This is a genomic window from Virgibacillus sp. FSP13 (assembly GCF_054048505.1).
In genome coordinates this window covers 1-41,570 of the sequence record NZ_JBSVKG010000029.1, presented here as the reverse complement: position 1 = coordinate 41,570, position 41,570 = coordinate 1, and the positions used below count along the sequence as shown (strand labels likewise).

At 38.1% G+C, this 41,570-nt stretch carries 37 protein-coding genes, 2 pseudogenes and 3 riboswitches; of the genes and pseudogenes, 19 read left to right on the top strand and 20 right to left on the bottom strand.

Features of this window, described 5'->3' with window-relative positions; all coding sequences use genetic code 11:
* Nucleotides 1-155: 155 nt before the first annotated feature.
* Nucleotides 156-866, bottom strand: a complete 711-nt coding sequence (locus ACW2QC_RS17915) for an MOSC domain-containing protein (RefSeq protein ID WP_457545304.1) — start codon at nt 864-866, stop codon at nt 156-158.
* 108 nt (nt 867-974) lie between these two features.
* Here ACW2QC_RS17915 and msrA point away from each other — a divergent pair, with 108 nt between their 5' ends.
* A complete protein-coding gene (gene msrA / locus ACW2QC_RS17910) occupies nt 975-1,505 on the top strand; it encodes a peptide-methionine (S)-S-oxide reductase MsrA (protein ID WP_457545303.1) in 531 nt (176 codons plus the stop codon).
* Between the two features lie 41 nt (nt 1,506-1,546).
* On the opposite strand, the gene ACW2QC_RS17905 is transcribed toward msrA, so the two are convergent.
* Nucleotides 1,547-2,056, bottom strand: coding sequence for an NTF2-like N-terminal transpeptidase domain-containing protein (locus ACW2QC_RS17905; RefSeq protein ID WP_457545302.1), 510 nt, complete (start codon nt 2,054-2,056; stop codon nt 1,547-1,549).
* 161 nt (nt 2,057-2,217) lie between these two features.
* On the opposite strand from ACW2QC_RS17905, the gene ACW2QC_RS17900 reads away from it, so the two are divergent.
* Entirely contained in the window at nt 2,218-3,390 is a 1,173-nt protein-coding gene (locus ACW2QC_RS17900; RefSeq protein ID WP_457545301.1) for an MFS transporter, read from the top strand.
* Nucleotides 3,391-3,469: 79 nt separating this feature from the next.
* Here the strand turns inward: ACW2QC_RS17900 and ACW2QC_RS17895 are convergent, their stop codons facing one another.
* From ACW2QC_RS17895 to ACW2QC_RS17880, 4 genes are all read right to left on the bottom strand, one after another.
* Entirely contained in the window at nt 3,470-3,940 is a 471-nt protein-coding gene (locus ACW2QC_RS17895) for a nucleotidyltransferase substrate binding protein (RefSeq protein WP_457545300.1), read from the bottom strand.
* A gap of 151 nt (nt 3,941-4,091) precedes the next feature.
* The gene (gene tnpB, locus ACW2QC_RS17890) at nt 4,092-5,264 is read right to left on the bottom strand and encodes an IS200/IS605 family element RNA-guided endonuclease TnpB (RefSeq protein WP_457545299.1); all 1,173 of its coding nucleotides are present in this window, start codon (nt 5,262-5,264) and stop codon (nt 4,092-4,094) included.
* An 8-nt stretch (nt 5,265-5,272) separates the two neighbouring features.
* Entirely contained in the window at nt 5,273-5,674 is a 402-nt protein-coding gene (gene tnpA, locus ACW2QC_RS17885) for an IS200/IS605 family transposase (RefSeq protein WP_457545298.1), read from the bottom strand.
* A 63-nt stretch (nt 5,675-5,737) separates the two neighbouring features.
* On the bottom strand, nt 5,738-6,040 hold the full coding sequence (locus tag ACW2QC_RS17880) for a nucleotidyltransferase domain-containing protein (RefSeq protein ID WP_457545297.1): 303 nt from the start codon (nt 6,038-6,040) through the stop codon (nt 5,738-5,740).
* A gap of 954 nt (nt 6,041-6,994) precedes the next feature.
* Between ACW2QC_RS17880 and ACW2QC_RS17875 the strand changes: the two genes are divergently transcribed.
* Together ACW2QC_RS17875 and ACW2QC_RS17870 are read left to right on the top strand one after the other, a co-directional pair.
* Nucleotides 6,995-7,210 (top strand): hypothetical protein, encoded by a 216-nt coding sequence (locus tag ACW2QC_RS17875; RefSeq protein WP_457545296.1) that lies wholly within the window; start codon nt 6,995-6,997, stop codon nt 7,208-7,210.
* A 187-nt stretch (nt 7,211-7,397) separates the two neighbouring features.
* Nucleotides 7,398-7,820 carry a hypothetical protein gene (locus ACW2QC_RS17870; RefSeq protein WP_457545295.1) on the top strand — a complete coding sequence of 141 codons (423 nt, stop codon included), beginning with the start codon at nt 7,398-7,400 and terminating at the stop codon, nt 7,818-7,820.
* A gap of 60 nt (nt 7,821-7,880) precedes the next feature.
* On the opposite strand, the gene ACW2QC_RS17865 is transcribed toward ACW2QC_RS17870, so the two are convergent.
* From ACW2QC_RS17865 to ACW2QC_RS17825, 9 genes are all read right to left on the bottom strand, one after another.
* Nucleotides 7,881-9,215, bottom strand: coding sequence for an NCS2 family permease (locus ACW2QC_RS17865; protein WP_457545294.1), 1,335 nt, complete (start codon nt 9,213-9,215; stop codon nt 7,881-7,883).
* Nucleotides 9,216-9,353: 138 nt separating this feature from the next.
* Nucleotides 9,354-9,454, bottom strand: a riboswitch (purine riboswitch).
* Between the two features lie 113 nt (nt 9,455-9,567).
* Entirely contained in the window at nt 9,568-11,103 is a 1,536-nt protein-coding gene (gene guaA, locus ACW2QC_RS17860) for a glutamine-hydrolyzing GMP synthase (RefSeq protein ID WP_457545293.1), read from the bottom strand.
* Between the two features lie 687 nt (nt 11,104-11,790).
* A riboswitch (purine riboswitch) is annotated at nt 11,791-11,892 on the bottom strand.
* Between the two features lie 208 nt (nt 11,893-12,100).
* Entirely contained in the window at nt 12,101-14,317 is a 2,217-nt protein-coding gene (locus ACW2QC_RS17855) for a DUF4129 domain-containing transglutaminase family protein (protein WP_457545292.1), read from the bottom strand.
* Entirely contained in the window at nt 14,314-15,579 is a 1,266-nt protein-coding gene (locus tag ACW2QC_RS17850; RefSeq protein WP_457545291.1) for a DUF58 domain-containing protein, read from the bottom strand. Before ACW2QC_RS17850 ends, ACW2QC_RS17855 begins: the two co-directional genes overlap by 4 nt.
* Nucleotides 15,579-16,538, bottom strand: coding sequence for an AAA family ATPase (locus ACW2QC_RS17845; RefSeq protein ID WP_457545290.1), 960 nt, complete (start codon nt 16,536-16,538; stop codon nt 15,579-15,581). The genes ACW2QC_RS17850 and ACW2QC_RS17845 overlap by 1 nt, the downstream gene beginning before the upstream one ends.
* Nucleotides 16,539-16,706: 168 nt before the next feature.
* Complete coding sequence (locus tag ACW2QC_RS17840) at nt 16,707-16,871, bottom strand: hypothetical protein (protein WP_457545289.1); 165 nt, start codon at nt 16,869-16,871, stop codon at nt 16,707-16,709.
* Between the two features lie 20 nt (nt 16,872-16,891).
* Nucleotides 16,892-18,061: a Ger(x)C family spore germination protein gene (locus ACW2QC_RS17835; RefSeq protein ID WP_457545288.1), complete on the bottom strand. Its 1,170-nt coding sequence runs from the start codon at nt 18,059-18,061 to the stop codon at nt 16,892-16,894.
* On the bottom strand, nt 18,054-19,160 hold the full coding sequence (locus ACW2QC_RS17830) for a GerAB/ArcD/ProY family transporter (protein WP_457545287.1): 1,107 nt from the start codon (nt 19,158-19,160) through the stop codon (nt 18,054-18,056). The genes ACW2QC_RS17835 and ACW2QC_RS17830 overlap by 8 nt, the downstream gene beginning before the upstream one ends.
* A complete protein-coding gene (locus tag ACW2QC_RS17825; RefSeq protein ID WP_457545286.1) occupies nt 19,157-20,722 on the bottom strand; it encodes a spore germination protein in 1,566 nt (521 codons plus the stop codon). Before ACW2QC_RS17825 ends, ACW2QC_RS17830 begins: the two co-directional genes overlap by 4 nt.
* Before the next feature lie 315 nt (nt 20,723-21,037).
* Here ACW2QC_RS17825 and ACW2QC_RS17820 point away from each other — a divergent pair, with 315 nt between their 5' ends.
* The 6 genes from ACW2QC_RS17820 (at nt 21,038) to ACW2QC_RS17795 (ending at nt 26,203) form a co-directional block, all read left to right on the top strand.
* Complete coding sequence (locus ACW2QC_RS17820) at nt 21,038-22,039, top strand: DUF3231 family protein (protein ID WP_457545285.1); 1,002 nt, start codon at nt 21,038-21,040, stop codon at nt 22,037-22,039.
* Nucleotides 22,040-22,052: 13 nt separating this feature from the next.
* The gene (locus ACW2QC_RS17815; protein WP_457545284.1) at nt 22,053-23,060 is read left to right on the top strand and encodes a DUF3231 family protein; all 1,008 of its coding nucleotides are present in this window, start codon (nt 22,053-22,055) and stop codon (nt 23,058-23,060) included.
* A 48-nt stretch (nt 23,061-23,108) separates the two neighbouring features.
* Complete coding sequence (locus tag ACW2QC_RS17810; RefSeq protein WP_457545308.1) at nt 23,109-23,567, top strand: hypothetical protein; 459 nt, start codon at nt 23,109-23,111, stop codon at nt 23,565-23,567.
* Between the two features lie 149 nt (nt 23,568-23,716).
* Entirely contained in the window at nt 23,717-24,013 is a 297-nt protein-coding gene (locus ACW2QC_RS17805; RefSeq protein WP_457545283.1) for a GRAM domain-containing protein, read from the top strand.
* Between the two features lie 46 nt (nt 24,014-24,059).
* A riboswitch (purine riboswitch) is annotated at nt 24,060-24,161 on the top strand.
* Between the two features lie 153 nt (nt 24,162-24,314).
* A complete protein-coding gene (locus tag ACW2QC_RS17800; protein ID WP_457545282.1) occupies nt 24,315-24,899 on the top strand; it encodes a xanthine phosphoribosyltransferase in 585 nt (194 codons plus the stop codon).
* The gene (locus ACW2QC_RS17795) at nt 24,899-26,203 is read left to right on the top strand and encodes a nucleobase:cation symporter-2 family protein (RefSeq protein WP_457545281.1); all 1,305 of its coding nucleotides are present in this window, start codon (nt 24,899-24,901) and stop codon (nt 26,201-26,203) included. The genes ACW2QC_RS17800 and ACW2QC_RS17795 overlap by 1 nt, the downstream gene beginning before the upstream one ends.
* A gap of 162 nt (nt 26,204-26,365) precedes the next feature.
* Here the strand turns inward: ACW2QC_RS17795 and ACW2QC_RS17790 are convergent, their stop codons facing one another.
* Entirely contained in the window at nt 26,366-26,782 is a 417-nt protein-coding gene (locus tag ACW2QC_RS17790; protein WP_457545280.1) for a PepSY domain-containing protein, read from the bottom strand.
* Between the two features lie 244 nt (nt 26,783-27,026).
* Here ACW2QC_RS17790 and ACW2QC_RS17785 point away from each other — a divergent pair, with 244 nt between their 5' ends.
* Complete coding sequence (locus ACW2QC_RS17785; protein WP_457545279.1) at nt 27,027-28,043, top strand: NADP-dependent oxidoreductase; 1,017 nt, start codon at nt 27,027-27,029, stop codon at nt 28,041-28,043.
* 563 nt (nt 28,044-28,606) lie between these two features.
* On the opposite strand, the pseudogene ACW2QC_RS17780 reads toward ACW2QC_RS17785, so the two are convergent.
* Nucleotides 28,607-28,852: pseudogene (locus ACW2QC_RS17780) on the bottom strand (zinc ribbon domain-containing protein).
* 491 nt (nt 28,853-29,343) lie between these two features.
* On the opposite strand from ACW2QC_RS17780, the pseudogene bla reads away from it, so the two are divergent.
* Nucleotides 29,344-30,196: pseudogene (bla, locus tag ACW2QC_RS17775) on the top strand (class A beta-lactamase).
* Nucleotides 30,197-30,331: 135 nt separating this feature from the next.
* Here bla and ACW2QC_RS17770 read toward each other — a convergent pair.
* Entirely contained in the window at nt 30,332-31,339 is a 1,008-nt protein-coding gene (locus ACW2QC_RS17770; RefSeq protein WP_457545307.1) for an alpha/beta fold hydrolase, read from the bottom strand.
* A gap of 145 nt (nt 31,340-31,484) precedes the next feature.
* Between ACW2QC_RS17770 and ACW2QC_RS17765 the strand changes: the two genes are divergently transcribed.
* The 7 genes from ACW2QC_RS17765 to ACW2QC_RS17735 all read left to right on the top strand — a co-directional run bounded on the left by ACW2QC_RS17765 (nt 31,485) and on the right by ACW2QC_RS17735 (nt 38,842).
* On the top strand, nt 31,485-32,393 hold the full coding sequence (locus ACW2QC_RS17765; RefSeq protein ID WP_457545306.1) for a LysR family transcriptional regulator: 909 nt from the start codon (nt 31,485-31,487) through the stop codon (nt 32,391-32,393).
* Nucleotides 32,394-32,847: 454 nt separating this feature from the next.
* The gene (locus tag ACW2QC_RS17760; protein ID WP_457545278.1) at nt 32,848-33,441 is read left to right on the top strand and encodes an NTF2-like N-terminal transpeptidase domain-containing protein; all 594 of its coding nucleotides are present in this window, start codon (nt 32,848-32,850) and stop codon (nt 33,439-33,441) included.
* A 52-nt stretch (nt 33,442-33,493) separates the two neighbouring features.
* On the top strand, nt 33,494-33,682 hold the full coding sequence (locus ACW2QC_RS17755) for a hypothetical protein (protein WP_457545277.1): 189 nt from the start codon (nt 33,494-33,496) through the stop codon (nt 33,680-33,682).
* Nucleotides 33,669-34,385 carry a penicillin-binding transpeptidase domain-containing protein gene (locus ACW2QC_RS17750; RefSeq protein ID WP_457545276.1) on the top strand — a complete coding sequence of 239 codons (717 nt, stop codon included), beginning with the start codon at nt 33,669-33,671 and terminating at the stop codon, nt 34,383-34,385. The genes ACW2QC_RS17755 and ACW2QC_RS17750 overlap by 14 nt, the downstream gene beginning before the upstream one ends.
* A gap of 67 nt (nt 34,386-34,452) precedes the next feature.
* Complete coding sequence (locus ACW2QC_RS17745; RefSeq protein WP_457545275.1) at nt 34,453-36,540, top strand: peptidoglycan D,D-transpeptidase FtsI family protein; 2,088 nt, start codon at nt 34,453-34,455, stop codon at nt 36,538-36,540.
* A 113-nt stretch (nt 36,541-36,653) separates the two neighbouring features.
* Nucleotides 36,654-37,043: a BlaI/MecI/CopY family transcriptional regulator gene (locus tag ACW2QC_RS17740; protein ID WP_457545305.1), complete on the top strand. Its 390-nt coding sequence runs from the start codon at nt 36,654-36,656 to the stop codon at nt 37,041-37,043.
* Nucleotides 37,043-38,842: a BlaR1 family beta-lactam sensor/signal transducer gene (locus ACW2QC_RS17735; RefSeq protein ID WP_457545274.1), complete on the top strand. Its 1,800-nt coding sequence runs from the start codon at nt 37,043-37,045 to the stop codon at nt 38,840-38,842. Before ACW2QC_RS17740 ends, ACW2QC_RS17735 begins: the two co-directional genes overlap by 1 nt.
* Nucleotides 38,843-39,014: 172 nt before the next feature.
* Here ACW2QC_RS17735 and ACW2QC_RS17730 read toward each other — a convergent pair whose 3' ends face one another.
* Nucleotides 39,015-40,412: a right-handed parallel beta-helix repeat-containing protein gene (locus ACW2QC_RS17730; protein ID WP_457545273.1), complete on the bottom strand. Its 1,398-nt coding sequence runs from the start codon at nt 40,410-40,412 to the stop codon at nt 39,015-39,017.
* A 375-nt stretch (nt 40,413-40,787) separates the two neighbouring features.
* The coding region (locus ACW2QC_RS17725) for a DUF418 domain-containing protein (protein ID WP_457545272.1) at nt 40,788-41,570 on the bottom strand (783 nt) is incomplete at its 5' end.

Sequence of the window (41,570 nt, the reverse complement as noted above, 5' to 3'; positions counted from 1 at the left end):
TCGCGCCGATGTTTCTGCTCTCGGGACGATGTTTCCGCTCTTGGGACGATGTTTCTGCTCTCGAGTTGATACCCCGAGTTCTCCGGCCGATCCTCGCACGCCCAATGAACACAATTAAAAAAAGAGTCTTCCGCAATCGCAGAAAACTCTTTTTTTCATTCTTTATTAGGACCATACACTCGTTTTTCAACCGAGGAAACGTGCCCTGACAGTCGTTTATGTAATGTCCGCTTCCAGTTTTCGCCTAAAAATGGACAGGCTGCTAGTTCCCCAGCAAGTTTAAGATCCTTTTTGTGCACATGCATGACCTCATTACACTTCGTAATCGTCCACTGTGGATAAGGCCGTTCTACCAAATGAAGCTCCGACTTTTCTTGAATATAACCTTCCTTTAAAACACGAAAATACCAGCCTGTTCGTCCGCTTTTTTGGATACGCAAAGCAAAGTCCATTATTCGAAAACGGCGTGCGGGTTTCCAGCAAGGCTGACGGGGCTGCGAAACTTGAATAACAGCATCCCCAAGCTCATACGTATCCCCAATACAAACAGAATTCTCTTCCGCATAATCAACCGCAAGATTCTCTCCCATCGCACCAATGCCTATGGTTTCCAAATCAAGTTCCTGCCTCCAATAATCATAATGCACCGTTGGATAAGCGAATAGTGCCTTTTCCGGTCCACCATGATTCTTTGTATCTCCCACTTGATCCCCCATTAATCCAGCTTTTCCTAACCATACGTTAGATGTGACACTATTTTTGAAAATGCCACTTTCCCACGGCCTCTCCATCCGGTCCGTTGCATCACTGCGACCCATTTGCTTTACTTTCCCGATTAGTAATTTATGTACATATGGTGCATTCATCGTGCTTCACCCTCACTTCATATGGTATAGTTAATGAAAATTATATCACCATCTTACTCGAAAAACAGTTTGATTGTAAGAAAAATTAACCATCACGGGGGAATCAACATGGACAACACATTAAAAAAAGCGACATTTGCTGGAGGATGTTTTTGGTGCATGGTAAAACCATTTGATCAGTGGGATGGGATTGACAGCATTGTCTCTGGCTACACTGGCGGGCACACGGAAAATCCGACATATGAGGATGTAAAAACTGGCACAACCGGACACTATGAATCCGTTGAAATAACCTATGACCCTGACATTTTCTCCTATCGCGACATTCTCAACATCTATTGGCAGCAAATCGACCCAACCGATGATGGTGGCCAATTTCAAGATCGCGGTGATTCTTATCGAACGGCAATTTTTTATCATGACACAGAACAAAAAAACATTGCTGAAGCATCAAAGGCAGCGCTTGAAGATAGTGGCAAGTTTACCAAACCTATTGTAACAAAAATACTGCCAGCAACGACATTCTATCCTGCTGAGGATTATCATCAAGATTTCTATAAACGAAATGAACAAGAATACAAAGAGGACCGCGCCAAATCAGGTAGAGATGAATTCATTGCCAAAACATGGGGGGAATAAGGAACAGTAAGAACTTCCATTTATCTGGAGGTTCTTTCCATTTAATCACCAGTCATCTCTAGAAATTGTTTGGCTGCCTGATCTCGATCCCAATCGATTTTCCATCCCGCTTCACGTTTTTCCACACGCATTCGTCCATCAAACGAAAATTCATCAATGGTCTCTTTCTCTTTCGTCAATTCAATCGTTAGGCTATAACTCAAGTTGATCTTCTCTTCGGTATTGTCTGGTACATCTTTATATGCAAATTCCATATTTTTTACAGCAACATCCGCTTCACGATTTACCGCTATCTGAGTTGGAAAAGATAAACTTCCATTTTTGACCTGTCGTTCCAGTTCATCTTTTGTTAGAAAAGGTCCAGCTTGTTCCTTCAAAGAATCAATTTGATCTGGAAGCTTAGCTGAGATATCTTGATACGCTACCGTGTAGACTGTCTCTTTGAAATCTTTGCCGAGCTGAATGGCTTTCTCAATATCTTTATCCTTTTGGTTACTGCAAGCTGCTAACAATCCAAAACATAAAAGAACGATTAAAGGTACCTTTTTCATTGTTATACCCAATCCTTTCATCGGAAAGTGCAATTCCTTGGTACTTCTTCTATATAATACGAACCAATCTGTACGAAAGGTTCATTAATTTGTTTAGTTTTACATCATATAATAGTATAATGGTTTCTTACATAGCTTGTCATAGATTAGGAGAGTGCGTTTTGCCAAAAGAAGAATCATTGACACCACTTAAAATGTTATTATTCTGTTTTCATGCGACAAATACAATTATCTTAAGTTATTTACCTTTATATTTAAAATATAAGGGATTAGATGGTACCGAAATTGGCTGGGTCCTGGCCGTCGGTCCTTTTGCGGCTATTTTTTCGCAACCATTCTGGGGGTACTTGAGTGATAAATATAAAACAGTGAAATGGATGCTAGTAATCTGTATTATTGGTCTCTTAATAAGCAGTGTCCTATTCTTTCAAATGAATGGGTTACTTACGATTATCGCAATGGGTGCGGTCTTCTATTTTTTCACCTCGCCAATAGGAGCGTTAGGTGACAGCCTTGCACAACGACGGGCAGACGACCTGAATGTAAACTTCGGGGGTATTCGTATGTGGGGATCCATCGGTTTTGCGATCTCTTCGCTTATTGTTGGTAAAGTTCTCTCTTCCATTGGGGTTCAATACATGATCTGGCCATACCTATTTTTCGGAACCTGTGCACTAATTGTGGCATTACGCTTAACTGATGTAAAAGTGGAGTCTGATCCTATTCGGTTAAAAGATATTTCGCAAATCATGCGGAATAAACCGTTCTTTCTCTTTTTGTTTATGATCATGTTTCTATCGATTTCCCACCGGGCTAATGATAGTTATATCGGCCTTTATATCGCCCAACTTGGCGGTAGTGAGGGGATGGTTGGGTTAGCATGGTTTGTCGGCGTAGCGAGTGAAGCTGCTGTATTTGCATTGGCCTTCTTCTGGTTTCGGAAGTTTCATACGTTGATATTCATTATCATAGCTGGAGTTTTGTATAGTATTCGCTGGTTTCTTTACGCCGTAATTGATGACCCTATTTACATTATTCCATTACAGGTTCTGCACGGTTTAACATTTGGCATATTTTATTTGTCAGCCTTCCAATTTATTTCAAGGTTAATTCCTAAATTACTTCAATCAACTGGCCACTTGGTATTTTATGCAGTTTTCTTTGGAGTCTCAGGAATAGTTGGATCGTTAACCGGCGGAGCGCTGATCGACTCCTATGGTGGAGAAACACTCTATTTTGTAATGGGCTGCTGTGCATTATTTGGAACTATATTACTCGTAGTCTATCATGTTTTGCCGTATGGGAAAGAAACTACTGTACGAAATGTAGAGTAATCATACAAGGTCAGTTCATCAAGTGTAATGGACTGACCTCTTTTGTCGGATACTTTAACCTAGCTGGAGCATAGCGAAGTTAGCGAATCTGCTTAATCTTCTTCTCCATTCTATCTCTCAATTTTAGTAAAAGTATATTATAGCAATTTTTGATTTTTTCATAAACAAGGCTTGCTTCATCTTCATCATACAGATAGGAAGTTCTGTTTCGATCAACCATCATATCGATCCATTTTTCTCCGTCATCAATCAAACCATTTGCGAATGCTTCACGTATCGTCGTTCTCGGATTTCTAATCTCCGTTGTACCAGTATATTCTAAAAACATTTCCATTAATTTCCAGTTTAGTTCAAATGTGAATTCAAAGCGCTGAATCACTCCATCATAGATGATATCACTTTCAATCTCTAACATTGTTGCCTCATTCAGTCTGGAGATAGCACGTTTGAAATCGTCAAGCTTCTCGTATAGCCTTTCCTTGTTCTCATATATAATTACCCCATCTCGTTTAATATTGTTTATCAATGCACTTTTCGTTAAACAGTTCATGAATACAATATCTATTTTCAAATGTGTCAGCATTTCTTGGATGGCAAAATCAATTAAGTTTTGCTGTGTATGAGTAGTATTACTTGTTTGAACCTCTCATGACTAAAGTCACGAGATTCCTAAGTACGGAAACCTATCGATTTCTAATTGATTAGGCTATCCCCACAGTTCCTGCGGTTAATCGCAACGCTTCATTGCGAAGATTGATACTTGCGTTAAAGTCACGTTGGTGATGGCATTTGCACACTGGGCAAGTCCATTCACGTAGCGCAAGATTTTTAACGTCTTTATGCTTATGTCCACAATTTGAACATAGTTGACTGGAGGCAAAGTTTCTCGCTACAACGATCACCTGTTTTTCATACCACTTTGCTTTATATTCCAACATGGTTCCAAATGCCGACCATGATACTTCAGTAATCGCTTTTGCAAGGTTTTTATTTTTGAGCATATTGCTTACAGACAAATCTTCAATCCCAATGATGTCGTGGTTTTTGACAATATTGGTTGAGATTTTATGTAGCATATCCTTTCTTATGTTCATGATTTTCTCATGTATTCTTGCGACTTTCATCCGTTGTTTATTCCAATTGGAGGAGCCTATTTGTCGCCTTGACAGAATACGTTGTGCTTGGGCCAATTTTTCCTCTAATGCACGGAAAAACGTTGGATTTTCATATACGATACCATCTGAAAGCGTAGCAAAATCTTTAAGGCCAACATCAATTCCCACTGCTGACTCCGTTTTGTCTAATGGTTGCACTTCACTCTCCGTAAGCATAGAAACAAAATATTTACCACTCGGATTACGTCTAATCGTTGCATTTATGATACGTCCACAAACTTCCCGGCTTTTTGCAAAGCGTACAAGTCCAAGTTTGGGAAGTTTGATATGTTTGTCCAGCACATCAATATTTCCATTCACATATTTCGTTGTGTAGGATTGAACAGGATTCTTTTTTGATTTGAAACGTGGTGCGTTATTTTGCTTTTTGTAATATCGTGTGTAGGCATCATTCACAATTTCAACAGATTTTTGAAGGGCTATACTGTCTACTTCTTTCAAGAAGGGATAGTGTTTTTTTAACTCCCGGACTTCTTTGATCGACTTATTTTTACTAAAAAATCCATCTTTCCAATTATTTTGAGGAAGTTGACCGTTCTGGACCATTTCAAGAACGATATACCAATACATATCTTTCTCTTTTTGTTTACCTACGAAATAATTGTAGACAAAACGACTACAGCCAATGGTTTTATTAATTAGTGTTTCTTGGCGTTTATTTGGATAAATACGGAATTTGAAGGCCTTCTTTACCATCATTCTACTAATCACCTCCTTTTCTGATTTTGAATGTATTGTCGGATCTGTGCTTCCGTATGCTCGCTAACAGTTGCGACAAAGTAGGATGGATTCCAAAGATGACCATCCCATAATTTCTTTTTTAAATCCGGGAATTCTTTAAATAATAATCTTGCAGATACACCTTTTAAGGCTTTAATTATCGTCGGGATTGAATGTTGTGGCGTGCAATCAATTAATAGATGAATATGGTCGCCATCCGTTTCGATTTCCAAAATGGTGAAACCGTTATCTGTTGCAATTTGACTTAACATTTCTTTTAATCTTGCATCTATATCACCTATTAATACTTTATGACGATATTTTACGCACCACACCACATGGTATTGAATGGAGTACACATACCCTCTACCATGCTTAACTTCTGCCATATGCTCCACCTCAACTATATGATAACATATGTCATTGAAATTAGAGTTGATAATACTATCATATTAGTATTTATTCGTAATTGTAGATCGAGCATATGTCGGATAGTTAACGTGGCATAAGCCAAGCCCTATCCGAAGCCAATTCATCTCATGATTTAAATCAGAAGCGTTCTTGGCTAATTTATAAATTGCTAAATCAATGTCCGAACGCAAATGAAAATCCCCTCTTGCTCTTGAACCAAATAGAACTACTTTTTTGATTAAAGAATTAGATGAACAATACGCCAGCAATTCATCGATAAAACGCTGAGAAATCCCAGTTAAATCTGCAAAATTTCCGGATATGATAACGACATCGCCTCCCAATCAATCTTTTGTAATTAAGTATACCAAAAATGATTAGGGAAAACGTAACTACAACGAAATAAGGCTGACGCAAAAATATGCATCAGCCCTGTATGTTCTAACTTGAAATACAATTTCGGAAGTTTCATATGCTGGTATTCATTATCACAGCTGGAGTTTTGTATTGTATTCACTGGTTTCTTTACGCGGTAATTAATTTTGCATTATTCCATTACAGTTTCTACACGGTTTAACATTTGACATATGTTATTTGTCAGCTTTTCAATTTTATTTCGAGGTTAATTCCTAATCAAGCAACAGGCCACTTGTTTTTTGCAGTTTTCTTTGGAATCTCAGGAATAGTTGATCGTTAACCGGAGAGGCGCTAATAGTTCAAATGTGAATAAAAAAGGCTGTTTTCTAAAAGATTGTTGTTTGTTATACATTAGATATAAAATGCGACACAACTAAGAAATTGTTCCCTCGCCGTTCCGGAAATACACTACGCTTTCCGCGGGCGGCTGTTGAGCCTCCTCGAGCTGTCGCTCTGCGGGGTCTCACCTAGGCCTTTCCTCCCGCTGGAGTCTCCATGTATTTCCTCCACTGGTGTTGCGTTTTCTAACCATTAACTGTAGTAGTACGTATTCTATAAAGTCGCTGGAGGCTGAGGCCGTGCCCGCGGAAAGCATCCACCCGGAGCGATCCCGGACGGCGGGAAATGCACGTACTTATAGAAAAAAGCCTAGTAGTTACGTCGCATTTTATATCTACTACGAAATTAAAAAACAACAAACATTACGAAAAGAGCCTAAAAAAATGAAACAACATAAACAAGATTTATAAATTCACATTTCCCCGACTCATACTACCATTAGAAAATTATTAATCTATTGAATTTCGTAAGCTATTCACTATTGTATAGATCTCCATTTCACGTTAAAATTAAATAAAAATCTAAACGTAGGGGGTGATTTTATGAAAAAAATATTTACTGTTGGATTAACATGTTTTGCATTACTGTTTTTGTTTATAGTGGGATATGTATATACTGGAACAGAACCCACCTCTACAACTATTCAACAAAAGCAGGATAAAGTTTCTTTTGAGAATGCGAAATTAATTGATAGTAAAATCGATGGCAAAACCGGAGTAAAAGTTGATGTATATACTCTGGAAGGTTGGGAGAAGTGATTATATGAAAAATATAGTAGGAATATTGTTAACAGTATTTATAGCTTTATCTTTTTTTGGAACAACAACATATGCTGAAACTAAACCTCTTTCTATAACTAATTAAAAAGAACAGCATGAGATTTCCTTTGAAAATGCAGAATTATTAGAAACGATAACAGATGAAAAAACTGGAGTAACAATTGACGTGTATAGCGCAAAGGAACCTATATCAGATTTTGTCCCATTTGCGGGTAATGGCAATTGGGATGTATTAGATGGAGAAATATGGGTGATGAATGGAGATATTAACGATGTGCAAAAAGATGGAGTCTATTACTCTACGGGCGGAGATTATGCTTTAGTGATTCCACCGCATGAGATGGATGAGCTTAAAATGGGTTCTCGACCAGGGATAGACATAGAATTATGGGAAGATGATCCTGTACATGACGATTATGTCGCCTCTTATTTTGTTAACGGTGTAATGAATCATCCTAATTATTATATTGCATTTCGTAATATTGGTAGTTATGTTGATGGTGCGAATAAAAGAGCAGAATTTTACACCACTCACACATCTAACTACACAGTTTTAGATCAAGCATTGTATGTTCAATATTTTGATTAAATAATAAAATAAGTGAAACTAGTTCATGGCTGGCGCAAAATATGCACCAGCCTTGTTTATCTAACTCAAAAATATAAAATACAGTACAAATATCACAAACAGCACATACATAATCGGATTAATTTCCTTGATGCGCCCTTTCATGATCATTGTAATCGGATAGAAAATAAACCCGATCGCAATCCCAGTTGCAATGCTATACGTTAACGGCATAGCTGCAATGGTCAAAAACGCTGGTACAGCAATTTCAAATTTATCCCATTCGATATCTTTCAATGCTGATGACATCAAAACCCCAACGATAATTAAAGCAGGTGCAGTCACTTCAGAAGTAATAACACTTAATAATGGCGAGAAAAACAATGATAAAACGAACAGTCCAGCTACAACCACCGCAGTAAAACCTGATCGCCCCCCTGCACCAACACCTGCTGAAGATTCAATATACGATGTTGTTGTCGATGTTCCGACAACAGCACCAACTACTGTTGCAGTTGAATCCGCGAACAATGCTTTGCCGGCACGTGGGAGTTTATTATCTTTCATCAAACCAGCTTGTGTCGCAACTGCTACAAGTGTTCCGGCAGTATCAAAGAAATCAACAAAGAGAAATGTCAAAATAACAACGAGCATATCTGTGGAAAAGATATCACCAAAATGGGCAAATGCCTCACCAAAAGTAGGCGCTACACTTGGTACTTCTCCCACAATACCACCAAGGCCTGATGGTGGATCAATCAATCCAGTTATAATACCTACGATAGCTGTCAGGATCATCCCATAAAAGATACCGCCCTTGATATCTAAGCTAAGTAAAATGACTGAAATAATAATACCGAATATCGCAAGCAATACGGTTGGCGATGTCAAATCACCGATCGCAACTAACGTTGAATCACTGCCAACAATAATGCCTGCATTCTGAAATCCGATAAAAGCAATAAAAAAGCCGATCCCAACACCAACTGCTAACTTCAAATTAGCTGGTATCGCATTAATAATTTTTTCCCGTAAACCAGTTAATGTTAATACAATAAAAATAAGTCCTGAAACCAATACACCAGATAATGCTGTTTGCCATGGAATACCATAGCCAAGTACTACTGTGTAAGCGAAAAATGCGCTTAATCCTATCCCAGGCGCTAAAGCAATCGGATACTTCGCAATAATCCCCATAAATAATGAACCAATAGCACCAGAAACGGCTGTAGCGGTAAAAACAGCACCTTGATCGATACGGGTTACACCTTCTGGAAGTTCCTCAATACCCACTAACGCAAGTGTCGCCGGGTTTACGAATAAAATATAGGCCATTGCCAAAAACGTCGTTAGCCCCGCCATAAATTCGGTTTTATAATTTGTGCCTAATTCCTCAAATCGGAAATACTTTTTCATGACTGTTCCTCCTCAAAATCAAAAAAATAAGGCACTTTTGATCATTGACCAAAAGTGCCACACTTAGACTAGCAAGCAAGAGTAAGGGGAAAGAGAACGTGAACACAATCAATTTCACCTGTGTGTTCAACATCCTGCTAACATTACTGGAACCTGCGTAGTCAGACCATTTACGGTGGTCTGGTAGAAACTTTGGGCCTTATCCTCCAAATTATACGCATTGCTTTATTTAATTTTTTTGTCTCGCTTTGAAGGGTAATAACACCCCTACTGAATGCTATTTTACTATTTCAGTTAACTGCAGTCAATAAAAACCGAATATTAATTAGAACTATATTAAAATTGTTCGTATTTATTCCCACTCAATTGTAGCTGGCGGCTTACTTGTTACATCATACACAACTCGATTAATGTGCTCTACTTCATTAACCATTCGTGTCGAAATTTTTTCCAAAACATCCCACGGAATTCGCGCCCAATCAGACGTCATGCCGTCAATCGATGTAACGGCTCGAATCCCGATTGTGTAATCATATGTCCGCGCATCGCCCATCACACCAACACTTCTTATGTTCGGAAGTACGGTGAAATATTGCCAGATATCACGGTCTAAACCTGCTTCTGCTATTTCTTCGCGTAAAATGGCATCAGACTCACGGACGATTTCAAGTTTTTCCTCGTCCACTCCCCCAAGAACACGGATAGCTAAACCAGGGCCTGGGAACGGTTGGCGCCAGACAATATGCTCCGGAATGCCAAGCTGAATTCCAAGCTCACGTACCTCATCCTTGAACAATGTATTTAACGGTTCGATTAATTCAAACTGCATGTCTTCCGGAAGGCCGCCAACATTATGGTGGGATTTAATCGTTTGTGCTGTCTCTGTCCCACTTTCGATTACATCCGTATACAATGTTCCTTGGGCAAGGAAGTCGATGTCGTTTAATTTTGCAGCTTCATCATCGAAGACATAAATAAATTCATTTCCGATAATTTTGCGCTTTTTCTCAGGATCATCTACATTTGCAAGCTTCGATAAAAAGCGATCTTTGGCATCAATTTTAATAATATTCATGTGAAAGCCATCCGCAAATGTTTCCATCACTTCATCGCCCTCATTTTTCCGAAGTAGCCCATGATCAACAAAAATACATGTTAGCTGGTCACCGATTGCTTTATGAATAAGTGCAGCAACAACCGACGAATCAACTCCTCCGCTCATGGCACACAATACGTTACGATCGCCAACCTTTTCTTGAATCTTTGCAACTTCCATGTCGATAAAATTTTCAATTGTCCAATCACCTGCACATCCACATGCATCAAAGACAAATTGCTTTAGTAAATGGTTGCCATATTCCGAATGCCGAACTTCTGGATGAAATTGCACGCCGTATAATTTATGTTCAGCATTACTCATTGCTGCGATCGGCGTTGAAGGACTTGTGGCATCAATTTGAAATGATGCTGGAGCTTCCATAACTTTATCGCCATGGCTCATCCACACCGTTTGTTCCTTTGGTGTACCGTTGAAAAGTAGTGCATCATGGCTAAGTTCGATAAGTGCTTTGCCATATTCACGGTTTTTAGCTTTCTCAACACGCCCGCCATAATGCAATGTCATTAATTGCATACCATAGCATATACCCAAAACCGGAATATCTAAATCAAAAATCTTCTCATCACAGCGGAAGCTATTTTCATCATATACACTATGTGGACCGCCGGATAGGATAATACCTTTAGGATTCATTTGTTTAATTTCATCAGCAGTTAATTTATGTGAATGAAGCTCACTATACACACCAAATTCCCGAATGCGTCTGGTGATCAGCTGATTATATTGACTACCAAAGTCTAATACCAATATCATTTCGTTGTTATCCATGTCTTCACTCCTACTGTTACTGTCTACTTCGTGCTACTTGTTGCGCGTCTTTTGGCCCGAGGTGCGCTGCTTTCGGCCCGTGTTGTACTACTTTCGGCCCCTGTTGCGCTGCTTTTGGCCCGTGTTGCGCTGCTTTTGGTCCGAGTTGTACTGCTTACGGCCCGTGTTGCGACGCTTTCGGCCCGTGTTGCGCTGCTTTCGGCCCGAGTTGCGCTGCTTTCGGCCCGAGTTGCGCCGCTTTTGGCCCGTGTTGCACTGCTTTCGGCCCGAGTTCACTGCTTTTAGCCCGAGTCGCGCTGCTTTCGGCCCGTGTTGTACTGCTTTTGGTCCCTGTTGCGCTGCTTTTGGCCCGTGTTGCGCCGCTTTCGGCCCGAGTTGCGCGACTTTTGTGCACAAGTTGCACTGCTTTCGGCCCGAGTTCACTGCTTTTAGCCCGAGTCGCGCCGCTTTCGGCCCGAGTTGCGCTGCTTTTGGCCCGAGTTTACTGCTTTCGGCCCGTGTTGCGCCGCTTTTGGCCCGAGTTGCGCCGCTTTCGGCCCGAGTTTCGCGACTTTTGTGCACAAGTTGCGCGTCTTCTCCAAATTATCGCCCGCCTAATAAAAAAACCTGAATTTCTACCCAAATTGTATCTCAGAGTATCCCCCAAAGCTACAAAAAGGCAGAAATCCAGGTTGCATAAACCGAACCATATAGATATTCCGCCTTCATAGTCAGGACATTTACGGTGCCCCGGTAGAAACTTTCGAACCTTATTATCGAGGATATACGAACGGCGTAAAAATATTCAATTTTTCCAACAAGCAAACAATCGGCCAGTTCCGGCGCCCAACGACTAGTGGACTTCCTTCACCTCCGTCCGATAAGTCAACATCTGCTCGCTTCTGCTCACAGTGTTTCCTTTATCTCCTGCGGTTCAGTCCAGTCCATACGTCGTTAAACTGGCGCCTCCACTTTTGCACTTAATATTCTCTTATTCTACTAACATCGGACAGCATGGTCAAGCCATTATCCGTTTAATTAAATCTTTCCATAATTCGTTCAGTTGCTTCATTTCTACTTGATTCATTTCATTATTATATAACATCCGCTCATAGTACGCTGTAAGTTGCCCCATCTCGTTTGTGCCATAACGCTCATCAATTCGAGCAGCATATTCACGAAGCGTTTGTCCTGGTTCCATTTCTAATCCATTGTGTTTTAAAACCTTCAAAATATGATGATAGGCATCTTGATACGTTTTTGCTCCACTATGTTGCTGGTTGATTTTCCTTGATAAAAAGAACGTTTTGATCCGTAATCGCAACAAATAGATAATAGCTGCAATAATCAATAGAACAATAACAGCCGCCGCAACATACCAGCCGTTTATTTTCACATCCTCTTTTTCGGATGCCGCACTGGCTGTGGTATCTTCTTCCTTCTCTTTTTCCTGTTTCATTTCTTCTTCTGGTTTTTCTTTCTCCTGTTGTTCTGGCGGTGTATCAACCGCCTCTTCTTGCTCTTCCATATTGTCTACATCCACATAGAAGTCGGTTAGATTAGAAAAGCCTTGAGTCGGTTCGAATGGTACCCAGCCTGTTCCAGGAAAATATACTTCTACCCATGAATGGGCATTCGCGTTTGTCACTTCATACACATCATAAGAATCATCTGTTTCTCCAACATCTTCCGCCACTTTTTCACCACTTGCAAAACCTTTTGCCCAACGTGCTGGGATGTCAAGCGTACGTAATAGAACAACCATTGATGTTGAGTAATTATCACAATAACCTACTTGTGAATCGAATAAAAATTGATCCACATAGTCTTGATTACCCTTAGGAACCGGTACATCTTTCGTTTGATACGTAAAACCATTTCGGCCAAAGTATTCCTCAACAGCGCGAGCTTTATCATACCGGTTATTCTGCGAGGTCGTAATTTCCCTGGCAAGTTCACCAATTCGTGCAGGTAATCCTTCAGGCAATTGGGTATATTGTTCATTAATACTATTCGGGTCCTTCATTCCTGTCTGCCGCAATTTATCGATAGCAAATGATGGATAGTCGTACGTAATAGTGTAATTTTTCAGGCTTACATCATTTCCTGCCACTTGTGTGCGAATTTCACCAGAGTTTGCATCTAGTAAGAAGTCGGCATTCGTATTCGCATCGACCTGACGTACGCCATATGGATAAACCAACTTATCGATATCCGTGTTGCCCTGAAATTCTACAATGGTTTTTTGTTTTTTTGTTTCAACACTTTTATCAAATGTTTCCAATGATATGGAGCCATTTTGTTGCATTTGATAGTCTGATTCTGAAGACCTTTCCCATCCTTTTCCGGTATAAACGTCTTTTGTTTCAATTCGCCAATAATGTTTTTCTTTTGCCGCTGCTTGAAAAACGGGAGTGTAATCCTGAATAAACGAACCACCTAGGCGCGAATCATCCTCCCCATAGCCAACTTTATGAATACCGGATTCTCCATCGGAATCGCCTGCTCCCTCTGCGGCACTTTTTAGAAATGGAACTGGATCCGGCCATTGTGGATCGAACTTCGGTGCAGCATATCCAATCAATGTTGAAAACAAAACAACTGCAACGATTGGTAGGACCCATACCGATGTTTTTTTAATCCAGGCAAAGCGAATTGATTCATGGTCCATTACTTTAAAAAGGTTAGCCAACCCAAGCGCAATGAAAGAAATAATAAATGTTCGTATAATAGATTCGTCTGCCTCATACGCCGTAAACGTATCTAACAAGCTTATATAAATAATCGTCAACAGCACAAACAAGAAAATCCGCTTCATATAAACAAACCAATAGTATAACAAGTAACTCATTAGCCAAATCAACAGTAAAAATAACAAACTACGAAACAGTGGAGTTAGATTATACCAACTCTGGTTGACTAGTGATTGAAAGTTAAAAGCAAGTTCCATATAAAGACTTTCAAACCATTGTCCACTCAGAAATGTGTACGTCATAAATAAGTGATTCAAAATGAGTACCATAGCAGCACCTTTCATAAAAAAAGAAAGCCACCATTTCATCTGAAACATTGAAATGACAAAGCAAAAAGCCGCATACACAATAAAAATAGACAAATTACGCGTATCGGTAATTTGTTCAACTGGATATAACCATTCTAGAAACATGAAAAATCCGCAGCAATATAGAATGGAGGTGTAAATAAATGGTATTTTCCTAGTTGTGCGCAAACTCATAACACACTCACCTCCACCGTATGTTGCACCAGTTGCTCTTCACTCACCACATTTACAACAATACCTTTAAATTGAAGCTGCTGGATCAGGCGATGTTCATGCTTGGTTATATGTGCCGCTGTCTGCACATAAATAACGATGACATGTTTAGAACGTTGCCTAATTTGTTGCAGCGTCTCCTTCAACGCATCATCTAAATGTGTTGTGATTACCATCATGACAACACCATTTGCCATTTTCATTGATGCTTCTTTTAGTTTTACTGCGAATGGATGAATCCCATCAGGTTGAACCTTTGTTAAATGTCGCATCAGCAACTCTTTTTGGGTTGGATCCTGATGAAATGGAAAATGTTTGGCTTCCCTACCAATTGTCACAAACTCTGCTTGCGATTGCTGCTTGATTGCTCCCATCAGTGACAAACCTATTTCAATTGCCGCTTCATATGCCAAAATATTGATTCCGTCGTAAGAGCAACTATCCAAAACCAACAGTGTATCCGTACTTTTTTCCTGTTCAAATTCCTTTGTCATCATCGTATTTTTCTTTGCCGTTTGCTTCCAATCAATCCAGGAAAATTTATCACCAGGAAGGTACTCGCGAATTCCTGTTGCAACGTTCGTATTTTTTAAATTCAAGGTATTCGCAGCAATTGCTCCCTGTTCAAAGCTGCTAATCTGTTCCGCCATCCTGACCGGGCGTTCATTCGGATATGCGATGAATTGATTTGCTGCTTTAAATACGTGTTCCTTTTTAATAAAACCGAATAAATCGCCTGTTTTAATCCGTATTGCCTGAAATTGATGTTCACCCCGTGGTACTTGTTCAATCCGATAATTCCATTCGATGACACGACGGAATCCCGGAAATAAAACCTTTTTAATAATCCGATTATAATTTAATTTTTCCGGTTGTTCCAAATGACGGTATTTCTCCATGCGATTATCAACTTTTTTTAATGATTCAGGGAAAATTTCTTCACAGACACAATAATACAACGGATAAGGAATGGATCGCTCCATCCTAACGTTTACTGTAACCGTGTCACCGGACCGGACAATATGATGGGATACTGTTCGCGTAACCTGCCATTTCTGGATTGGATAAAGGAGCAACCCAATGTGATAAAGGTAGATTGGTAGATAACCAAAAAATAAAAACCAACTGACAAACCCACCTTGAAACATCGCAAAAGCATATAGCAACAGTAGCAAGAAGACGTTAAAAAGGAGCTTTCCAATAAAACGTATCATGCTGTTCATTAACGAAATTCCTTTCGAATCGGGATATGCGCATTTCTTATGATGGATTGAATGACTTGTTCACTGGAAAGTCCATCGTATTTTGCCTCTGATGTTAAGATAATCCGATGTGCTAAAACATAGGGAGCTAAATATTTCACATCATCAGGTACAACATAGTCCCGTGCGTAAATGTATGCATATGCCTTCGCTGCCTTCATTAATGCGATAGACGCTCTCGGGCTTGCGCCAAGATAAATTGCGGGATGATTCCTTGTTGCCGTTGCTAGATTGACAATGTAACGCTGAACATTATGGTCGATATAAACCTGTTGGACTTCTGTTTGCGCTTCAATCAATTGCTCTCTTGTCATAACAGCATTAATCGCTTCAATCGGATGATGCGTTGCTGTTCGTTCTAAAATTTCCATTTCTTCTTCCAATGTCGGATATCCCATATTCAGCTTTAATAAAAAACGATCAAGCTGTGCTTCAGGCAGTGGGTATGTTCCTTCATATTCGATCGGGTTTTGAGTTGCCATCACAAAGAAGGGTTGCTTAAGTGGGATCGTGTTGCCATCAACTGTCACGTTCTTTTCCTCCATCCCTTCTAGCAAAGAGGATTGCGTCTTTGGCGATGTCCGGTTTATTTCATCAGCCAGTACAATATTCCCTAAAATCGGCCCGGCCCGAAACTCGAATTCTAGTTCCTTCGGGTTATAGATTGATATTCCGGTAACATCTGACGGTAATAAATCAGGGGTGAATTGAATCCTACTAAACTCACAATCCAATGATTTTGCCAATGTGCGAACAAGCATCGTTTTACCTACACCCGGGACATCTTCAAGTAGCACATGACCCTGAGCAAGGAGCGCTACCAAGCTTAGTGTTACTACCTCATCCTTACCAATCATCACTCTATTAATATTCGATAATACGTTTTCTATTTTTTCATTATACATAATCGTCTCTTGCATCTCGTTATGAACCCCTTCCTAAACAGCAAATTCTGTTCACTTTGCCTATCTTAACTATACTAAAAATACACGATGAAGTAAAAGCACAATTATAGGTAGTTTTTGATTATTAAAATAATTGCTACATCCATTGTTTGCTGTTTGGAAAGGTTTTATACGTTGTCCCAACTAGGATTTCTCATCTTTTCCCTTTTCTTCTTTTTTCCATGGAGGATCACCAAAATTGTGAAGCTTGCGATTAATTTTATACGTTATAAATGGAACGAGAAATGCTAATACTGCACAAACAATTAACGTCGTTTCATTTAAAAGCCCTAGAATATCCTTCCACATCCCTTTTTCACCCATTTCATCTAATCTTTTGTTTCATTGACGGATCCCATTGTTCTAGCTTTAGCTGTTGCAGACACATGAAACGTACAATTGGAAAAATAATTTTCTCCACGGTCCCAATCTTCTTTAATCTTTAGCCATTGGTCATAATGTCTTTGTTTCAACATGTCATCGATTCTAAAAACATCTGTCTTTAAATCCTTCTGTGTCTTCTTGATCGTACGATTGGCTTTCTTTTCAATCTCTTTGGCAACCTGTTTTTCGATTTCAGCTAAGGTTTTTCTTTGCAAAAGATTTTCCGACCCAAAAGTCTCGGAAATAGCGCCTTCTACATTTATGGAAACAGAAACATTCACATTATTGATATCTTTCGCATCCAGCTCCATCTTACTTTTCAGGTCCTCTATCTCATATGTAATCGTTTCTTCATCTAATTGAATTTTTATTGCTCCTTCCTGTACTTCTCCATTTATAAGATTTAGTCCCTTCGTTTCTTCCCCACTAAGTATGCCAACCATCCGATTACCATAACCTTGAAAAACCGCAACTCCATCGTACTTTATACTCTTCTCAACTGAAGTTACCCTAGGGATGACGTAACTTGTTTCATCTAATAAATATTCATGCACTCGGCCAATCCTTACCGGTTCAACCTCAGCTGCTGTTTTAAAGCTGTTCTCCATTACTAAATCAAGATACATAGCAGGCAGCTTTTCATTTTCCGGTTTCGTGTCCAGTATTTTTTTAGCATTTCCATCTGAAATCATGATTTTGATACTCCGGCGCATCTCTGGGTTACGAAGAAAAAAGTCCATAATGCTGCCGAACAAGTCTGGTGTACGGGCAACCTTATTGGAAATAACAATAATTTTTTCATGTTCATAAAATGGCGCTCGACTTGTTAATTCAGCCATTGCTCGTGAAATCTCAAACATGCTTTCACCAGATGCTGATATGTTGTTAAATGCCTTCTGTCCACCACCACCTTGCATTGGTGCTCCCAAACCCGCAGGCACAACAAATTGATTGGTTAACGATAAAACGTATCCGCCACTCTCTTTCTCTTCAGTCATATCGATAGCTGACCCAACAACAAACCCGCGCTCCTCAATATCTACCTGATCCCAGCAGCCAGTTAACAACAAAATCAATGAGCTCGATAGGAGAAACATTATTTTTCGTTTAATCAACTTGTTTTAACCCCCTTAGTTTGGCGATCAAGCTCAATAAAATAGTAACTACAACCGTAAAAGCGACTGCAAAATAACTTAATACCGTTCCAGATGTGGAAACGGCCACTAAATCTTTCGGCAACATCGCCATGATATATACAATAGGTGACAAAATAAAAATTAACTTCAGTTTTGGTGTATGTTTAAAAATAGAACCTAATGCAAATACAGCAATATCAAAGGACATTACCGTTGTATTAAAAATAGCCATGATCCAAATAACAAAAAATACGGATTCAAATCGTTCAAAGAATCCACCAGGTATGTCGACCTCTTTTGCCAATTCAATTGTTGGAAAAAGGAGATTTGATGTAACCGAATTACCAAACACACCGATACACGTAATAAAAAGCAAGATATAAAGTACGATTGGAATACACGTCCCAATTACTGCCATTTTCGGTGTTCGCTCTGGTTTTCTTACTAACGATATATAAAACAAAATAATACCAAACCCCATGTAAGAGGTTAGGCCAGTTGTGATACCAGTTTTATAACCACCCATCGTTGTTTGAAAAAAAGGTAGCAGATTATCAAATGAAAACCACCCCAAATTAAACATCGGTACGGCAATCCCGATCAATATGATAATTGGTAAAAACATCATGTTTAAGCGGAATATACCTGCCCTTGAACCCGATACTGCATAGACCACGACGAGCAAAAAGGTAAGAGCAACGACTTCAACTGGTGTTCGATCAAATAAATATTGTTTAGCAATATCCGATATTTCCCTAACTTCATAAGCTGCCAACATAAGACCAATCATTGCAAAAATAAATGTGAATACGATTGCTATCGGTTTTGTGACAATTTTCGATGCATAAGAAAGAAATGATTGGTTAGGGAACCCTGCTGCCAATTTAGCCATCATCCAGGTGATAAAGGTAATAAAGATCCCACCTGCTACTAGTGGAATCCAACCATCCACCCCCATTGTTACAGCAGCAATCTCCTTCGGCAGCGAAAGAATTCCAACCCCAATTACCATGGAAGGAATTGCGATTAAAATTTCCCGATGACTAATTTTTTCGTCGCCATATTCGAACCATTTCATGATCCTTCTCCCCCTTTATTTGCAGATTCAGGATCCACTGTATTGAGGTATTGTGGGCGTTTCGTTAACACTTGAATTGGCGCACGTAAGACAAGGTCCTTCCAATCTTTAAAAAAGCTTGGTGCAAAGGGAGCAGAGAAGGGCACACCAACACTTTTTAAATTGACGATATGGATATTGATCATAATGTACGCAAGAATAATCCCGTAAAGTCCAAACACTGCAGCAGCTATCATAAAACCGAAGCGAATGATCCGAAATGAAATAGCTACACTATACGCTGGCAAAGAAAAAGAAGAGATAGCTGTTAGAGCAACAACAATAACCATGATCGGGCTAACAACACCTGCCTGTACTGCCGCATCACCAATAACTAGCCCACCGACAATTCCGATTGTTTGGCCGATCGTTTTTGGTAATCTAGCTCCAGCTTCACGTAACAACTCCATTGTCACTCCCATAAGAATCGCCTCTACAAACGCTGGGAATGGGACCCCCTCTCTTGTGGCAGCTATCGAGAAAGCTAATTTAGATGGAATCATTCCTTGATGAAAGGAAGTGAGCGCAATATATAAGGCCGGAACAAACATTGCGATAAATGCTGCTAGATATCGTAATGACCTTAGTAGTGTTCCAACTGTCCAGCGTTCATAATAATCTTCAGGTGTTTGCAATGCATCACCAATATTAAAGGGTACGATCAAAACAATTGGTGTTCCATCTAGTAAAATTGCTACTTTTCCTTCGAGTAATGCGAGTGATACTTTATCCGGTCTTTCTGTGTTCATCATTTGCGGAAAAGGTGATAAAAAACTATCTTCCATCCATTGCTCAATAAAACCTGATTCTGGTGCATCATCCATATCAATTGTCTTTAGCCTTCGTTCAACTTCCTTCAATATATCTGGATGTGTAATTCCATCCATATACGTAACAACCAAATTTTTCTTAGAGCGACGTCCGATTTTATGTGTTTTAAATCGTAAATTAGGATCACGAATATAACGCCTAATGAGCACCATATTTGTTCTTATGTTTTCCACAAATCCTTCTCTTGGCCCACGAATAACTGGTTCTGTCACCGGCTCTTCTATCGAGCGACTTTCCCAACCCTTTGTATCCATAATGAGCACTTCATCAATACCATCCAAATAAAAAACTGTGCTTCCATAAAGGATTGCATTCGTTACATCATCAAGGGTGTTCCCCTTTTTAATATCGCTTACCGAAATCATTTCCTGAAAAATGATCTCTAGTAGTTGCTTAGCGTTATCAGGTAATTCCTTTCGTTCCGTCACACCTTGAATCCGAAGCAGAATATCATTATGTACTTCATTAGAATCTACTAGTCCATCGATACAAACAATTGCACCCTTATGATTGGAGTTTCGTATCGTAAATTTCCGGATTATCAGATCATTTGGCTTCTCTAACATTTTCTCAATGTTATCCATATTGGTGTCTAACTGGTTTACGATTTCAGAAAAGAAATTCTCTTGGTTATTCTGCTGCTCTTTCTTTTGATTCTTCTTATTTCGTTTAAAAAATGAACCGAATGACATATAATCCCCCACGATCACAATAAGAAGTTGTTCAAAAAGTCACCAAATGATAAGCGGCAAATCTCTTCGTTGGCTTGTCTTTGCGGTCCTCATGTAGATTTTGCCTACACTCCGGTCCTCAAGACTACGCCGCCTCGATCTTCTTGCTTCTAATTTGGCAACTTTTTGAACACGCACTATAAGCTGTTTCCCTTTTGTTTTCCCTCTTTACGTTTCTTTATACAAAGGCAACATTTCAGGATTTATCGTGTATAAGTAACCCAATAATCGAGAAACTAACAATACTTAAGGTAATTTAAGGAGGATAACAAATCAATGGATCAGAAAATAAACCTAACGTCTGCAGAACATGCCCAAATTTGGGGTGCCTATCAGAATGCTAGTTTAACGACTTGTGTGATGAAGTATTTCAATGAAAAAGTGGAAGACGAAGAAATCAAACCTATTGTTCAGGATGCCCTTACAATGGTGGAGTCCCATTTGGGAAAACTGAAACAACTATTTGAAAAGGAAAATTATCCGCTACCAGTTGGCTTTACTGACGAAGATGTCAATGTGGATGCACCAAGACTATACTCGGACAATTTCTTTTTACAATATATTTTTCAAATGGGAATGCTTGGTATGGGGGCATTTACGCAAGCAATAAGCATGTCAACACGGGAAGATATTTATCTGTTTTTCTCGGAAGGTTTTCGAGAATACAATGCGCTGCATCAAAAAGCTTCATTAGTTTCATTAACGAAGGGACTATACAATCGACCTCCTACCATTCCGACACCAAAAGAAGTTGATTTTGTTAAAAAACAAAGCTTTCTGACAGGTTGGTTTGGTGAACGGAGACCATTAACTGCATTGGAAATCGCCAACTTATTTTCCAATATCCAACGCAACAGCTTAGGAGTCGCAACATTAACAGGCTTCCGACAAGTTGCCAAGTCGAAGGAAGTAACAAAATATATAACTCAGGGAATTGAAATTGCTAAGAAGCATATCAATGTATTTAGTTCCGTTTTAAATGAAGGTAATGTACCTGTACCAGGGGGATCTGATGCAATGGTAACAGAGTCATCTACTGTTTCACCATTCTCCGACAAACTAATAATGACTCATGTCACTGCCATGATTACACTCGGGATTAGTTTTTACGGAATGAGTATCTCAACAAACATTAGACGGGACTTAATTTCACATTATACACGTCTTAGCGGTGAAATTGCCTTATACTCTGAGGATGGTGCCAACATTATGATCGACAATGGTTGGTTGGAGGAACCGCCACGTATGGTTGATCGCAATGAATTAGCAAACAAATGAAAGGAGAAATAAAATGGAAAGCAACGAAAAACATGTAGAGCTAACAGCAGCAGAGATTTCCAGTCTTTGGACATCGTACCAAAATGATACGATGGCAATATGCGGCCTGCGTCATTTTTTATCAAATGTAGAAGATGAGCAAATTCGTACCATCCTTGAACATGTTCTACGTATATCCCAAGAGCACAAGGAGAAATTAACAGCTATATTTACACAAGAAAACTATCCAGTTCCACAAGGTCTTACAGAAAAGGACATTAATTTGGATGCTCCACGACTTTTCTCTGACCGAATTTACCTTGAAATGATGGTAAATATGGTCAATTTTCATTTAGCAATTTATGGATTGGCCCTGTCACAGGTTGAACGGGATGATTTAATTAGCTATTTCACAGAGGCCGTAACGGAATCACAGGAAATGAATAAAAAGGTAAAAGAGGTTGCCAAGGAAAAGGGACTTTTAATTAGTTATCCGGAAATTCCTAAGGCACAACAAATCGACTTTGTCACGAAAAACAGCTTTTTAACTGGATGGTTTGGTGACCGCAGACCACTGCTTGGGGTTGAAATCACTGCACTCGTTTTAAATGCAAAGCGCAATGCATTGGGACAGGCAATCGTTACCGGTTTTGCCCAAGTTGCCAAATCAAAGGAAGTAAGAAAGTTTTTTAAAAAAGGACAAGAGATCTCTGGAAAACAACTTGAAGTTTTTACATCTATATTACGCGAGGATTTACTTGCTGACGGATCCCGTCTCATGACCTCCGAAGTAACAAAATCAACCGTTGCTCCATTCTCTGATAAGCTGATGATGGTTATGATCACAACACTTATTGCTTCCGGTATGGGGCAATATGGTTCATCTATGTCCGTAAGTCCCAGACATGATTTAGGCGTCCAATATACTCGGTTAATGGCAGAAATAGCCAAGTATTCCAACGAAGGGGCTAAACTTATGATCGATAATGGCTGGATGGAACAACCTCCGATAGCAGCGGATCGAAAAGATTTGGCGAAATAGGTCTGCCGAGTGCAAAAAAGAAAAAGCAGTAAAAGTTACCGTACAGAAATGTTGCTATGGAGTATTGCCTTTCCGGGGTTTGGACAATTGTTAAATTCGAAATATGTAAAAGGTCTCGTATTAATTGGATTAGAATTTTTAGTTAACGTTATGGGCAATTTTAATACCATAATTGTATTAAGCTTCCATGGAAGAATTCAGGAAGCGATCGATCAAACGAATTACCAATGGCTTATGTTTTATCCTTGTCTGTATTTTTTTGCAATATGGGACGCATATAAAGATGTAGGAGGCGGAAAAAAGCCTTACTCTTTTATGCCGTTTGTGTTTTCTGCTTATTTTGTTACAGTCGGCTTAATTCTCTCTCCAACTGTAACATTATTTGGTGTACTTATCGGTCCAATGTGGTTACCGATATTATTTTTACCGATTGGAATCATCATTGGTTTCATCATTCGTTGGATATTACTAAAGGTCAATGCTGGTGAGTCTGGTGAGGGTATGTGAAATAAAGGAATTGAAGTGAAAATGCCCTCTCCCTCTTGTTGGAATAATTGACTAGGTTCGATACAATGTATACATAATGCAAAATAGCACACCGCAATTTAGGGGTGTGTTTTCGTTTGTTATATAAACTTTTATGGGGGGACTTTATTTTGATAGAAGGGGAAATCTTGTTTAAAAGTGGGGCAAATGCTATGAAAAAATTAGAAGGTGTTGGCGGCGTGCTTTACTTAACCAACAAAGCTTTACACCACATGCCACATAAGCTAAACATCCAATCGGGTGAAACGTACATCCCACTTGAAACGATAAAACGCTTTGAGACGAAAAATGATTTTTTAATTTTACGAAATAAGCTTATCATTATTACTAAAAATGATGAACGAATTAAATTCAGGGTAAACAAAAGACAGGAATGGATTAACAAATTAAGTGAAGTGCTAGAATGATAATAATTGTCCATTGAAATTAATGCATTTCGTGTTATAATTAGACCATTCTACAATCGCATTCACTCATATAATCGCAGGGATATGGCCTGCAAGTTTCTACCGGTTTGCCGTAAACAAACTGACTATGGGTGGCAATGAACGGGAAAAATCATGCTTCACAACTTGAACATGGTTGCTTTTCTATTTCTTTCGATGTTACAGCTCGAAGGACGTTGCTCCACTCATAACATGAATGGATGCACGGTCTTCGGGCTTTTTATTTATTCCCAAGGCCGAATTAACGAAAGGGGAATAGATTGTGCAAACATTAAAGAACAAAATTCACCAAGAGGGTAACGTACTTTCAGACAACGTTCTAAAGGTAGATTCATTCCTAAATCACCAGATTGACCCGCAATTAATGAAAGAAATTGGAGAGGAATTTGCTGAACGTTTTCAGGATGCCGGTATAACGAAAATTTTAACCATTGAATCGTCTGGCATTGCACCCGCTACAATGACTGGTCTTGTTTTGGGAGTACCTGTCCTATTTGCCCGCAAACGAAAATCATTAACATTATCAGATAATCTTTATACGGCAAGTGTTTATTCTTATACAAAAGATGAATCGAATGACATTTCTGTATCCAAGGATTTTATTCAGCCTAATGATATTGTACTAATTATGGATGACTTTTTGGCAAATGGACAAGCAGCACTTGGACTAATTGAAATTGTGGAGCAAGCAGAAGCATCGCTTGCAGGCATTGGAATCGTTATTGAAAAGGGATTCCAGTCAGGTGGCAAACTGATTCGCAATCGTGGTATACGTGTTGAATCCCTAGCGAACATTGCGTCATTAAAAAATGGGCAGGTCGAATTTTTCAAGGAGGTTCACGCGTAATGAAAAATGCATCTAAACAAGTAACCTTGGGCATTCAGCATCTATTGGCAATGTACGCAGGAGCAGTTATTGTACCATTAATAATCGGCGGTGCACTAGGCTTTAACGCAAACGAATTAACGTATCTCGTTTCGATTGATATATTACTGTGTGGGATTGCCACGATTTTGCAGATTACGACCAATCGGTTTGTCGGGATTGGCCTTCCAGTCGTGCTTGGCTGTACGTTTACGGCTGTCGGTCCGATTATTGCGATTGGCGGAGAATATGGTATATCAGGCGTATATGGATCGGTTATTGCATCTGGATTAATCATTGTCCTCATCAGCGGCTTTTTCGGTAAACTGGTAAAATTTTTCCCTCCAGTTGTGACAGGGTCTGTTGTTACCGTTATCGGGATTACGCTTATCCCCGTTGCTGTTAACAATTTGGGCGGTGGTGACGGCGCAAGTGATTTTGGATCACTTGCAAATGTTTTGCTCGGATTTGGGACATTATTGTTAATTATTCTTATTTATCGATTCTCTACTGGCTTTATTCGATCTATTTCCATCTTGCTTGGCCTTGTGGCTGGTACGGTCGTTGCATTTTTTATCGGAAAAGTTGATTTTTCACCTGTAACAGAAGCAACCTTTTTCCATATGGTGGAACCATTTCATTTTGGCTTTCCGACGTTTGAATGGCCTGCTATTTTAACGATGACACTTGTTGCAATGGTTTCGTTAGTAGAGTCAACGGGAGTTTATTTTGCCTTAAGTGATATTTGTGAAAAGGATTTAACGGAAGAAGATCTGGCAAAAGGCTATCGGGCTGAAGGGCTAGCGGCCGTGTTAGGCGGGATTTTCAACGCGTTTCCATATACAACATTTTCACAAAATGTCGGGTTACTGCAAATGTCAGGTGTACGTTCCCGAAAAATCATCTTACTTACTGGTCTGATGTTAGTGGCACTTGGCTTTTTACCTAAAGTTGCGGCCCTGGCAACGATTATTCCATCTTCCGTATTAGGCGGGGCTATGATCGCTATGTTCGGCATGGTCGTGTCGCAAGGAATTAAAATGCTCGGTAAAATTATAACCGATTCACAGGAAAATTCTATGATTATTGCTTGTTCAGTAGGAATCGGACTTGGTGTAACAGTTGCTCCAGATTTATTTAGCAACCTTCCAGCAAGTATTCAAATCCTAACAAGTAATGGAATTGTAGCTGGAAGCGTAACGGCGATTACACTAAATATCATCTTTAACATGCTGCCTTTACGAAAGAGAAAACGAGCAGCAGTGTTGTATGAGCAAGAGGCATAGCATTGAATGATAAAAACCGTACCGCATGGATGTTGGCAATTCCATGCGGTACGGTTTTTTAATTTACTTCAGATCACCGAACAATAGGTAGGCATTCAATCTTCAGGTCTCACTACTCGTTATAGGTGATTTCCATACTTTTTTTGGTACACCGACTATGTTTTAATCGAGATCTATATCTACAATTCCACCAGTATTCACATCAACTTCGACTTCATATTTACTGCCTTGTGATGTTATAATTTCCACCTCATAAACCTGCATACCATTTTTTGAATCTAACTCCACCTTCACTACTTGCCCGGGAACTTGCTGCAATGCTATGTTCATTGCTTCTTCAATTGTTATTTGACGATACCAATGAGCCTCATTTGGAGGAAATCCATACGGGTTTTGATTTGGATTTGGCCAATTTGGATCCTGCCAATTCGGGTTTTGCCAATTTGGATTTGGCCAATTCGGATTCTCCCAATTTGGGTTTTGCCAATTTGGATTTGGCCAATTCGGATTCTCCCAATTTGGGTTTTGCCAATTCGGATTCCAAGATGGATTTGGATTATCCCAACTATAATTGTACATTTTTCGTATCCCCTTTTCCTTCATTATTTCTTTATTATCCTATTCATTCGCCTATTATGAGTGATTATTTTGGGCTGTTTTTCGAATGGATTGTTGCTCTTTGGGACCGCAATTGTTGCAATACACTTCACTAAAAAATAATATTACCTTTACCCAGCCAAAGACTTTGACCTTATTTAAACATGAATGGTAGGGTGTGATTATATATAGAGTAAAAAGGTCTTTATTAAGTGGAGGTAAAAGTATGAAGCAAATGCAAAAGCAAATTAAACTCGCAAAACGTCCTGTTGGGGTCCCAACTGTTGAGGACTTTGATTTTTCCGAAGCACCTATTGAAACGCCGTATGATGGCGAACTGCTAATCCGTGCAGTATATATTTCGGTTGATCCATATTTAAGAGGCAGAATGCAGGATACTAAATCCTATGTTGCTCCATTTAAACTGGATGAGGTTATTACAAGTGGAATGATTGGCCAAGTAATCGAATCAAGATCAGACAATTTTTCGAAAGGCGATGTCATTATCGGCAACCTTGGCTGGCAGGAATATGTTGTTGCAAGTGAGAAAGCAGTTCAAAAAATCAACCCAGATCTTGCACCAGTTACCGCACATCTAAGTATTATTGGAATGACCGGATTAACGGCGTATTTTGGTCTTCTCGATATCGGTCAACCAAAAGGCGGCGAAACTGTTGTTGTTTCAGGAGCAGCGGGTGCAGTTGGATCAACGGTTGGACAAATTGCTAAAATCAAAGGAACACGGGTTGTCGGAATCGCAGGTACAAAGGCAAAGTGTGACTACTTGGTAAATGAATTAGAATTTGATGCCGCCATTAACTACAAAGAAGAGGATGTACCAAGCGCATTAGAAACAGCATGCCCAAATGGAATTGATGTCTACTATGATAATGTTGGAGGAGAGATATCAGATGCTGTATTCCCACTTCTTAATAAGTTCGCGCGTATAGCTGTTTGTGGGGCAATTTCTTCATACAATAATGTAGAACCCGATATAGGTCCACGTGTTCAAAGTGCACTTATTAAAACAAGTGCACTTATGAAAGGCTTCACATTAGGAGATTATTCCGAACGACTTCAGGAGGGTAGAACCGCACTAGCAACTTGGTTAAAAGAAGGTAGACTTAAATATGAGGAAACAATTACAGAGGAATTCGATCATATTCTTGATGCTTTTCTTGACTTATTTAAAGGTGCAAATCTTGGTAAACAACTGGTCAAAGTAGCAGATTTTGATAAATGAAGAAGCGTGGGGCATAGTCCTGAAGTTTTTTTAAAATAGCAAAGGCCCTTTCCGTAATATTTATTTCTTTTGAACTTCACAATAGATATAAACTGCACAATATATAAATGTAAAAAGGTCACGCAAAAATTCAGTTGAATTAATGAGTGGCCTCTCATTTTATAATTTAGCGGTATTACATCATGCCCGGCGTGTTGTGAGCCGTTTTTTGGCCTTTGATTAATTGTGAAATGGCTTTAACTCAATGATTTTAATCGTTCTCTAACAAAAATGATTATGTTTGATTTTGTATTATTGTTCATTCCTGTTACCTTTTTGTTACTTATTCACACTACAAACTTATTCATTCAACATACTAATTCATCTATCGTTAATCACCAAGAAAAGCCATTCTTTAGAAAACGTCTTGAACTACTCGCAACTTATCAACTTTATGCTCTGGTTGAAGTAGAGGATTCTTGGGAACAAAGCCTTCTTAACTATGGCGACATACACTATAGTCAGAGGTTTCTCTTATTGACCGATCTACCTTCGCAGTCCCTGCGGATCTTGATGGTTTTTCCTTAAGTTGACCCTTGTTTGCGCAATCCTTCAGCTAATATATTTTTGCTGGCATTAATATACCTATCGTGATGAGCAAGGCAAATGGGACAAGACCAATTTCTAATTTCAAACGATTTCTTGCCGTCTTGACGTCCACATTCAGAACATATCTAGCTGGATGGAAACCATCTGTTAACTTTTATGATTGATTTGCCATACCAGTCAGCTTTGTACTGTAATTTAGCGACAAAACTAGACCAGAATATATCAGAGATAAATATCTTATCCGCCTCATCATTTACTACCTTCTTTGCTGGCTATCTGTCCTCTAATTAGACAATAAAACCGCCCTCGTGAATATAAGGTTCAAAATGTATAATTTATTTTGTAAAACGTAATAACAAAAACAACATAATATCAGTGGGCTATCGATTAGAAGCCCCCTTTTATATTACTTACTTCCTAAAAACATGACTATGATTACAGCAATAACCATTAGTATCGATACTATGAAAAGAAAAAGGTAAAAGTCCTATAATACCTCCCATTATCCACCCCTATCCTATCTTCAAAACCTATTTATTAAAAGTTTCTTGTTTTTTGAACTTATTTAGGCATCTCTTATGGAGTTCGGTTGCTCACTATATTATAAGTGGTATTGGAAGCATTTCCTTTGATATAACTAACAAAGGAAATCATCAGATGACATTTTATCAAATGGCGGTTTAATTTTTCCTTTTTTTAACTTGAAAAGTGCTTGTTTATCTTGTCTATAACATTAGTGTTATTAACTGCGCTTTCCGCCTGTGAAGATGTAAATAATGAATCAAAACCACCTATCAATATAGAAGATAATGTTACACAACTTGAGGATGAATATGATGCCCACATTGGTGTTTATGCAATCAATACGGAAACGAACCAAACGATTGAATATCACCCAGATGAGCGTTTTGCGTATGCATCCACGTTCAAAACTTTGGCAGCAGCGATGTTGCTGAAACAGAATAGTTTAAAAGATCTTAAAAAAACCATAACATATACTAAAGATGATTTAGTAACCCATTCTCCACTTACCGAGAAACATGTGGATAGTGGAATGACCTTATTAGAAATTAGTGAAGCGGCTATCCGAAAAAGCGATAACACTGCTGGTAATCTTCTACTAGAGGCTCTCGGAGGACCCAGCGATTTTAAATAAAATTGGCGATGATGTTACTCAGCCTAAACGCTACGAAACTGAACTGAATGAATTCTCCCCAAAGAATGAGAGTGATACGAGCACACCAAAAGCTATGGCAACCACTCTAAAGAAAGTTACTCAAAGTGACTTTCTTCCAGAAGACAAGCGTCAATTACTTATGGATTGGTTGTCAGGCAATGAAGCAGGAGACTCATTAATACGTGCAGGTGCTCCTGAAGATTGGATAGTTATGGATAAAAGTGGAGCTGGAAACTATGGAACAAGAAATGACATTGCAGTTGTAAACCCACCAAACAAAGCTCCAATCATCATTGCAATAATGACTCGGTACAATACAGAGAATGCTGACTATGATGATTCACTCATTGCAAAAGCTTCTAAAATTATACTAAACGCTTTTCAATAAGAAACTCATGGATACACACGCTTAAGCATGTGTATCCATGAGTTTCTGTTCATCCTCCTCTTTCTCAATCCTTTAAAGAAAACGATCTAAATCTCCTATATATCTAGTAAACCACTCTTTTCATTTCAATTATGATTACTTTTGTAATAAGTTTTTTAATTTATCATTAATAAATTCATTATCAGCATTATTGATTCCGCGGCCAGCAAAATGGCCCCAAATCGATTCAATGGAAATCAATTCAGCATGAGGTATATGTTTCACTTCATATTCGTTATCGTCCGCCGTACAGAAGAGATCAGTGCTTCCTGGCATTACATAGGCAAGTGCTTTAATGCCTCTGAGTGCTTCCTCAAAATTTCCATTATAAGTAGTGTTTGCACTAATATCTGCATGTTGCCCTGACCATAACATTGCGAGGACATTGTGTGGATCCATCTTCATAAAGCTATTTTCCCAGACACCTCCCACAAAGTCTTCTAACGAGTCAAAGCCCATTTTCCGATACAACTCTTCTTTGTAATAGCTCTGTGATAATCCCCACCCCGCATAAACACGGGCAACCGAACGCATGTCTGTAGATGTTAACTCGTTTAGTTTATCTGAATCGAATTTAATTGCAGCCAAGAGCGCAGCTTTCATTCCATCTAGAACTACGTATGTTTGTGGCCAAGTTTTTGCACCTCCACAAAAAGGCGCAATTCGTTCAACCATATTAGGATAAATTGCACCCCAATGAAATGATTGAACGCCCCCCATTGACCATCCAACTACAAGTGCAATTTTTTTAACACCAAATCTTTCGGTGATTAGCCGATGCTGGAAGTTTACGTTGTCATAAATAGTTACCTGAGGAAAATTTGCTTTGTCAAATGGCGCAGGTGTATTACTTGGAGACGAAGATAACCCGTTTCCTAACAAATTGGGAACGATAATGAAATACTTTTTTGGATCTAATGCCATATCGTTTCCAATCAACCATTCATTTTGAACATGCTGATCACCAAACGCAGTTGGATAGACAATGACATTATCTTTATTTTCATTCAACTGCCCATAAGTCTTATAAGCAAGAAATGCATTCGGTAACGTCACTCCGGACTGCAAGGTTACATCTCCTAAATCAAAAACTTCATAATCCATCATTCGTATCTCTCCCTTTAAAATGAAACACAGACATTAAGAATGTATTTCTTGTATTTAGTATATAGCTGTGTTACTTTCAATAAAAGTGAATAAAATTAAAGACAGAATTCAATATTATTGAAAGTGTAAGGAGGAAATGATGGTGGAATTACGACAACTAATTACATTTCGTACGGTTGCTTCAACTTTAAATTTTACTCGGGCGGCCGAAGCACTAAACTACGTCCCTTCCAATGTCACAATGCAAATAAAAGCATTGGAGGACGAGCTAGGTGTTCCTCTCTTTGACCGCTTAGGCAAGCAGCTCGTTCTGACATCTCCGGGCAAGCGTTTTTTATTACATATCCAAAGTGTTCTAGACAAATTGGACGAAGCTCGTAGTACCGTTCATGACAACGAAAATGTTCGCGGCACCCTTACGATAAGCGCCAATGAAGTTCTCTGTGCCTATCGTCTCCCAGTTGTCTTTAAACGATTTCGTTCTCGTTATCCGGAAGTTCGTCTAATGTTCCGCTCTATCCCGAATCAAGAACTTAAGCAAACACTTTTTGATGGAGATGCAGATGTTGTTTTCATGCTGGACGAAACTATACGCTCAACGAGACTTGCTGTCGAACCGTTGTTAGAAGAAACGTTCCAATTGTTTGTTGCTCCTGATCATCCACTTGCAAACCAAATCAAATTACAGCAAGAAGACTTTCATGGAGAGGTGTTTCTAGTGAATGAAAAAGGCTGTCCCTATCGAACCATGTTTGATCGATCGTTTGAGAAAAAGGGTATTGATAGTATTACTTATTTAGAATTTCAAAATGCCGAAGCCATTAAACAATGTGCAATTTCAGGAATAGGTATTGCCTTTCTTCCCGAAGTCACAGTGGAAGCCGAGATTGAACGAGGTGATCTTGTTACTCTCCCCTGGCACCTTTCAGACATGCAGGTATATACCCATATGGCATGGCATAAAGAAAAGTGGCTTTCACCAATCATATTATCTTTCATAGAAATAGCAAGAGAGGTTATTTCTTCTGAAGAGAAAAATAAAACTGTTTAGTCTATTCAATGCTAATAAAACACCTTCCCCTGTAAATACTTAGAGCATTAATCCACAACTGTGGTAAGACTAGCAAACTAAAATATTAAAAAAGGCTACTTTATGTAACCTTTTTTAGTAAGTCTTAAATCCACTTTAACCTAACCCTTCTATATTGTTTCTAACTACTATAAATTTTAGCTTGACTTTTATTAACTACAACTGTAGTATTTATTACTATAGTTGTAGTTAATAAATATAAAGAGCCAATCCCCATTGGTAACTTTAAATGTATTACGTCATATAAGTCAGACAAAGTGTGCCATATCCACCCAAACAATCTCAAAAGCTTTAGATTTTGTGAAGATTAACGAACTACAGATTACTATTCAAAGTTGATATCGGTAAAATACATTTTTTAATACCTTTAATACTACAAGTGTAGTTAATAAATACTAGAAAGCGAGTGAATAACTTGAAGAATATAATTAAACGCAAAACCAAGAGGATTAATTCCTCTTTTATTCTTAAGATAATCATTGCTGTTGTTCTACTAAGTGGCGGCGGTTTTACCTTTTATAAAATAGTTCTTAATCGTGATAATAATGAAGCTAATAAGGTAACGGAAAATTTCATTCAAATAATCGAGAATAAAAACTATGAAAATTTTAGTGAAGTGCTAGAGCCAGAATCATACACTTCCTTGGAATACTCCCTGGATGAAGTTATAAAGAAATATCAGCAAATATTTAACGAAATTCAAATTTCAGATATACACGCTTCAAAGGTTAATGTTAAAAAAACAAATGGCAATGAATACGATTTTTCCTATCGCCTAAGCTTTACCACACCGTTAGGTAAATTGGAGAACTTGGATTATCACACCAAAATAAAAAAAGCAAATGGTGATTTCTTATTAACATGGGACCCTTCATTAATCCTTCCTGGTATGGAAGGTAAAGATAAGGTTTCCTATCGAGTATTGAAAGCAGAACGAGGAGAAATTAAGGACCGTTTGGGAAATGGACTAGCGATAAATAAAGAAATCGGTCGGTATTGTACCAAATGACTTAAAACAGGGTCATGAAAAAAAGAAAAGAATCCAGACAATAAGTCAGAAGTTGGACATATCAGTTGATGAAGTTAATCAAAAATTAAACCAAAGTTGGATAAAAGATGATTTATTTGTTCCTCTCAAAATCGTTGATCCTAGTGAAGCGAAAGAAATACCCGGGATTACCTTTCAAAATACAAAACGTCGGTATTATCCTTTAAAAGAGGCTGCAGCTCATTTAAGTGAGAAAAATTAATGGTTTGAGCTGGAAGAAAGATAAATCCTGGGGAGATTACTCTGTCACACGAGTTTCCGATGTGGAAAATGTAGATATGAAAAAAGCGCTCATTTATTCCGATAATATTTATTTTGCACAAGAGGCTCTTGAAATGGGTGAAAAAACGTTTAGAAATGGCCTTGATCAGTTTATTTTTGAAGAGGAGCTCGATTTACCGATAGCCATGGAGCCAGCGCAAATTTCAAATAACTCGACATTTGATTCTGACATACTTTTAGCGGATACCGCGTATGGCCAAGGCGAGTTATTAATTTCACTCATTCAGCAGATAACTATGTATTCTATCTTTCAAAATGAGGGGGATATTGTTTACCCGAGATTAATAGATGATGATAGCAAACCTAAAACAAAATCGGCTATTACTAGCTCAACGGCGAAAGAAATGAAGCATCATCTAACAGAGGTAGTCAATGACCCTAATGGAACAGCTCATCTTTTATATAGCCCGAAATACGAATTAGCTGCCAAAACAGGGACAGCAGAGTTAAAAATGCGCCAAGGAGAAAAAGGTGTGGAAAATAGTTTTCTACTTGCATTTGAAAAGAAGCAAGATAGTTTCATCCTTCTTTCACTGGTAGAAGATTATTCGCCGGGAAACTCTGCAACCCAGTTGAATAAAACATTTATAGATAATTTATACGAATATCTTCATAAGCGATAACAATATAACAGGAATCATATCGAAAAAAAGTTACAACCATATTATTAAAAAATTTAGGTGGATGACCATGAAAGAGAAAAGAAAAAAGAAAGCACAACTTCCTTTTCGTTTAAATTTATTGTTTTTCATTATTTTCCTACTGTTCACTGCGCTCATTATTCAATTGGGTACTGTCCAAATTTTAAATGGACAAGAATACCAAGATGAAGTTCATAGTACGGTTAAAGATACAATTAAACTTCCCGTTCCACGCGGGAAAGTCTATGACCGAAACCATAACATCATCGTTGATAACAAAGCGTTATATGCCATTACCTATATTCCCCCAAAAGGCGTTCAAGCGGAGGATAAATTGAAGGTTGCCCGGAAGTTGTCCAAATACATGACCATGTATGATGAAGAAACGAAACAAAGTAAACTAAAAACAATTACCAATCGTGACAAAAGGGAGTATTGGTATTTGCGTCATCAAAAAAAAGCAAGTCAAAGACTGTCTGAGGAAGAAATCTCTAATATGGATAACACAGAACAATATAATACGATTTTAGATCGAATTACAAAAGAAGAAATTAGTCATTTTTCTGAAGAAGATTTGCAAGTTATGTTAATAAAAAAAGAAATGGATAAAGCATACGAACTGACACCAAAAATCATTAAAAATGAAAATATCACCTTTGAAGAATATGCCAAGGTTTCCGAGCATTTAGATGAGCTACCCGGAATTAATACGACGACTGACTGGGAGAGGTCCTACCCATTCAAGGATACGTTCAGAAGTATATTAGGATCGGTCACCTCAGAAAAACAAGGCATCCCTTCTGAAAAGCTAAGCATGTATCTTGCTAAAGGGTATAACCGTAATGACCGGGTCGGTAAGAGTGGTTTAGAAGAACAATATGAAGATTATTTGCGGGGAAAGAAAGAACAAATCGAATATACAACGAATAAACAAGGAGAGATAGTCGATACAACCAAGACTGTCGATGGTGAACGAGGCAATGATTTAGTACTCACTATCGACATGGAATTACAGAAACGTGTCGATAAAATTACAAAGGAACAACTGAATACTTCAAAAAGCAAAGACCCACATGCCAATCGATATTTGCAGGATGTCATGGCTGTAGCAATGAATCCAAAAACAGGTGACATTTTAGCTATGTCAGGCCAGCATTATGATAAAGAGAAAGGAAAATATGAGAGCGCCGAATATAAAGTGATGTACGATGCTAGACAACCTGGGTCCGTCGTAAAAGGTGCCACAATATTATCAGGATTTCAGTCAGGTGTGATTGATATCGGAACTACTTTTTATGATGAACCTATAAAAATTGCCGGCACCCCACCTAAGAAGTCCTGGAAACCACATGGATTGGGGACATTAAACGATATCGATGCTCTAAAAGTGTCTTCCAACATTTACATGTTCCATATCGCCATGCGTATGGGGGGAGAATATAATTATCAACCAGGTGAAAAAATAACCTTCCATCCAGAAGCCGTAACAGAGATGCGCAATTACTTTAGTCAATTTGGACTTGGGGTCGAGACACGGATTGATTTTCCATATGAAGCGACAGGTTATAAAGGGAACCACCCCAAAGCCGGTAATCTTTTAGACTTTGCAATTGGTAACTATGATACATTCACGACATTACAACTAGCACAATACGTGTCAACTATTGCCAATGATGGTTATCGAGTACGTCCACATTTTCTCAAAGAAGTTAGACAACCCGTTGCTGAAGATCATCCTGGGCCAATAAAACAAACCTTTAATCCAGATATTTTAAATAAAATTCAAATGGCTGACAAGTATGTCAAACGGGTTCAAGAAGGATTCCGTCGTGTTGCCCAAAACCCGGATGGAACAGCACATAGTTATTTTAATGAGGCTCCCTATACATCTTATAATCTCGCTGCAAAAACAGGGACCGCAGAAAATGAAATATATATAAAGGGTAAGAAAGTAGCGGATACAGAAAATCATTCACTCGTTGCTTATGCCCCTTTTGATAATCCTGAAATTGCCATCGCTGTTCTAGTTCCAAATACCGGCAAAGGATTGGGGTCCACCCCTAAACACAATATCGCCAAAGGCATTTTTAAAGCGTACTTTGACTTAAAAAAGGAAAAGAATTCGGAAAAAGACTAAACAGATGGTAATTTGACCTCAACTCCTAAATATAGATTATGAGCGTATACTTTTAGGATTTGTCCCTGCATGCTATAATAATTACTACAGTTGTAGAAGCAGGAGGGAACATGATGAAAGATTTTCCACAAATATCAGAAGCTGAATATGAAGTAATGAAAGTTGTATGGAAGTATGAGCCGATTTCTACTCCTGAGGTAGTAGAAAAAGTACTTCAAAAAATTGACTGGAAACCAAACACGGTTCAAACCATGCTAACGCGACTTGAAAAGAAAAACGCATTAAAAGCAGAAAAAGTCGGTCGTGCATATGTCTATCAATCACGTATTGGACAATATGAATTCGTAGAGAAAAAAAGTAAGCTGTTCCTTGATCAGTTTTTCGGTGGCACATTAAATTCAATGGTTCTAAATTTCATAGAAAATGATCAACTGTCTGACGAAGATATTTCCGAGTTGAAACAGATATTATCTGAGAGGGATACGAAAGAAGGCGACCAATAATGGACACGATTATACTTCGATTATTAGTAAGTACAGCCATCGTCTCCCTGCTCATTTTATTCATATTTCTTTTTAAAAAAGTATTTTCAAAGCACTTGTCTATCGAGGCGCATTATAAGGTCTGGTATTTTTTATTTATACCACTTATTGGTTTCCTTATCCCTTGGGATTCATTTCACTTAGGTGGATACATCTCAAAATTTTTCAGTAATCTATTTTGGAAAAATAAAGATGCTTCATCAAACGGGTTAGGTACAGGACATGCCGGTGCCTCTTCAGGGACTAACACCAATTTATTACACGATTTTGCTTTATCTGTAGATAAAACATCACTGGATATCGTATATATTGTATTTTTTAGTATGTGGCTGATTGGGATAATTTTGCTTACTGGAACAATTATTTATTCATTATACCAGATTACTAAATTAAAAAAGGCATCTATTGCCATTAAAGATAATCAAATAAATGAAATGTTAGAAAGCTGTATTAAAGAGGTGGGAGTGAAGAAAAGTATAAAATTACGAGAAACTTCCCTATTAAAGTCCCCAATAACGCTAGGACTTTTTCGGCCTTATATAATCATTCCCAAAGAGACCCGGCAAACATTCACGGTTAATGAATTAAAATACGTTTTTCTACATGAATTAAATCATCAGAAAAACAAAGATGTATTGGTTAATTATGCTATGTGGATGTTAAAAACTATTTATTGGTTTAACCCGTTAGTATGGTATGCATTTAATAAACTGCGCGTTGATCGAGAATTAGCTTGTGATGCTTCCGTGTTAAATTTATTGAGTGAAAAAGGCTATATCGAATACGGGCAAACCATTATTCATTTTGCAGATAAAAGTTCTAATAGGTCATATAAACAGCTCGCACCTGGAATTGGCGGTACGAAACAGCAAATAAAACGAAGAATTATAAGTATCGCCAGCTATTCAAAAGAGACCCTCCATTTAAAACGAAAAAGCAAAGTGATTTGTTCTATGTTAGGAGTGGTTGTATTAATCCTAACTCCAATGACTGCTGCTGTGGCTAGTTCAGACGATGTCTATCACTCTAACGAAAAAAATGTAGTCTATGAAGACCTTAGTTCCTATTTTGATGGCTATGATGGAAGTTTTGTTTTATACAATAGTTCAAACAAGCAATATCAAATTTATAATCAGGAGATGAGTCAACAACGGGTGTCTCCTGACAGCACATATAAAATTTACTCGGCCCTATTCGCGTTAGAAGCAAATATCATCACCCCGAACAACAACAAAAGAAATTGGGATGGTACTATTCAGCCATATAAAGAATGGAATAAAAATCAAACCTTATCTACAGCGCTGAGTCAATCAGTGAATTGGTATTTCAAAGATATCGATCAAGAACTTGGATTAGATCACCTACAACATAGTTTTGATAAAATTAATTATGGAAACGCAAATCTCTCAGCTGGCCTGAATGATTATTGGATGGAATCTTCATTAAAAATTTCACCAATCGAACAAGTGAAGTTGTTATCCGAACTGAGAGAAAACAAATATAACTTCAAAAAAAGAAATATCCAAACAATAGAAAAAGCTCTTCTAATTGATAAGCAAACTGATACCCAATTATACGGTAAAACCGGAACGGGAGTAGTCAATGGAAAAAGTGTGAACGGTTGGTTTATTGGCTTCGTTAAAAAAGCTGACCATACTTACTATTTTGCGGTTAACATTCAAAATGAAAACGGGCAATCTACTGGAAGCAAGGCAGCGAAAATTGCCACTCATATCCTTCATGACAAGAATATTTATTAATCGAGTCGTATAGTGAAGATATGAACGATCTACAGCTATTTTCACATCAAGAATACTGTATGTTGATGTGACAATATATCATATCCTTGCCGAATATAAATCATAAAAGAAGTCCACATCTCCAATAGAGGTGTGGACTATCTTTATAAATAAATATCTGATATGTATATCATTATTCTACAATTTCCTTTGCGGGGGAATCCTTCTTCAATTTAAAATCATAATTACTTTCATTCTTGTATTCTGGATCTAAATAACTGGATTTCTCATCACTGTCGGAAGCAACTTTGAATTGCATAAATGAGGTATACTCTTCGTCCTTCCAGCTCCAAATACCAACCTTTTCATCTTCTTTATGGAATACATTCTTCTCTAGTTTATTATTTTTATTGGTTGTGAAGTAGTTAGCTATAAATAGACGAGTGGGACCAGCAGTCAATATATTTCGATCGATTACATTACTTTTAATATCATGTTGTAATAAAATTTGTCCTCCTTCTAGTCCCTTGGTGTCATTTTTATAAATGATATTTTGGGAAATCATCGAATTTTTAGTGCCTCCTCGATTTTTATCATACCCGCCAATCGAAATCCCTGTGTAAAAATTGTCATAAATTATATTGTTATTTATGTTTATTTCATCCGCATATTTTCCAGCATGCTCTGAGGTAGCTTCAATTCCGATATCACATTTATAAATGGTGTTGTTTTCAATAGCTATATTCTTCCCACCGTCTACGTAGATTCCGCCTGCACTATAATCCTCTCCATATGCTGGATTACCATATGAAGATATTTGATAAATAGTATTGTTTTTCACTGTTCCATTACGAACATAATCAACTTTTTCATCATCATTGACACCTTCATGACCAATTAGATCAATTCCGATATTATCATTTTTTCGTACTATATTATTTTCAACCTTAAAACCTTTAATGTTACCATTAAGCACTAGAGATTCACTGGAGCCTAGTTTTAGATTTTCCACGGTATTATTCAAAACTTGGATATCCTCCATCTCACCATCTCCGTATATAGCAATCCCATGACCATTCCCTTCATCTGCATAGGTTGCAATTCCTTGTACATGATTATTTTCCAATACTATATGACTGCTTGAACCTGTTACATAGAAGCCCATTACTGTCTCGTTTGCTAAATTAGTAGTTAAGTCTTGTATAGTTAATCCACTAATGTTTACATAGTTCTTATTATTTACCGTCACTAAGGAGGTGTCCCCTTCCACATCCTTTAGGTCACTGCCACTAATTACAACTTTTTCTTCTTTATATGGTTTAAAAATAACAGGCTTTGACTTTGTCCCACCATGTTTAACGATTAGCTTTTCATGATAAGTTCCTTCCCTGATAAAAACCGTTGTACCCGCTGTTGCTTCAACAGTTGCTTTATCAATAGTACGAAAAGGTTTTGATTTTGACCCATCATTTTGATCATGACCATCTAAAGCTACATATATAGCTTGATTTTGGTCTCCGTAAATATCATTTATAATAAGAGCAACTAATATAAAAATTATTGGAAAAATAATTAAAATAATTTTTTTCATTCCATCATTCTTTCATTATAAAGCTAGTGAATATTAAATTATTCGGGGTATTGCTTTATAGTAATTATTTTTGAAACTTATCGTAAGTATCTACATGCAATGCTACAGATAAAAAGATAGTAGCGCGACTCATTGCAACAAAAACAACTCTCTTATTTAATTCATTATAATATAAGGGGGCCTGTAAATCCGTGTAGCTTTCTAAAAAACTGTATTCTTCTCGAGGATTTTTATGTTTATTCTATCCTACCTAATTCAATTATCTGACCCATTTCTTCCACAATGGATGTTAATTCTTATTAGAGAATTGTGCCCAGATAATTGAACAATCCTTTCTAATACTAGCGGGTATAAGTTATGAATATTTAAGACTTTTCATAGCGTCTGACTTTTTCGTATGGGAAGCCATTTTCCATATGTTCCGCAACGCCAAAGCCATTCTAAAGGACCGTACTTGAATAACTTGAGCCATAATGACGAACCAACGATTTGTACTATCACTACAAGAGCACTAGTAATGGTTGCAACAGAATATGAAACCATCCTGCCTTCTGGAATAAAAATTAATAAAATAACCAATATTACAGATTGGCCAATGTAATTTGTAAACGCCATTCGCCCAAATGAATTTAATGGTGATAACAATTTCCCTATCAGTGGTTCAATCACAACAAGAAAACTAACGTAAAAAACGGAAAAGAATGGTGCGAATGCTAAAGCCAAGTCCGCGAAGTTATAAAAATCAATATTCGATTCTATTTGTGCTTCAGTTAATTCGTATCCCTCCATCCCGGTTATCAACCCACCAGCAGGTGCCTTTTGCCAAAGATAAACAACGAGTATACTAGTTGCAACAAATGAAATAACAGCAAACAATATCCATTTTTTTCGATTTTTAATATAAGATTCAAATACACGATATTGGCCAAACGCCAATCCCAGCATCATTAAGGGTAAGGTTATAAGTATTTTATTACCAAAATAGCTCCCTATAATAATACCCATTATACCCAATATTAGATTAAACCTTTTTGGAATTTTATCAAAGAAAACAATAGGAATTCCCATAATTGCATAAACCAACAAGGCCTCATTAGGGTTTATTAGCTGATGTATTATTCCCACTATTGATAAAATCAGTATACGCCGAATAATAAG

Coding starts and splice junctions, on each gene's coding strand:
- ACW2QC_RS17820 (WP_457545285.1), top strand. CDS start 21,038: ATGGATCAGAAAATAAACCTAACGTCTGCAGAACATGCCCAAATTTGG.
- ACW2QC_RS17845 (WP_457545290.1), bottom strand. CDS start 16,538: ATGCAAGAGACGATTATGTATAATGAAAAAATAGAAAACGTATTATCG.
- ACW2QC_RS17735 (WP_457545274.1), top strand. CDS start 37,043: ATGGACACGATTATACTTCGATTATTAGTAAGTACAGCCATCGTCTCC.
- ACW2QC_RS17905 (WP_457545302.1), bottom strand. CDS start 2,056: ATGAAAAAGGTACCTTTAATCGTTCTTTTATGTTTTGGATTGTTAGCA.
- ACW2QC_RS17740 (WP_457545305.1), top strand. CDS start 36,654: ATGAAAGATTTTCCACAAATATCAGAAGCTGAATATGAAGTAATGAAA.
- guaA (WP_457545293.1), bottom strand. CDS start 11,103: ATGGATAACAACGAAATGATATTGGTATTAGACTTTGGTAGTCAATAT.
- ACW2QC_RS17770 (WP_457545307.1), bottom strand. CDS start 31,339: ATGGATTATGAAGTTTTTGATTTAGGAGATGTAACCTTGCAGTCCGGA.
- ACW2QC_RS17830 (WP_457545287.1), bottom strand. CDS start 19,160: ATGAAATGGTTCGAATATGGCGACGAAAAAATTAGTCATCGGGAAATT.
- ACW2QC_RS17795 (WP_457545281.1), top strand. CDS start 24,899: ATGAAAAATGCATCTAAACAAGTAACCTTGGGCATTCAGCATCTATTG.
- ACW2QC_RS17915 (WP_457545304.1), bottom strand. CDS start 866: ATGAATGCACCATATGTACATAAATTACTAATCGGGAAAGTAAAGCAA.
- ACW2QC_RS17850 (WP_457545291.1), bottom strand. CDS start 15,579: ATGAACAGCATGATACGTTTTATTGGAAAGCTCCTTTTTAACGTCTTC.
- ACW2QC_RS17825 (WP_457545286.1), bottom strand. CDS start 20,722: ATGTCATTCGGTTCATTTTTTAAACGAAATAAGAAGAATCAAAAGAAA.
- tnpA (WP_457545298.1), bottom strand. CDS start 5,674: ATGGCAGAAGTTAAGCATGGTAGAGGGTATGTGTACTCCATTCAATAC.
- ACW2QC_RS17895 (WP_457545300.1), bottom strand. CDS start 3,940: ATGAACTGTTTAACGAAAAGTGCATTGATAAACAATATTAAACGAGAT.
- ACW2QC_RS17855 (WP_457545292.1), bottom strand. CDS start 14,317: ATGAGTTTGCGCACAACTAGGAAAATACCATTTATTTACACCTCCATT.
- ACW2QC_RS17875 (WP_457545296.1), top strand. CDS start 6,995: ATGAAAAAAATATTTACTGTTGGATTAACATGTTTTGCATTACTGTTT.
- ACW2QC_RS17840 (WP_457545289.1), bottom strand. CDS start 16,871: ATGTGGAAGGATATTCTAGGGCTTTTAAATGAAACGACGTTAATTGTT.
- ACW2QC_RS17730 (WP_457545273.1), bottom strand. CDS start 40,412: ATGAAAAAAATTATTTTAATTATTTTTCCAATAATTTTTATATTAGTT.
- ACW2QC_RS17790 (WP_457545280.1), bottom strand. CDS start 26,782: ATGTACAATTATAGTTGGGATAATCCAAATCCATCTTGGAATCCGAAT.
- ACW2QC_RS17810 (WP_457545308.1), top strand. CDS start 23,109: ATGTTGCTATGGAGTATTGCCTTTCCGGGGTTTGGACAATTGTTAAAT.
- ACW2QC_RS17865 (WP_457545294.1), bottom strand. CDS start 9,215: ATGAAAAAGTATTTCCGATTTGAGGAATTAGGCACAAATTATAAAACC.
- ACW2QC_RS17745 (WP_457545275.1), top strand. CDS start 34,453: ATGAAAGAGAAAAGAAAAAAGAAAGCACAACTTCCTTTTCGTTTAAAT.
- tnpB (WP_457545299.1), bottom strand. CDS start 5,264: ATGATGGTAAAGAAGGCCTTCAAATTCCGTATTTATCCAAATAAACGC.
- ACW2QC_RS17815 (WP_457545284.1), top strand. CDS start 22,053: ATGGAAAGCAACGAAAAACATGTAGAGCTAACAGCAGCAGAGATTTCC.
- msrA (WP_457545303.1), top strand. CDS start 975: ATGGACAACACATTAAAAAAAGCGACATTTGCTGGAGGATGTTTTTGG.
- ACW2QC_RS17785 (WP_457545279.1), top strand. CDS start 27,027: ATGAAGCAAATGCAAAAGCAAATTAAACTCGCAAAACGTCCTGTTGGG.